This is a genomic window from Nitrospiraceae bacterium (genome assembly GCA_019637075.1).
In the GTDB taxonomy this organism is placed as follows: domain Bacteria; phylum Nitrospirota; class Nitrospiria; order Nitrospirales; family Nitrospiraceae; genus JAHBWI01.
Genome location: JAHBWI010000003.1, coordinates 1 through 57,671, shown reverse-complemented (window position 1 = coordinate 57,671; position 57,671 = coordinate 1). Strand labels below are relative to the sequence as shown.

General features: G+C 58.0%; 53 protein-coding genes and 1 tRNA gene (1 of these 54 running past the window's edge). 23 read left to right on the top strand and 31 right to left on the bottom strand.

Annotated elements, in window-relative coordinates:
• On the bottom strand, positions 1-259 hold the 5' end (the start) of the coding sequence (locus KF814_08400) for a right-handed parallel beta-helix repeat-containing protein (protein MBX3236160.1). It extends 575 nt beyond the left edge of the window; 259 of the gene's 834 nt are visible here — the first part of the coding sequence; the start codon lies at positions 257-259; the stop codon falls past the left edge of the window.
• Positions 260-575: 316 nt separating this feature from the next.
• Between KF814_08400 and ybgF the strand changes: the two genes are divergently transcribed.
• Entirely contained in the window at positions 576-1,097 is a 522-nt protein-coding gene (gene ybgF / locus KF814_08395; GenBank protein MBX3236159.1) for a tol-pal system protein YbgF, read from the top strand.
• Between the two features lie 12 nt (positions 1,098-1,109).
• On the opposite strand, the gene KF814_08390 is transcribed toward ybgF, so the two are convergent.
• Together KF814_08390 and KF814_08385 are read right to left on the bottom strand one after the other, a co-directional pair.
• Positions 1,110-1,628, bottom strand: a complete 519-nt coding sequence (locus KF814_08390) for a DUF2726 domain-containing protein (GenBank protein ID MBX3236158.1) — start codon at positions 1,626-1,628, stop codon at positions 1,110-1,112.
• Between the two features lie 14 nt (positions 1,629-1,642).
• Positions 1,643-2,821 carry an anhydro-N-acetylmuramic acid kinase gene (locus tag KF814_08385; protein MBX3236157.1) on the bottom strand — a complete coding sequence of 393 codons (1,179 nt, stop codon included), beginning with the start codon at positions 2,819-2,821 and terminating at the stop codon, positions 1,643-1,645.
• A gap of 206 nt (positions 2,822-3,027) precedes the next feature.
• On the opposite strand from KF814_08385, the gene KF814_08380 reads away from it, so the two are divergent.
• From KF814_08380 to KF814_08370, 3 genes are all read left to right on the top strand, one after another.
• A complete protein-coding gene (locus KF814_08380) occupies positions 3,028-3,906 on the top strand; it encodes a zinc ABC transporter substrate-binding protein (GenBank protein ID MBX3236156.1) in 879 nt (292 codons plus the stop codon).
• 61 nt (positions 3,907-3,967) lie between these two features.
• On the top strand, positions 3,968-4,750 hold the full coding sequence (locus KF814_08375) for a metal ABC transporter ATP-binding protein (GenBank protein ID MBX3236155.1): 783 nt from the start codon (positions 3,968-3,970) through the stop codon (positions 4,748-4,750).
• A gap of 54 nt (positions 4,751-4,804) precedes the next feature.
• On the top strand, positions 4,805-5,626 hold the full coding sequence (locus KF814_08370) for a metal ABC transporter permease (GenBank protein ID MBX3236154.1): 822 nt from the start codon (positions 4,805-4,807) through the stop codon (positions 5,624-5,626).
• Between the two features lie 93 nt (positions 5,627-5,719).
• On the opposite strand, the gene KF814_08365 is transcribed toward KF814_08370, so the two are convergent.
• The 3 genes from KF814_08365 to KF814_08355 form a co-directional block, all read right to left on the bottom strand.
• Positions 5,720-6,160, bottom strand: coding sequence for a GNAT family N-acetyltransferase (locus KF814_08365; GenBank protein ID MBX3236153.1), 441 nt, complete (start codon positions 6,158-6,160; stop codon positions 5,720-5,722).
• A gap of 301 nt (positions 6,161-6,461) precedes the next feature.
• A complete protein-coding gene (locus KF814_08360; GenBank protein ID MBX3236152.1) occupies positions 6,462-6,884 on the bottom strand; it encodes a hypothetical protein in 423 nt (140 codons plus the stop codon).
• Positions 6,885-6,887: 3 nt separating this feature from the next.
• Positions 6,888-7,916: an RluA family pseudouridine synthase gene (locus KF814_08355; protein ID MBX3236151.1), complete on the bottom strand. Its 1,029-nt coding sequence runs from the start codon at positions 7,914-7,916 to the stop codon at positions 6,888-6,890.
• 438 nt (positions 7,917-8,354) lie between these two features.
• Between KF814_08355 and KF814_08350 the strand changes: the two genes are divergently transcribed.
• Positions 8,355-8,792 (top strand): hypothetical protein, encoded by a 438-nt coding sequence (locus KF814_08350; GenBank protein MBX3236150.1) that lies wholly within the window; start codon positions 8,355-8,357, stop codon positions 8,790-8,792.
• Between the two features lie 47 nt (positions 8,793-8,839).
• On the opposite strand, the gene KF814_08345 is transcribed toward KF814_08350, so the two are convergent.
• The 18 genes from KF814_08345 to rpmH form a co-directional block, all read right to left on the bottom strand.
• Positions 8,840-9,535: a hypothetical protein gene (locus KF814_08345; GenBank protein ID MBX3236149.1), complete on the bottom strand. Its 696-nt coding sequence runs from the start codon at positions 9,533-9,535 to the stop codon at positions 8,840-8,842.
• Between the two features lie 306 nt (positions 9,536-9,841).
• The gene (locus KF814_08340) at positions 9,842-10,264 is read right to left on the bottom strand and encodes a F0F1 ATP synthase subunit epsilon (protein MBX3236148.1); all 423 of its coding nucleotides are present in this window, start codon (positions 10,262-10,264) and stop codon (positions 9,842-9,844) included.
• 104 nt (positions 10,265-10,368) lie between these two features.
• Entirely contained in the window at positions 10,369-11,811 is a 1,443-nt protein-coding gene (gene atpD / locus KF814_08335) for a F0F1 ATP synthase subunit beta (protein MBX3236147.1), read from the bottom strand.
• Positions 11,812-11,902: 91 nt separating this feature from the next.
• The gene (gene atpG, locus KF814_08330; GenBank protein MBX3236146.1) at positions 11,903-12,787 is read right to left on the bottom strand and encodes an ATP synthase F1 subunit gamma; all 885 of its coding nucleotides are present in this window, start codon (positions 12,785-12,787) and stop codon (positions 11,903-11,905) included.
• A gap of 65 nt (positions 12,788-12,852) precedes the next feature.
• Positions 12,853-14,370: a F0F1 ATP synthase subunit alpha gene (atpA, locus tag KF814_08325; protein MBX3236145.1), complete on the bottom strand. Its 1,518-nt coding sequence runs from the start codon at positions 14,368-14,370 to the stop codon at positions 12,853-12,855.
• A 2-nt stretch (positions 14,371-14,372) separates the two neighbouring features.
• On the bottom strand, positions 14,373-14,912 hold the full coding sequence (gene atpH / locus KF814_08320) for an ATP synthase F1 subunit delta (GenBank protein MBX3236144.1): 540 nt from the start codon (positions 14,910-14,912) through the stop codon (positions 14,373-14,375).
• Positions 14,913-15,151: 239 nt separating this feature from the next.
• Positions 15,152-16,231, bottom strand: coding sequence for a tRNA 2-thiouridine(34) synthase MnmA (gene mnmA / locus KF814_08315; protein MBX3236143.1), 1,080 nt, complete (start codon positions 16,229-16,231; stop codon positions 15,152-15,154).
• Positions 16,232-16,269: 38 nt separating this feature from the next.
• Complete coding sequence (locus tag KF814_08310) at positions 16,270-16,725, bottom strand: polymer-forming cytoskeletal protein (protein MBX3236142.1); 456 nt, start codon at positions 16,723-16,725, stop codon at positions 16,270-16,272.
• A 132-nt stretch (positions 16,726-16,857) separates the two neighbouring features.
• A complete protein-coding gene (locus tag KF814_08305; protein ID MBX3236141.1) occupies positions 16,858-17,334 on the bottom strand; it encodes a polymer-forming cytoskeletal protein in 477 nt (158 codons plus the stop codon).
• 173 nt (positions 17,335-17,507) lie between these two features.
• Entirely contained in the window at positions 17,508-18,356 is an 849-nt protein-coding gene (locus KF814_08300; GenBank protein MBX3236140.1) for a ParB/RepB/Spo0J family partition protein, read from the bottom strand.
• On the bottom strand, positions 18,334-19,110 hold the full coding sequence (locus KF814_08295) for a ParA family protein (protein ID MBX3236139.1): 777 nt from the start codon (positions 19,108-19,110) through the stop codon (positions 18,334-18,336). The genes KF814_08300 and KF814_08295 overlap by 23 nt, the downstream gene beginning before the upstream one ends.
• A gap of 75 nt (positions 19,111-19,185) precedes the next feature.
• A complete protein-coding gene (gene rsmG / locus KF814_08290) occupies positions 19,186-19,845 on the bottom strand; it encodes a 16S rRNA (guanine(527)-N(7))-methyltransferase RsmG (GenBank protein ID MBX3236138.1) in 660 nt (219 codons plus the stop codon).
• A gap of 106 nt (positions 19,846-19,951) precedes the next feature.
• Positions 19,952-21,820, bottom strand: a complete 1,869-nt coding sequence (gene mnmG, locus KF814_08285) for a tRNA uridine-5-carboxymethylaminomethyl(34) synthesis enzyme MnmG (protein ID MBX3236137.1) — start codon at positions 21,818-21,820, stop codon at positions 19,952-19,954.
• Between the two features lie 12 nt (positions 21,821-21,832).
• Complete coding sequence (gene mnmE / locus KF814_08280) at positions 21,833-23,245, bottom strand: tRNA uridine-5-carboxymethylaminomethyl(34) synthesis GTPase MnmE (GenBank protein MBX3236136.1); 1,413 nt, start codon at positions 23,243-23,245, stop codon at positions 21,833-21,835.
• A 78-nt stretch (positions 23,246-23,323) separates the two neighbouring features.
• The gene (gene yidC / locus KF814_08275) at positions 23,324-25,033 is read right to left on the bottom strand and encodes a membrane protein insertase YidC (protein ID MBX3236135.1); all 1,710 of its coding nucleotides are present in this window, start codon (positions 25,031-25,033) and stop codon (positions 23,324-23,326) included.
• A gap of 32 nt (positions 25,034-25,065) precedes the next feature.
• Positions 25,066-25,329, bottom strand: coding sequence for a membrane protein insertion efficiency factor YidD (gene yidD / locus KF814_08270; GenBank protein MBX3236134.1), 264 nt, complete (start codon positions 25,327-25,329; stop codon positions 25,066-25,068).
• Entirely contained in the window at positions 25,272-25,637 is a 366-nt protein-coding gene (gene rnpA, locus KF814_08265) for a ribonuclease P protein component (GenBank protein ID MBX3236133.1), read from the bottom strand. Before rnpA ends, yidD begins: the two co-directional genes overlap by 58 nt.
• A gap of 156 nt (positions 25,638-25,793) precedes the next feature.
• Positions 25,794-25,931 carry a 50S ribosomal protein L34 gene (gene rpmH, locus KF814_08260; protein ID MBX3236132.1) on the bottom strand — a complete coding sequence of 46 codons (138 nt, stop codon included), beginning with the start codon at positions 25,929-25,931 and terminating at the stop codon, positions 25,794-25,796.
• Between the two features lie 531 nt (positions 25,932-26,462).
• Here rpmH and KF814_08255 point away from each other — a divergent pair.
• From KF814_08255 to KF814_08215, 9 genes are all read left to right on the top strand, one after another.
• Positions 26,463-27,035 (top strand): hypothetical protein, encoded by a 573-nt coding sequence (locus tag KF814_08255; protein ID MBX3236131.1) that lies wholly within the window; start codon positions 26,463-26,465, stop codon positions 27,033-27,035.
• Complete coding sequence (locus KF814_08250) at positions 27,032-28,177, top strand: L,D-transpeptidase (GenBank protein MBX3236130.1); 1,146 nt, start codon at positions 27,032-27,034, stop codon at positions 28,175-28,177. Before KF814_08255 ends, KF814_08250 begins: the two co-directional genes overlap by 4 nt.
• Before the next feature lie 125 nt (positions 28,178-28,302).
• A complete protein-coding gene (locus tag KF814_08245) occupies positions 28,303-30,009 on the top strand; it encodes a glucose-6-phosphate isomerase (protein MBX3236129.1) in 1,707 nt (568 codons plus the stop codon).
• Between the two features lies 1 nt (position 30,010).
• A complete protein-coding gene (pgl, locus tag KF814_08240) occupies positions 30,011-30,790 on the top strand; it encodes a 6-phosphogluconolactonase (GenBank protein MBX3236128.1) in 780 nt (259 codons plus the stop codon).
• On the top strand, positions 30,791-31,867 hold the full coding sequence (gene glk, locus KF814_08235; GenBank protein ID MBX3236127.1) for a glucokinase: 1,077 nt from the start codon (positions 30,791-30,793) through the stop codon (positions 31,865-31,867).
• A gap of 11 nt (positions 31,868-31,878) precedes the next feature.
• Complete coding sequence (gene rpiA, locus KF814_08230; GenBank protein ID MBX3236126.1) at positions 31,879-32,568, top strand: ribose-5-phosphate isomerase RpiA; 690 nt, start codon at positions 31,879-31,881, stop codon at positions 32,566-32,568.
• Positions 32,569-32,741: 173 nt separating this feature from the next.
• Positions 32,742-35,327, top strand: a complete 2,586-nt coding sequence (locus KF814_08225; GenBank protein MBX3236125.1) for a M1 family metallopeptidase — start codon at positions 32,742-32,744, stop codon at positions 35,325-35,327.
• 129 nt (positions 35,328-35,456) lie between these two features.
• Positions 35,457-36,524, top strand: a complete 1,068-nt coding sequence (locus tag KF814_08220) for a hypothetical protein (GenBank protein ID MBX3236124.1) — start codon at positions 35,457-35,459, stop codon at positions 36,522-36,524.
• A gap of 137 nt (positions 36,525-36,661) precedes the next feature.
• Positions 36,662-37,156 carry a PilZ domain-containing protein gene (locus tag KF814_08215; protein MBX3236123.1) on the top strand — a complete coding sequence of 165 codons (495 nt, stop codon included), beginning with the start codon at positions 36,662-36,664 and terminating at the stop codon, positions 37,154-37,156.
• A gap of 19 nt (positions 37,157-37,175) precedes the next feature.
• Here the strand turns inward: KF814_08215 and KF814_08210 are convergent, their stop codons facing one another.
• The gene (locus KF814_08210) at positions 37,176-39,848 is read right to left on the bottom strand and encodes an ABC transporter permease (GenBank protein ID MBX3236122.1); all 2,673 of its coding nucleotides are present in this window, start codon (positions 39,846-39,848) and stop codon (positions 37,176-37,178) included.
• Positions 39,845-40,549, bottom strand: a complete 705-nt coding sequence (locus KF814_08205) for an ABC transporter ATP-binding protein (GenBank protein ID MBX3236121.1) — start codon at positions 40,547-40,549, stop codon at positions 39,845-39,847. The genes KF814_08210 and KF814_08205 overlap by 4 nt, the downstream gene beginning before the upstream one ends.
• Positions 40,550-40,608: 59 nt before the next feature.
• Here KF814_08205 and KF814_08200 point away from each other — a divergent pair, with 59 nt between their 5' ends.
• Positions 40,609-41,388 (top strand): arylesterase, encoded by a 780-nt coding sequence (locus KF814_08200; GenBank protein MBX3236120.1) that lies wholly within the window; start codon positions 40,609-40,611, stop codon positions 41,386-41,388.
• Positions 41,389-41,446: 58 nt separating this feature from the next.
• Here the strand turns inward: KF814_08200 and KF814_08195 are convergent, their stop codons facing one another.
• From KF814_08195 to KF814_08185, 3 genes are all read right to left on the bottom strand, one after another.
• Positions 41,447-41,623, bottom strand: coding sequence for a hypothetical protein (locus KF814_08195; GenBank protein MBX3236119.1), 177 nt, complete (start codon positions 41,621-41,623; stop codon positions 41,447-41,449).
• A gap of 149 nt (positions 41,624-41,772) precedes the next feature.
• Positions 41,773-42,111: a hypothetical protein gene (locus tag KF814_08190; GenBank protein ID MBX3236118.1), complete on the bottom strand. Its 339-nt coding sequence runs from the start codon at positions 42,109-42,111 to the stop codon at positions 41,773-41,775.
• A gap of 755 nt (positions 42,112-42,866) precedes the next feature.
• On the bottom strand, positions 42,867-43,898 hold the full coding sequence (locus tag KF814_08185) for a ChaN family lipoprotein (GenBank protein ID MBX3236117.1): 1,032 nt from the start codon (positions 43,896-43,898) through the stop codon (positions 42,867-42,869).
• 229 nt (positions 43,899-44,127) lie between these two features.
• Here KF814_08185 and KF814_08180 point away from each other — a divergent pair, with 229 nt between their 5' ends.
• The 4 genes from KF814_08180 to KF814_08165 all read left to right on the top strand — a co-directional run bounded on the left by KF814_08180 (position 44,128) and on the right by KF814_08165 (position 49,796).
• Positions 44,128-45,324: a hypothetical protein gene (locus KF814_08180; GenBank protein ID MBX3236116.1), complete on the top strand. Its 1,197-nt coding sequence runs from the start codon at positions 44,128-44,130 to the stop codon at positions 45,322-45,324.
• Positions 45,325-45,472: 148 nt separating this feature from the next.
• Entirely contained in the window at positions 45,473-46,414 is a 942-nt protein-coding gene (locus KF814_08175) for a MoxR family ATPase (protein ID MBX3236115.1), read from the top strand.
• 54 nt (positions 46,415-46,468) lie between these two features.
• Entirely contained in the window at positions 46,469-47,593 is a 1,125-nt protein-coding gene (locus tag KF814_08170) for a DUF58 domain-containing protein (protein MBX3236114.1), read from the top strand.
• Positions 47,583-49,796 (top strand): DUF3488 domain-containing protein, encoded by a 2,214-nt coding sequence (locus tag KF814_08165; GenBank protein ID MBX3236113.1) that lies wholly within the window; start codon positions 47,583-47,585, stop codon positions 49,794-49,796. The genes KF814_08170 and KF814_08165 overlap by 11 nt, the downstream gene beginning before the upstream one ends.
• A gap of 5 nt (positions 49,797-49,801) precedes the next feature.
• Here KF814_08165 and KF814_08160 read toward each other — a convergent pair whose 3' ends face one another.
• Both KF814_08160 and KF814_08155 read right to left on the bottom strand, forming a co-directional pair.
• Positions 49,802-50,773: a pyridoxal-phosphate dependent enzyme gene (locus KF814_08160; protein MBX3236112.1), complete on the bottom strand. Its 972-nt coding sequence runs from the start codon at positions 50,771-50,773 to the stop codon at positions 49,802-49,804.
• A gap of 150 nt (positions 50,774-50,923) precedes the next feature.
• Positions 50,924-50,998: transfer RNA gene (locus tag KF814_08155), tRNA-Gly, on the bottom strand.
• Positions 50,999-51,572: 574 nt separating this feature from the next.
• Between KF814_08155 and KF814_08150 the strand changes: the two genes are divergently transcribed.
• The 4 genes from KF814_08150 to KF814_08135 all read left to right on the top strand — a co-directional run bounded on the left by KF814_08150 (position 51,573) and on the right by KF814_08135 (position 57,358).
• Positions 51,573-55,010 (top strand): molybdopterin-dependent oxidoreductase, encoded by a 3,438-nt coding sequence (locus KF814_08150; GenBank protein ID MBX3236111.1) that lies wholly within the window; start codon positions 51,573-51,575, stop codon positions 55,008-55,010.
• Positions 55,011-55,097: 87 nt separating this feature from the next.
• On the top strand, positions 55,098-56,387 hold the full coding sequence (locus KF814_08145) for a nitrate oxidoreductase subunit beta (GenBank protein MBX3236110.1): 1,290 nt from the start codon (positions 55,098-55,100) through the stop codon (positions 56,385-56,387).
• 200 nt (positions 56,388-56,587) lie between these two features.
• Positions 56,588-56,917 carry a hypothetical protein gene (locus tag KF814_08140; protein ID MBX3236109.1) on the top strand — a complete coding sequence of 110 codons (330 nt, stop codon included), beginning with the start codon at positions 56,588-56,590 and terminating at the stop codon, positions 56,915-56,917.
• A 72-nt stretch (positions 56,918-56,989) separates the two neighbouring features.
• Positions 56,990-57,358: a hypothetical protein gene (locus tag KF814_08135; protein MBX3236108.1), complete on the top strand. Its 369-nt coding sequence runs from the start codon at positions 56,990-56,992 to the stop codon at positions 57,356-57,358.
• Positions 57,359-57,671 lie beyond the last annotated feature (313 nt).

Genomic DNA, 57,671 nt, shown 5'->3' with positions numbered 1-57,671 from the left:
AGACCTGCACATGGTCACGCCCGGCTCCGATCAACCGTACCGGCTGATCAGCCACGAACACCTTGTCCTCATAGACACCGGGACGCACGAACACCTGGTCAGCCTCCGTTGCGTCCTTCAGCGCCTCGCTCGGCAGGAGATAGGCGTGCGGATCCTTCGCGTCGACCACCAGAGTGCGCCCGCCTTTTGGATTGGACGGTGGCTCGAGAAGCGGCTCTCTCATGGCACGGAATGAAGGGTGGTCCGGCGAACGTTCCATGCGGCTTGTCCCCTGGGAAAGTCAGCAGTCAGGGTTTCGCGCCGAAGAGCGACAACAACCATCAATTGAACAACGCGATTTTGTCAAGCTAACCTCAGGCTCACCACGGCAGGAACACTTTTCGTACAAACCTGTCTGATTTGCGCCTCTGTCCACTCGACGCTGCTCGCCCGGCCTAGATCCCGTACGAATCGCTAACTGCAGAATAGGTCGCCAATTTGAATGCTATCTCCCACTCTGGTGCGATTCTTCCATATGCCGCCTGGTATTGCCCTTGCGAGAGTACCTGCACGAACAACGTCAAAGGGGTGGCTCCATGAACTGGCTAAGATCAACGTCCCGCAATCGCCTTCTAACCCAGGCATTCCTATCGCTCCTGATCCTCGGGAGTCTCGCTCCGGTTTCCATGGGATTCGCCGCCCAAACCCAGGTCGCGGACTCATCTCGCCGCCTGTACGATCGCGTCATGGAAGAATTTCGCCATAAGGACTATGACGCGGCCTTGGAGGGATTCAAGCTGTTCCTTGAAATCCACGGGCAATCGGCGCTGGCCGCCAACGCGCAATATTGGATCGGCGAATGCCAGTACCGCACCGGGCGATACAAAGACGCCTTGGGATCCTTCTACAACGTCATTTCCTACTATCCGCTGAGCCAGAAGCACGCAGCCTCGACACTGAAGATCGGACAGATTTACGCCAGACAGGGTAACCGCGAGAAGGCCAGCCTTATGTTCGAGCGCGTGGCGGATCAGTATCCGGACAGCGCGGAAGCTGAGGTCGCTCGCAAAGCCCTCGACGCAGCGTCAGCCAAGGGTGACGCGGGTGCGCCGGAGTAAAAAGCCCCGCAACTACTCCGGGTCGGCAAGGTCGAGCGCAGTGACTAGTCCGGGTACCGTATAGGCATCGCCCTCGCGAAGTCGCACGAGTTGCACTCCCGCGGCCTGCAAGGCTGATCGGAAGATCGCATCTCGTGCCCCTTCCGGCTGCTCCTCATGGCTCTCCCGCTCCACCTGAACCACCTTCTCAACCAAGCGATTGCCGGGATGCACCAACACGAAGGTCGCGCGTGTCAGCGCCAGCTCGCGCAGCAGATCATTCCTCGGAGTGCCGGGCGGCAACTTCAGGTCCAAGAGGCACCAAAGCGGAATCTGCGTAAACAGCAGGTACCGGTCCTCGACTGCAAGCCGCAGCATATTGTAGAGCTGTACTTCACGGTCGGTGAGAATCGGTTTCGCTGCGAACGTCACTCCAGCGGGGAGCGGGGACACCGCCGTGGTCGCAGCCGGCCGTCGACCGAAACTCTCCCACGCCAACGCCGCCAAAAACACCGCCGTTCCGGCACCGATCAGGGGAATGATGGAATCCATGCTCAGTCCGTCTCCTAGCCGTGAATCCAGGGACGACGCCGCCTGGTTGCGCCGGGAGCCAACATCCCGAGCAAGACCGGCGAACGCGCGCCGGTGACCTGCATTACACTGGTGCAACGCCCATGAGCCGTTTGATGGGCCAGGAGCGCGAAGGCCGTGGCCTCAAATGCCTTGCTGTCCCAGCCGAGGTCGTCGAAACTCTTCACGGGAATCCCCTCAAAGACTCGCGCCAGATCGCTCATTACCGCACGATTGTGGACCCCCCCGCCCCCGACGATGACTTCATCGATCGGCCCCTTGATCCATCGGCGTGCCGTTCCGATCGCCTCCGCCGTCCATGCGGCGCATGTGGCCAACTGATCATCCATCGAGAGCCCGATCTTCCACGCGCGCCTCTCAAATCCTCGGACAAAACTGGCGCCGAAGTCTTCTCGTCCCGTCGACTTAGGCGGACGCCGCCCTAGGTACGGATGAGTCATGAGTTCCGCAAGCAGCCGCCGATCGACTGTGCCCCGCCGAGCACGACGGCCCCCGGCGTCGTAGGACTGCGTGCCTCGGCTCGCTTCCTGAACCAACGCGTCCATCACCATATTTCCAGGTCCCGTGTCGAACGCAGAGATTCCGTCCACATCGGCACCTGGCGGAATGTACGTCACATTGCTGATCCCCCCGATATTGACCACAAGGCGCCCCTTGTTCCGATGACCGAAGAGCACCGCGTGGGCATAGGGCACCAGAGGAGCGCCTTCCCCACCGACCGCCAGGTCCCGCGCGCGGAAATTCGCCATCGTGGGGATTCCCGTCCGCTCCGCGATCACCGTGGCCTCCGCGATTTGCAGGGTCGATCGCACCAGACCGACGCCGGGCTCGCGAATGCCTTTCGGCAAATGGTGAATGGTCTGACCGTGCGAGCCGATCAGATCGATCTCGGACGGTTTGTAGCCGGATTTCGCGATGACTCGAAGCGCCGCTTTTGCAAAAAGCTCCCCCAGCAAGGCGTTCATATGGCAGATCTCCGCCACCTGGCCCTTGGCCGAGAGGGAGAGGATTCTCTGTTGCAGTCCACGAGCATAGGGGATGGACACAAACCCGAGCGGGCGGACGCGGGGCCGATCCGGTCCACCCGTTATTCGTACCAGCGCGGCATCGATCCCGTCAGCCGACGTACCGGACATGAGCCCAACGATCTTCATGACAGGTCTCCACACAGAAGCATCGTCCAGACACCTCGCGTGCGCTACGCTAATCGAATCGTGACAGAGGGTCAAGCGCAGATGCCTTCGTCTCACACCGACGTTGCGCATCCGTGTCCTCGTTGACATTGTCAAAAGTTGAATGGTACGGTCCCGCGATGTTTCGTACCGGGCTCTTTTCCTACATATTGTGGGCCGCCTGCACCATGGTTTTGATTCAGGCATTCCCACCGCAACCGGCTTCAGCTTCGACTCCTCTCAACGTCGTCGTCACACTCCCCGTCTTGAAGGACTGGGTCCAACAGGTCGGGGGCCCGAACGTGCAGGTCTTGTCGTTGATGACGGGCTATGAGAACGAACACACCTACGCACCCAAACCAAGCGACCTCGTCGCAGTCCGAAAGGCCAGGCTCTTATTTGAGGTGGGCGCAGGGCTTGAGGTATGGGTCGCGTCGCTCGTCAAGAACGCCGGAAACGCCGGGCTGAAAGTCGTCACCACGTCTCGAGGCATCGAGCTGATTCCCGATCACCAGGACGCCCATGAGGACGGGCACCACGGCCACGGGGGCTCCGGGAATCCTCACATGTGGCTGGACCCTGAATCCGCCACCGCCATGGTGCGGTCCATCGCCGAAGCGTTGATCGCGGCTGATCCCGACCATTCATCGGAGTATCGCACCCGCACCGACAGTTATCTTCGGGACTTGAAGCAGGTGCAGCAGGAAACGATGGAGCGCATGCGCCGCGTCCCGCACCGCCGGATCATCGTCCACCACCCAGCCTGGCCGTATTTCGCCAAGCGATACGACATCCAGGTGGCCGGCACGATCCTGATCCAACCGGGGGGAGAACCATCCCCGCGCCACCTTTCCTCATTGATCGCGACGATGAAGCGCGACCATGTGACGGTGGTGGTGTCGGAATCCCAGCTGAACCAGAAGGTTCCCCAACTCCTGGCGCGGGAAACAGGCGCCCGCGTCGTGATTCTCACCACCCTTCCTGGAGGGCTACCAGGGACCGAGACGTATCTCGACATGCTTCGCTATAATGTGGTCCAATTAGCCGAAGCTCTTGAACGGACATGAGTGTGATTCGAAAGTCCAGACACCAACCTACTCCGGCGAACCGCAACGGACGCCGGCGCCTATGACCCATCCCATTATCCGGTTCGACCATGCCACCTTCGGCTTTCCGGGGGTGGTCGCTCTCGAGGACCTCACGCTGACGATCCCCGAGTCGGAATTCGTCGGCGTCATCGGCCCCAACGGGTCGGGCAAGACGACCCTGTGCCGCGCAGTGTTGGGTCTGATGGCGCCGTTAAGCGGCTCCCTTCGCGTTCTGGACTGCGCCTGTGAGGAGTTGCGTTGCCACCACCGCGCGCTTATCGGGTATCTCCCGCAAAAAGGCATGCTCGACCGCAACTTTCCTGTCACGGTACTGGAAGCGGTCATGATGGGCCGTTACGGTGCGCTGGGACTCTTCCGCCGTCCGTCTTCGCAGGATCGTGCCATCGCATTGGAAGCACTGGCTCACGTCGGCATGGACCACCATCGCGATTCGGCGCTGGGGGCCTTGTCCGGAGGTCAACAGCAACGAGTCTTTATCGCCCGGGCGCTGGCGCAGCAACCGCGCATCCTGCTCCTCGACGAGCCGACGACCGGCCTCGATCTCACCGCGCAGCATGGCGTCGTTGATTTGATTCAAACGCTCCATAGGACCCTGAAGCTCACGATTCTGATGATCACCCACGACATCAACATGATCCGCTCACGCGTGGATCGGCTGGTGCTGCTGAAAACCAGACTGTTCGCCGCCGGCCCTCCGCAAGACGTGCTGAAGCCGGAGATTTTGAGCCAGGTATACGGCAAAGAACTGGTCATCACGGATAAAGATTTTATCCTCGTCGAGGACTATCACCACCATCATTGAAGCAAGCCGCATCGCATGAACCGTCACCACATGATCTTTCCTGCACGCTAACACATGATCGAGCTGTTGAGTTACGATTTCATGCAACGGTCGCTGCTCGCTGCGGCATTGGTAGGTTCCGCCTGCTCGCTGATCGGGGTGTTTGTCGTGCTGCGCGGACTGGCCTTCGTCGGAGCCGGAACTGCCCATGCCGCATTTGCCGGCGTGACGCTCGCGTATTTGCTGGAGGTGCCGCCCATCAGCCTCGCCATCGTGTTCGGTCTCGCCACCGTCTGGATTTCCGGGTGGGTCGAAGAAAAAGGCCGCATGAAACTCGACGTTTCCGTCGGCATCCTCTACACCGCAACCATGGCCCTTGGAATTCTATTTCTCGGATTGATGAAGACTTACAACCCCGAGGTGTACGGCTACCTGTTCGGAAGCGTGCTGTCGGTGACGCCGGAAGAACTGCTCGTGATCGGCGGGTTGAGCGTCGTAGTCTTGGGCGTGATCGTGCTGTTTTCGAAGGAACTCTACTTCATCGCCTTCGACCAGGAAATGGCCGCAGCCTCGGGTATCCCGGCCAGACAGATTTTCTACCTGCTGCTCTCGCTTGTTGCGCTGACGGTGGTGATCTCGCTCAAGACAGTAGGCGCCATCCTGGTGTTCGCCATGATATTGATCCCGGCCTCCACGGCCTACCAGCTCACCCACAGCCTCACGCAGATGACCATCTACTCCGTCTTGATCGGAATCGCCTGCGCCGTCGGCGGCGTGTTGTGTTCCTACGCGTTCGATCTGCCCTCCGGCCCTTCGATCGTGTTGCTGGCGACGACGCTTTTCTTCCTGTCGATTCTCTTTTCCTCCAAACGCCTCCACCGGATCCAACAGGGCTAGATTCCTTCCTCTTCCGCACTCGACAGCACGGAATGCGGACGCGGTGATGTGAAGAAGTTGAGAACGCTCGGGGGAGTGGGCAGGACGGGCGAATTATTCGGTGCGGCCCGATTGTTTCCGTGACCAGACCATGCCGGTCTGTTCCTTGGCACTGAAACCCAAGCGCTGATAGAAGCCCGGCATCCTCGTGCAGAGCCAGAACAATTCGACCTTCTCGAGTTGCGGATGGTTGAGGATACGTTGAACGATCTCCGTCCCGATCTTGCGTCCCTGGTAATTCTTGTCGACGATCACGTCCCAGATTGAGGCCCGGTAGACGTAGTCGGTCAGGACGCGCCCAAATCCCACGAGCCGGTCCCCGTCCCAGGCAGAAATGACCACATCAGTCTTCTCGAGCATCTCCCGTGCCTGCTCGGCCGCGCGGTCCTTGGCCCAGGGAGCCTGGCGATAGAGTTGGATCAGTTGGGCGATGTCAAAATCGGTCCGATCGGAAAAGGCAATGGGGCGATGAGCGGTCTTGAGAGCAGGAGCCATCTTATACTAAATTAACCCCTCCGTGAGGGTCCGTGGCCAACCGTAGTGTAAGGGGAAGGTAATGGGAACGCAAGTCCGAAGCTGTCCAAAATGCTTTCAATTGATGTGGCTTAAGGAAGAGCATTACGATTTCATCGATGAAGAGACCGTCCGAGCCAAGTGTCCTCACTGCGGCTCGACCGTTCGATTCCGTCTGGTTTCTCGCGGCGCCAATGCCGCGGGACCGAAGATGGGACATTGACGCGGATCGGTACTGTGGCTGACTGATGAGCCGCCGTCATTCGGCAGTCACGGCTCTGGCCTACATGCCCCGCCCTGCGCCCTCTAGCTCGGGCTGGCTACCGGGCAGGATCTTGTGCAAAGCGGTGCGGTATTCTCCAATTCGCATTTCATCGACCGCAGTGACCTTGATTTCCTTATCCCGCTGCATTCGATCGACCTGGTCGAGCACGGCAAGCAAGGGCTGAACCGACCCCAGGAGATTGCCGACTTCGAACGCTTCCAGCGATTCGATCAACAGGTCTTGCAGCTTCTTGAAGACCGTCCGCCCGCTCAGTTCCCGGAATCTCGACAACGTCTGCTCGAAGACTTCCACAGCCTCGGGCTTGGGCTTAATGCCGGTGGGGACGGCCGCCAGGTGGACGACGGGCGGCAACTTGGCCGCATACTGCTTGAGTGCCGAAATCAGCCCGCCCAATGCATCCAGAACCGCGCTTGTCTCCATGATCTATCCTTTTCCGCCTTCAGTGAACCGTTCCGCTCCAGAGGCCTTGCCGCTCACAGACCGTTTCGTCTGGCCCAATTCGGTGAGGCGCTCCAACTCTCGCTGCACCCGTTGCATATCCTCCGGACACGGCACGTCAAATCGGTGGGGTTCGCCCGTCGTCGGATGCACGAAACCCAGGGTCCTCGCGTGGAGCATGACTCGCGGCACCGTCCCGTCTCCAATGGCCATAACCTTTTGTCCACCGTAGGTCCGGTCTCCGAGGATCGGATGCCCCAAGGACGTCAGGTGGACCCGCAACTGGTGCGTACGCCCCGTTCTTGGTAACAGACGAACATGAGCCGCCGCCTTTCCATAGCGCCGCTCGATATGATACTCCGTCACCGAGGCCTTCGGCTTGGCCGTCCGTGCCGAAAACTTCTTTCGTTCTTTTGAATCCCGTCCGATGGCGAGGTCGATAAGGCCCTGTCCTTGCTTCGGTACTCCCCACACCAACGCTTCATACACGCGGGCAATCGTGTGCTGCTTGAATTGAACGGCCAGTGCACGATGAGCCTGGTCCGTCTTGGCAATCACCATGATGCCGGACGTTTCCTTATCCAATCGATGCACGAGGCCCGGTCGTTCCTTTCCTCCCACGCTCGAGGCCGTTTCACCTGATTGCGAAAAGTGGTGGAGCAGCGCGTTGACTAGGGTCCCGGTCCAGTTGCCCGGCGCCGGATGCACCACCAAACCGGCCGGTTTGTTCAGGACCAACAGGTCCGCGTCCTCGTAGAGCGGCTCAAAGTCGATAGCCTCCGGTCGCAGGTCCAACGGTTGTGGTCTCGGCACATCGAGGGTAATGCGGTCCCCCGGTCGGATTTTGTAACTGGGCTTCACCTGCAGCCCATTGATGAGAACGTGCCCGTCCTCAATCAAGCGTTGGAGGGCGGTCCGAGAAAACGTCGCATCTCGGTTCGCCAAGAACACGTCCAGCCGCTTCGAGTTCTCTCCTCCCGTTACAATGAGTTCTTCCGGCGTAGTTCCCGTCATATTCGAAATATTACGGACCAGATATTGTGGTACTACCGACACTCGGCTGCCACATGGTGCGGCCCAAAACACTCTGTCGTGCTCCGCACGACAGACATACACATCACACACACAGTTCGTCCACAAGTCATCAACATGTGCACAATTTCTGACTTCCCTCCATCACTGAAATCATGCAGCGAACCCCGTTGTCCATTTATGTGATATGTGCTGCCTATTTCACACAACAGCTCTGCACAACTGCGCGAGTCGATGCGAATCGATAAAATCTCCCACACTAAAAATCAAACTCTTAGAGAGAGACCGCTCCGAAATCCTACAGGCATCCGAATTGCTTTTTCTTAGTGCCTCTCGCATGACACAAATCGATCTCCATGGAGCGAAATCATGTCCGCCGATTTTATCCACAGAATCCTCAGTCAGCTCAAGGGGCACATCATGGCACACTCCTTCCCTGAAGCTCCCTCCTTTGGCCATGCCTCGGACGATCGGTCCATGCCTTCGGAAACCGATGAGCGTCGGATCGATGAGCGATTTGCCGTGCGGGGGCCTTGTGCCTACGAATTGATCGACCGCCAGGGGGCAGACACTGCGGTGTCCCACGGTCAGGCGTTCTCGCTCAATGTCAGCGCAGAAGGGATCTTGCTACTGTTAGACCAGAAGCCGCAGATTCGCCAGCTGCTGGAGCTTCACAATCCCGCATTGACCCGCCGGCATGCGGTCACCCTATTTGAAATTCGTTGGGCGAAAAAGCTGCCGCTCTGGACGACTCATGATCGCTACCTGGTCGGCTGTCATCTGACCTTCGGCCGATTCCCGTATTTCCTGTTTCAGCGAGGTCATCTCGACCAACATATCTCAGGATTCTCGTTGTAGCGCACAGATAGGCGCCCCCGCCGGGAAGACGCCTTACCCGTCCCCCGTCAGGGCTTTATCCCAGATGGACTGCTGGGCACCAGCCCCTTTAGTCGCTGAATCTCTCTGTCCTGCTCAACCACGCGTTGCCTCAATTGCTGAAGTTCCTGCCTGAGTTCGGCAATGCCTGCCTCTTGGCCCGAAGCGCTTGCGGCGGTATCCCGCGCCGAACCCTCGCCTCCGGTCTCGGTCTTTTCTCCTGATGATACGTGGCTTAGCGGATCCCTTGGGAGCATTCCCGGCTGACGAAGCAGCGCGAGAAACCCCCGATGGTCGAGGATCAATTCGCTCGCAGAGGCTCGATGACCTGCCGACCAGTTCGACTCTCGGCCAAGGATGAAGCGTGTCGATTCAAATCCCAGCGCTCCCCCTGGTCCCCGCAGGGCGTAGAAGGGATGGGCTTCGACCTTCGCCAGAGATTCAGAGGCTACAGAAGTGGCCGCTCGATGGTTGGCAAGGACGATGTGCAGGCGGCCGCCGGTGAGGAACAGGCCCCCCGACGTGAGCATGATTTGTCCGCCGGCCGGCTCCTCCTTGATAACAAAGGAAACCCATTCCGACGGCGTAGCCTGTGAGAGGGCCGCACTGAAGAGGGGCGACAGACGCCGGATATCTTCGGGGGAAAAGACTGGCCGTGGCGGCTTCGGGCTATCCATGAACCCCACACGATCCTCAAGCAGAAGTCGCGCGAGGATGGCACTCATATCCTCGGGGGTCCAGAGACTCGGATGGTCGAAGCGAGCGCCGGACTGGGAGTCAGATTGCTCCCGATCCAGACGAATAATGTCATGAGGGCCCTGCTCGATGATCCTGCCCTGAATGACGGGGCCTGCGCAGCCGAGGAGCGACAGAATAACCCAAGAGAGAGCCAAGACGGTTCGCACCGCCAGGGTTGATATAGAGGCACGGGGAGGCTGTCTTAAATCGGAAAAGGGAAGCCTGAGCGGCTTGGAGGTGGGCATGGCAGACGGAGCCACCGATTGAGGTCAAGGAACAGGCTGAGGATCCGGCTAGGCGTGGCCGGCTTTGCGCGCACGTTCGGCAATCTTCTTACGGAGCCGTGCCTTCTCCAAACTGATCTGTGCTTCCTTGACCTCTGAAGGCAGACCACCGGCCTGAAGACGCTGTTCAGCTTTCTCGACTGCCTGCTGCGCCCGGTCGACGTCGATGTCCTCAGCCTTTTCGGCAATTTCGGCCATGACGGTGACCTTCGACGGCGTCACTTCCGCGTATCCCCAGAGCACCGACATATAGTGCCAGGTCTCTTGTGTCTTATAGCGCAGCTCACCGATACGTAAAGTCGAAAGGAAGTGACAGTGTCCGGGTAGCACACCGAATTCGCCTTCGCTGCCAGGCGCGATCACTTCCTCAACCTCTTGGCTGAGGAGCAGTCGCTCCGGTGTCACCACCTCTAATAGAATCTTTCCCGCCATTTCCTTTTCCTATCCTCGCATCGAAAGGTCCGGAATGCCCTGATGGGCAGGCATCGACCGGGCACCTACCGCGCGCGGTCCACTCGCACAAGAGCAGTTGCCTTCTAGACCTTGACTCCCATCTTTTCGGCCTTCGCCACCGCTTCTTCGATCGGGCCGACCATGTAGAACGCCTGCTCCGGCAGATGGTCGTACTTGCCCTCGAGGATGTCCTTGAAGCTGCGGACGGTATCCTTGAGCTTCACGTACTTACCCGGCGCACCGGTGAATGCTTCAGCGACGTGGAAAGGCTGAGAAAGGAACCGTTGAATCTTGCGCGCGCGGGCCACCACCATCTTGTCGTCTTCGGACAATTCGTCCATACCGAGAATGGCGATGATATCCTGCAAATCCTTATAGCGCTGCAGCACGGATTGGACGCCGCGCGCGACCTTGTAGTGTTCCTCACCGATGACCTGGGGATCGAGAATTCGAGAGGTCGAGTCCAAGGGATCGACCGCCGGATAAATACCCAATTCGGCCAATTGCCGTGACAAGACCGTGGTCGCATCCAAGTGCGCAAACGCGGTTGCCGGAGCAGGGTCGGTCAAGTCGTCGGCCGGCACATAAATGGCCTGTACCGACGTGATGGACCCCTTCTTCGTCGAGGTAATACGCTCCTGAAGCGCTCCCATCTCCGTAGACAGGTTCGGCTGATAACCTACAGCCGAAGGCATACGGCCAAGCAACGCGGACACTTCGGAACCGGCCTGCGTAAACCGGAAAATGTTGTCGACGAACAGCAGCACGTCCTGGTTTTCTTCATCGCGGAAATACTCGGCGACGGACAGACCGGTCAATGCGACGCGGAGACGGGCGCCCGGCGGCTCGTTCATCTGGCCATACACGAGCGCGGCCTTGGACTTGCTGAAATCATCGGGGTCGATGACTTTCGACTCCTGCATTTCGTGCCAGAGGTCGTTGCCCTCACGCGTCCGTTCGCCGACCCCGGCGAACACCGAAAATCCGCCGTGGTGCAGGGCGATGTTGTTGATCAATTCCATGATGATGACGGTCTTGCCGACGCCGGCACCTCCGAAGAGACCGACTTTTCCACCTTTGCTGTAGGGCTCCAGGAGGTCGACGACCTTGATGCCCGTTTCCAACACCTCGGTCTTGGTCTCCTGATCTTCCAATCGAGGAGCCGGTCGGTGGATGGGGTACTTTTTCTTCGACTGGATGGGGCCCTTCTCGTCGACGGGTTCGCCAAGCACGTTGATCAGTCGTCCGAGGGTCTCGCGGCCGACCGGCACGGAGATCGCGGCGCCGGTGTCTTCGACATCCATTCCGCGCGTCAAGCCGTCCGTCGAAGACATGGCGATGCTGCGGACGCGGTTTTCACCCAAGTGCTGGGCGACCTCGAGCGTAATGCGGACAGCGGGACGGCCTGCGGCCTTGTCCTCTGCCTGCGTCACGGTCAGCGCATTGTAGATGTTCGGCAGTTGGCCGGGAGCAAACTCCACGTCCACGACCGGTCCGATAACCTGGATGACTTTGCCTGTGCTCATAAGGCTCCTTCTGTCCTGTCGCCAGTTGTGAGTCTTGAGGTGGGGCGCCCGTGGTTCCGCGCGCTCAACACTCAGAATTCATAACTCGTAACTATTTCAATGCTTCCGCGCCGCCCACGATGTCCATCAGTTCCTTGGTGATGGCGGCCTGACGCGTCTTGTTGTAATAGAGCGTCACTTTCTTGATCAGCTGGCCTGCGTTCCGCGTGGCTCCGTCCATGGCGGCCATCCGCGCTCCATGCTCGGCCGCTGCGGATTCCAACAGAATCCGGAAGGCCTGTACTTGGAAATGCTTCGGCACCAATACGTTGAGCAACTCGGCCTCGTCTGGCTCGTAGAGGTAGCTGCCGCCAAGAGAGGATTCTCCCACAGTCGGCTCGGCCCCGAACTCGGCGGCTGCATCGATCGGGAACAGCTTCTCCACGATCACCCGCTGTTGGATCGCCGACTTGAACTCGTTGTAGACCACGTACAGCTCGTCAAACGTACCTTTGACGAAATTGTCGGTCAGATCCCCACCGATATCGATGGCATGTTCGAAGCTGAGCTTGTCAAAGACTCCGGTCCATTCTTGTCGGATTGGCCAGGTCCGGCGGCGGAAGTAGTCCCGACCTTTACGCCCGACGATGCTCAGCGTGACCTGCAAGCCGCGCGATTCACATTGGCGCACAAATTCGGCGCTCTTGCGGATGATATTGCCGTTGAAGCCGCCGCAGAGCCCGCGGTCGCTGGTCACCACGAGGACTTCGACTTTTTTGCCTTCCCGCTTTTGCAACAACGGGTGCGCCGACCGATTGACGCGCTGACTCAGATTACTCAGGACGCCGCGCATCTTGTGGGCATAGGGTCGCGCCGCAAGAATACGATCTTGCGATCGCTTCAGCTTGGCAGCCGCAACCATTTTCATGGCCTTGGTGATCTTCTGAGTGTTCTTGAACGCCGAAATCTTGCGGCGAAGACTTTGTAGGCTTGGCATGTGTCTGAGCTTTCAGCAGTCGGTAGTCAGCGCTCAGCTTGGAGCCGATCGCTGCACGCAGATGGCTACTTGGCGCCGTACCCCATTTTTTGCTTGAAGGTCTTCAGAATGTCCTTGAGCTTGCCGCCCACCTTATCGTCGATCTTGCCGATCGTCGTGATCTCCTTGCGGACATCCTGATGGTTCTGCGCGATGTAATGCAGGAAGTCGGACTCGAACTGCTGCACCTTATCGACCGGCACATCGTCCAGAAATCCGTTGACCCCGGCGTAAATCGATAACACCTGGTCGGCTACCGGCATCGGCTTATACTGCCCCTGTTTCAGGAGCTCCACCATGCGAACGCCGCGGGCGAGCTGCATTTGGGTCGCCTTGTCGAGTTCGCTGCCGAACTGCGCGAATGCCGCCATTTCACGATACTGAGCCAAATCGAGCCGAAGAGTACCGGCCACCTGTTTCATGGTCTTGATCTGGGCTGAACCACCGACGCGCGACACCGACAACCCGACGTTGATCGCCGGACGGATGCCGGAATAGAAGAGGTCGCTGCCGAGATAGATCTGTCCGTCGGTGATGGAAATGACGTTGGTCGGAATGTACGCCGACACGTCGCCGGCTTGCGTTTCGATAATGGGAAGCGCCGTGAGACTCCCTCCGCCGAGCTTGTCGCTGAGTTTTGCGGCACGCTCCAACAAGCGAGAGTGCAGATAGAACACGTCACCGGGATATGCTTCGCGTCCGGGAGGACGGCGCAACAGCAGCGACAACTGGCGATAGGCCACCGCGTGCTTGGACAAGTCGTCGTACACGATCAGAGCATGCTTGCCGTTGTCGCGGAAGTATTCGCCGATCGCGGCACCGGCGAACGGAGCTAAGAACTGCATCGGAGCCGCGTCGCTGGCGGTCGCGGACACGACCATGCTGTATTCCATCGCATGGTTCTCTTCCAAGGTCTTGACCACCCGCGCCACCGTCGACCGTTTCTGGCCGATGGCGACATAAATACAAAACACGCCGAGGCCCTTTTGATTGATGATGGTATCGATGGCAATGGCGGTCTTACCGGTTTGACGGTCGCCGATGATCAACTCGCGCTGACCGCGGCCGATTGGAATCATTGCGTCGATCGCTTTGATTCCCGTCTGCAAAGGTTCACGAACCGATTGACGAGTGTTGACGCCGGGGGCGACGACTTCGATACGCGAAGAATGTGGCGAGGTGATCGGCCCTTTGCCGTCGATCGGCTGACCGATCGCGTTCACCACCCGTCCCACCAGGGCTTCACCCACTGGAATTTCTGCAATGCGGCCGGTCCGCTTGACGGGGTCACCTTCCTTGATGCCGACATCGTCGCCCATCAACACGGCGCCGACGTTGTCTTCCTCGAGGTTGAGAGCGATACCGTAGAGGCCGCCCGGGAACTCCAACATTTCTCCGGCCATAGCACCGTCGAGGCCATAGATCTTGGCAATACCGTCTCCGACCTGGATGACCGAGCCGGTCTGGCTGACGTCGACTTGCTTGTCGAAGCCCTTGATCTTCTCTTTAATGATAGAGCTGATTTCTTCTGCCTTGATCTGCATGGCTACTCCTTCGTCAACAACTGCTGCATAGCGGTCAATCGTCCCCGGACCGTGCTGTCCACAACGGTGCTACCCAACCGAATGTGCAGGCCGGCCACATGGGAAGACTCAGACTGAAAGGTGACGTCCACTTCTCGCTTCAACATGTCCCGCAGCCGGGCCTTGATCCGTTCCTGTTCGGATGCCGGCAGGGCGCTGGCCGAGGACACGACCACTTGTTCCGTGCCTTTGGATTCGTCTACCAGCTTCGAGAAGGCATCCGCGATCTCGGGAAGGAATCCGACACGGTTTTTCTTCACCAACTGGTCGAGGAAGGTCTTGCCCACTGGCGGGCAACCCAAACGCTCGGCCATGGCCGTGAGGATGCTCAGCTTGCTTTCTTCGGGGAACGCGGGTGATGCGATGGCGTGGCGCAATTCAGCCGAACCACTATAAGCATCCCCAAGTCCGTGTAAGGCAAGGCGAGCTGGTTCAATGTTTTGCCGATCCAAAAGATCGAACAGGGCTTTGGCGTATCGACGTGCGACGGCTATCTTAATCACAATGACTGTCCGTTACCGTGTTTTGAGTAAACGGGAAGCTTGCGTGCGGTGGGCACGACAAAAAGCGCGCCAAGTTAGCATCCGGACGCGGGTACTGTCAAGGTGGGAGAAAGTAATTGAGTGATGGAGGCGTCTTCGTTGTTCGTGCAGCGCGCGACTTCCGAAGGCTCTCGCTGGACGCTCTCCCCTGCTCGGCTCTTTTCAGGTGTTATGTGAAACAGGATGGAGGCCCGGAATGCTCAAACACGTTGAATAATGCCGCCACCGAGCACACGCTCTCCGTCATAGAGGACCGCCGATTGGCCGGGACTCAATGCCCGTTGCGGTTTCACGAAGTTCACTCGAAGCCGCCCATCGCCCATCGGAACGATCGTCGCCTGGGTAGCCGGCGTCGCATAGCGAATTTTCACATTGGCATGACTCGAAGCTTGGGCCAGAGTCGGCTCGAGGAGATTGAGCTCGCGCAGCTCGCATGCGCTCTGCGTCAGGTCATCCTCTGAACCGAGAACCACCTGCCCAGACTCCGGCAGGACTTTCTGGACATACAGTCGCTGCCCTGTCGCAACGCCCAGCCCTCGCCGCTGACCTGGAGTATAGAAAGCAATTCCCTCGTGCTGGCCGAGGACTTCCCCTCGAACATTGACGAAGGCCCCAGGCCGCTTGGTTTCCGGCATTTCCTGTTCGATGAACGTCCGGTAGTCTCCCTGACTCACGAAACAGATTTCCTGGCTCTCCTTAAGTTCATCAACCGGAAGGCCCAGAGACTCCGCTTCCTTCCACACGTCGCTTTTATTCATGCCCCCGACAGGAAAAAGCAGCCTCGGTAGCCAGGACGCCTGCATGCGATACAAGAAATAACTCTGGTCCTTGCGGGAATCGATCGCGCGAAGCAAGTGCCACGCGCGATCCTGCTGAACCACCCGCGCATAGTGACCGGTCGCAACGTAGTCGATTCCTCGCCGTTCGGCGAGCTCGTAGAGGTGGCGTAACTTGACTCGTTCATTACAACGCACGCAGGGGTTGGGTGTCGTGCCGGATGCATATCCCTGCAAGAAGTCATCGATCACGCCATGGCGGAACTCCTCCCGGGTGTCGATCACCTCGTAGGGGATGTCGAGCCGCTGCGCGACAAACTTGGCGAGGCCGATTTTACAGCAGCCTCGCTCCTCCCATCGCTTGGAGGTGGTCGCTTCGTCTTCAGGCTCCCACACTTGGAGCGTAACACCATGTACGGCGAAACCCTGACGAACGAGCAGCGAGGCCGCGACGGAGCTGTCTACTCCGCCGCTCATGCCCAGCAGCACTGTTTTGCGTGTCATGCCCGATATGGTAACAGAGGCAGGGGAAGAACGGCTAGTTAGGAATCCTGAGTCTTGACCTTCCCGCGATGAGCCACCAAGTCATGGACGCCAGGGTCTTGCGCCGGCTTGGTCCCAGCGGCGTCGTCTTCCGCCCACTTTTCCGCACCCATGTTGCTCATGCCGTGGAAATGGGCACCGTCTTCGATCGCAATCGCCGGGCTCTGGATATCACCGATCAAGACGCCGGTCTTTTGAATTTCCACTTTCTCGCGGGCGGTCACAGTTCCCTTGACCCGGCCGCTCACGACTACAGACCCGGCGGCGATGATTCCCTTGATGATTGCGCTCTCTCCAACAACTACCGCTCCGGTCGTATGAACTTCCCCCTCGACACGTCCATCGATTCGTACGGTGCCGTCGAACGTGACGATCCCCTTGAAGCTGGTTCCCTTTCCGAGAAACGTAAACTTATCGTCTTCTGCGACGGCTGGTTTTTTTGTTTCGCCCCACATCGGATCCCTCCTTCGCACTCCCAACGAATGTGACCGGCCGGGGCGCGGGCTGAATGGCGTCTTCCGTTGACGTCCCTGCTGTTGCGGAGGGGGACAGCTTCGGCTGCCCCCCCGTGATTCGGTGGCGTCTGGCTAGCTCGAGACCAACTTCACGCCCTGCGTTCTGCCGGAACCTTGTGGTTCGCGTGCCGTCGGCTGGCTCATTTCCAGGGTCCCGTTGAAGACCACGCCCTCTTCCATGGAAAGAAGCGGAGCCTTCACGCCTGCGTTTACCACGGCCGGGGCCCGCAGTTTCACCTTCTCACGCGCGCTGATATCGCCGGTGATCTTGCCCTTGCAGACCACGGTACCCGCGGTGATCTTCGCGGTCAGGACCGCCTCCTCGCCCACCAACAGCACACCCTCCGTGTGAATTTCGCCGTCCAGCGTGCCGTCGATCCGAACGGTGCCGTTGTAGGAGATCACGCCCTTGAAGCTAACGCCCTTTCCCACGAAGGCATTAATCTCTTCGTTTCCTTCCCGGGGCGGCGTCGAATCTTGAGACTCTCCTTCGACTCCATCCACTTGTCCACCCTGTCGCTTCATGTCCCCTTTGTCTTTCGTCCACATAGCTGTTCCTCCTGCGGTAAAACTGGTCCGTAAAAAGAGACCCTATAATGAGGCAATCGCGCGATGACCACAATATGAAATGTGCGCGGGAAGGGGAAAAGAGCCGTACCGCCCAACGAAGGCCAGCATTGTAGTCCGCCCCCGCAGGAAAATCGTCCCCCCAAAATGTAGGGTCACCCAAGAAGCTGTTCGACGATCCCGTCCAATTCTTCGGGCGAGAAATAATGGATGACGATTTTCCCGCCGCGTCGCCCTTTCCGCACATCCACCCGCGTGCCGAGGCGCTTCTGCAGACGCTCCTCCAAATCACTCCGCAAGGGCACGCGTACCGGTCGACTCGCCGGCGTCCTTGCTTTAGCGTGGGTTTGCACCAAAGTCTCCGCCTGCCGTACGGACAACTCGTCGCGTACAATCTCTTTGGCCAACTGTACTTGCGCCTCAGGCGTCGTCAGCCCCAGAATCACTTTGGCGTGCCCCGTGGACAACCGCTCGGATTCCACCATCTCCTGTACTTCGCTCGGCAGCATCATCAAGCGCAACATGTTTGCTACCGACGAGCGCTCGCGCCCGACTTTCTGGGCAATCGCCTCCTGAGTCATGCTGAACTCGCTCAGCATCCGCTGGTAGGCCCGTGCAGTTTCCATGGGATTGAGATCGTCGCGCTGGAGGTTTTCCACCAACGCCAGGATCATGGACTCCTGATCCGAGACATTGCGGATCAGCGCCGGAATCTTCTCCAGCCCTGCCAGCTTCGCAGCCCGCAACCGGCGTTCGCCCGCGATCAACTCAAAAATCCCATCCCCCTTGCGACGCACAAGAATGGGCTGGAGCACACCGCTTTGCTTGATTGATGCAGTCAGTTCAGCCAACTCGACCTCAGAGAAAGATTGGCGAGGCTGAAACCGATTGGGGACAATCGCTTCGAGCCGCAGTTCCTGAGTGTCGCCCCGCTCTGGGTCGGCTGTGGTTTTTGCGGTGGGAAGCAGCGCGTCGAGTCCCCTACCGAGGGCTTTTTTCTCCATGGACCACAAACTCCTTGGCTAGTGAAAGATAGGCCTGGGCCCCCGCCGACGCCATGTTGTACAGCATAACCGGGCGCCCATAGCTCGGAGCTTCGGCCAGCGTGACATTGCGGGGGATCATGGTTTGGTAGACCTTCTCGGCAAAATGTCCACGGATCTGCTCGACAACCTGGCGGGCCAGCGAATTTCTAGCATCGTACATGGTGAGGACAATGCCTTCGATTTCCAGATCTGGATTTAGTGACTGCCGCATGCGCTGGATGCTTTCCATGAGTCGCCCAAGTCCCTCCATCGCGTAATACTCGCACTGCACTGGAATGAGGACCGAACCTGCCGCTACCATGGCGTTGATCGTGAGCAGGCCGAGCGCTGGTGGACAGTCGATGATAATGGTGTCGTACCGTTCGCTGACGAGCGACAAGGCATCTCGGAGTCGAGTTTCCCTGCCTTCGATGGAAACCAGTTCCACTTCGGCGCCGGCCAGATGAGGGTTCGCAGGGAGGATCTGTAACCCCTTAATGCCGGACTCCACCGAGACATCAGCAATTTTATCGTTATTTATCAATGAGTTATACACTGTCTGCGTCAAGGACCTTGGATCAATTCCAAGTCCACTTGTTGCGTTGCCCTGAGGATCGAGATCCACAAGCAAAACGGAACCACCTTCGACTGCGAGAGCAGCGGCAAGGTTCACTGACGTCGTGGTCTTACCGACCCCACCCTTCTGATTTGCGACAGCGATGATTTTCGCCATTCAGACACCACCGTTGTATTCGAGGAGGAGAATCAAGAATTCACCGAGATTCTATTGTTCCACGTGGAACAGGTATTAGCGGGAGCTCGGAGAAAAGACAGAAAGTACACGGTGCCCGAAACCGGATGGAAGCTCATACTCGACTTCGCGAACCAATGCAAGCCTATTCAGCTTGAAATCCACTTCCACCTTCGCCGCTCGGTAAAGCACCAAGGAGCCGGCTGGCCTCACTAATTTCGCAATCACTTCTCCGCAGGAATCCACCTTAAATGCTCGCACAACTATATAGTGATACGTTCCTGCGCGTGGGAGACGCTCTAGGCAGTCCTCAATCTTTGCTGAGATGACGTTAGCATCACGCAGTTTCAGCATTCCAATCATATATCTCAAGAACGCGGCCTTCTTCTCGTTCGGCTCAAGGAGATCCATGATGAGATCAGGCCTTACCAACTTGATCGGCATACCAGGGAATCCCGCTCCAGCACCGATATCCAAGACCGACGCCATTAGTGGAATGTCCAACCATTTCGTTGCAGCCAGAGAGTCGATAATGTGCTTGACCACAATTTCTTCATCATTTTCGATTGCGGTTAGGTTGATTGACTGATTCCACCGTTTTAGCTCGCTGATATAGCGAGCAAGCAGCTCGGCTTGCTCTGGCAGAATGGGAATTTCTGCCACTTCTGCCGCTTGGGATAGGACCTGAGAGAGATGTCGAGGATTCGAATGTTCCACGTGGAACACCTCTACTGGAACAGTTTGCGTTGGTCAAGCGTCAGGATTGAGATTTCGAGGCAGGAACTCTTAGGGATCCAGAAAAGGTACGGAAACCAGCTATTAATTAGTGGCTTCTGACTCGCTTTTCGAGGGCAACCATCAGCAGCGAGATCGCGGCTGGAGTCACACCGGAAATGCGCGATGCCTGGCCGAGCGAGTCGGGCTTGACGCGTTTCAGCTTCTCCTTCACCTCACCGGAGAAGCCTTGAATCTGATCATAATCAAAATCAACTGGAATTAAGAGGTGTTCAAGCCTCTCAGACTTTCGAATCTGCTGCAATTGGCGCTTGATGTACCCTTCATACTTGATTTCGAGCTCAATAGCCTCAATCACATCGGAATCGTCCAGGCCTATCCCCCCAAACAGGCTGCAAAGCATCACATACGACATATCCTGCCTTCTCAGCACAGAGGCGAGGCTCTGCGTCGGCTCAATACCAGGCATTCCCTGCTCATCGAGCCTTGCACTGATTTCCTGAGTCACCCTCGCCCTTGATTCGCGAAGTCGCTGAACCTCCCCCTCGATCGACCGTTGCTTCGATTCGAACTTTCGATAGGTGCTATCTGGTACGAGGCCAACACGGTGGCCGATTTCCGTGAGGCGAATGTCGGCATTGTCGTGACGGAGGAGCAACCGATACTCGGCCCTCGAAGTGAACATGCGATACGGTTCCCGAGCATCTTTTGTGATCAAATCGTCGATTAATACCCCGATATACGCCTGACTTCGATCCAGAATGAGTGGAGGCTCCCCCTTGATCTTCAAGGCGGCGTTAATTCCAGCCATGATTCCTTGCGCACCAGCTTCTTCATAACCAGACGTTCCATTGATTTGACCGGCATGGTAGAGACCGGAAACGAGTTTGCTCTCAAGGGTGTTGTGAAGTTGCCTGGGCGGGAAAAAATCGTACTCTACCGCATAACCGGGTTTAAGGATCTGAGCCTGCTCCAGCCCCTTAATGTGCTTGAGCATGGCAGCTTGGACGTCCACCGGGAGACTGGTGGAAATGCCATTCGGGTAGAACTCATCGGAGTCGAGCCCTTCCGGCTCCACAAAAATCTGATGGCGCTGTTTATCAGCAAATCTCACAACCTTGTCTTCAATCGACGGGCAATAGCGCGGCCCGATAGACTCGATGATTCCACTGTAAAGCGGCGACCTGTCGATATTTTCACTAATAATATCATGCACTTGAGAATTCGTATGCGTGAGATGACAAGGGACCTGCGGCAATGGGATGCTGGCGGTGCGATAGGAGAAAGGCGGCGGGGGCTCGTCTCCTGGTTGCAGTTCCATGGCTGCAAAATCGATCGAACCCCGGTGCAACCGCGGGGGAGTTCCCGTCTTGAGCCTTCCCACTTCAAAACCAAAATCCCTCATACAATCAGAGAGATGCTCGGCCGCTGCCTCTCCGGCACGGCCGGCGGGAAAGTGGTTCAGCCCAATATGGATCAGCCCCTTCAAAAACGTTCCAGATGTCAGGATAACCGCCCCGGACTCGATTCGTGCTCCATCGTCGGTCACCACTGCCTCGACGGCCCCTTGCCGAGTCAGGATCCGGTCAACAGTGCCCCGCCGCAATGAGAGTCCGGTCTGCGCCCGCAGAGTCTGCTGCATGACCTCGCGATAGATTCTCTTGTCACACTGGGCACGCAAGGCGCGGACTGCAGGCCCCTTACTCGTATTGATCATGCGGAACTGAATGCCCGCCTGATCCGTATTTCTCGCCATTTCCCCGCCAAGGGCGTCGATCTCTTTGATCAAATGTCCCTTTGCGATGCCGCCCATGGCCGGATTGCAGGACATTTGCGCGATCCGATCAAGGTCCATCGTCAAAAGAAGTGTGCGCATGCCAAGCCGGGCGGAAGCCAGGGCCGCCTCGCAACCGGCATGCCCTCCGCCAACCACAACAATATCAACTCGTTCACTCATACGTGGATCCCACTACTTACCGATACAGAATTCAGAGAAAATCCTCTCAAGGATATCGTCGGTGGTGATGGCCCCGGTGACTTCACCGAGCGCGTCGGCGGCGATGCGAAGATCCATCGCAATACATTCACCGGCGCGGCGTTCACCGAGCGATTCAGCAGCCTGTCGGGCGCCGTGCAGTGCTCGTTCCAGCGCGGCAGCCTGTCGAAGGTTTGTAACCAGCACGGACTCCTGCGATTCGAGTCCGGCCGGTGTGAGCTGCCGACGAATGGTTTCGCGCAAGGCATCCAGCCCTGTGCGGGCCTGAACAGAAATTTCCAGGATCCCTCGCCGAGTGGGACAAATGGCCTGCACGGCCTCCGCAGAAGTCTGCATCGGAAGATCGCATTTATTCACGAGTACCACCGCCTCTTTTGCAGCGGGCTCGGCTAACAGCGCACGATCGTCATCCGTCAGCGGTTCGGAACCATCCACGAGAATCAACGCCAAGTCAGCAGATCCCCACGCCACCTGACTGCGCCTGATGCCTTCTGCCTCGACAGGGTCATACGTGGGACGGATACCCGCGGTATCGACAAGCCGTATCGGAATACCGGCCAGGCTGAGCGATTCCTCCAGCACATCGCGCGTGGTACCGGCAATCGGCGTGACGATGGCACGATCCGTCCGCAGCAGGGCATTCATCAAACTGGACTTGCCGACATTCGGCCGGCCCAAGATCGCGACTGCCGCCCCTTCACGCCAAATACGCCCCTCCTGTTCAGTCGCGACGAGCTTCGAGAGGCGGTCGATGATGATTTGAAGGATGCGAGCAAGTTCGTCGTGCGGGACAAATTCGATATCCTCCTCGACAAAATCGAGCGCGGCCTCGACATGGGCCAGCGCGATGACGAGCTGCTCCCGAACATGAGCGATCTCCCGAGAGAGATCGCCACGGCGCTGTGCTTGTGCGACCGACAGACTGCGAGCGGTCTTGGCACGAATGGTATCGAGCACCGCCTCGGCCTGCACGAGATCCAGCCGTCCATTGAGGAACGCGCGCTTTGTGAATTCGCCCGGCTCCGCAAGCCGCGCGCCTTCAGCCAGCAATAACCGGCAGAGCTGATCGAGAATCACGGGACCGCCGTGGCACTGCAACTCGACGACGTCTTCGCCCGTATAGGAATGCGGCCTCCGCATGACAGCCACAAGAGCTTCATCAAGAGGATGGCCCGACGCGGGAGAGACTGCAGTCACTCGTGCGCCCACTTCAGCGAGGGAGAGCACTCGCGAAGGCACAGATTCCAAGGGAGCGGCTGAGCGCAATCGAACCAAACGAGAGGCGATGTCGATCGCCCTAGGTCCACTCAGTCGAATAATCCCAATGCCTCCCTCACCAGGAGGCGTGGCGATGGCACAAATGGTATCGTCCAGCGCGCCGGCCATGACGCACCATTCTACCGGGAGCCCGGAGTTTTTCGCTGAGAAAACGGATGGGGTCTTCGCCGAGAACCGACCCGACGGCTAACGCGCTGTTCCATCGGCTTCAATCCCCGGCATTTTCCAATGCTTGGCGAACACGCGTTCGGTCACGACCTGTTGCGTGATCGTCAGCACGTTGTTGGTGAGCCAGTAGAGCACAAGCCCTGCCGCAAAATTCAGGAAAAGGAATGTCATGAAGACCGGCATGAAGAGCATGATCTTCGCTTGGGTAGGATCCATCGTGGTGGGAGTGATCTTCTGCTGAATGACCATGGTGACTCCCATGATGATGGGAAGCACATAGTACGGGTCCTGAACCGACAGGTCCTTGATCCACAACAGGAACGGTGCTTGTCGCAAGTCAATCGTCATATAGAGAATATTGAACAGCGCCACGAAAACCGGCATCTGCAATACCATCGGCAAGCAGCCGCCGACAGGGTTGACCTTGTGATCCTTATACAGCTTGATCAGCTCTTTGTTGAGGCGATCGCGGTCGTCCTTGAACTTGTTCTGGAGCGCCAACACCTTCGGCTGAATCATCTGCATTTGTTTCATGGATTTGTAGCTCTTGTACTGCAGAGGCGCAAACATGAGCTTCAGCATGACCGTGAGCAGGATAATGGTCACGCCATAATTATGGGTAAAGTCGTACAAGAAACGAAGGATGTAAAAAATCGGCTTGGCGACACCCTTCACGAGACTCCAGCTGCCGAAGATAAACCAGCCGAAATCAATCGTATCCTCCAAGCCGACATTGAAGACCTTGAGAGTGTCATATTCCTTTGGCCCGGCATAGAGTTGCATCTGCATGACGGAACCGCCAGCCGAAGCGTTGAACCGCACGCCCGCCGAGGCGAGCTTGTCGCCTTCCTTCTTGGCAACCGCCGATGCAGCCTGCTTGGGCATGAGCACGCTCAGGAAATATTTGTCTTGAATAGCCGACCACTTCACGTCACCCTTCCGCTCGATCTCGGTCTCAGGCATCTCCTTGAGGACCTTGTCGTCAACGGACGACGCCGGCCCCATGAGTCCGATGAAGCCCTCTCCCCACTCCACGATACCGAAATTGGTGCCTAGCGACACCTCGACCGGAGTAGAAAGCCCTTCGGTGCGAACAGACACATCCACCGCATAAGTGTCGTGATGGAAGGTCAGCTGCTTCTCGACCGTCACCTGGCGCTGCAGATCGCGGTAGCGGAACGTCAAATGGCCAACCGGATGCGCACTGTCAATTCGGGATTGGTCAAGGCTGACATGGTACAGCGCGGCACTGAGATCATTGGTCAGGGCTTGGTCACCGGTGATCAGACTCAGCGGTCCCTTGAACCTCCCCCCCGAATACACCAACTGTACGGGCTTCTGGCCATCCGCAACGGTGGTGGTATAGCGTTTCAATTCCCACGACTTCAGGACTCCACCTCTGTTGCTGAACTTGGCTCGGAACAGCTCGGTCTCCACTTCGACCAATTGCTCGTCGTTCGCCGCAGCAGAACCAGCATCGGCTACCGATGCCCCCGAAGAAACCGATCCAGCCTTTGAAGATTGATCAGCTGTGGGCGGAACGGACGAAGAGGGAGCGGCAGAGGATGCTACCGTTGTGGTTTCCCTGGAAGATGGAGCTGTTTCAGACGATGGCGTCTCCTGCGTCTGGAGCGGCGCAGGCATAAGCCCCATTTCCTTCAGCAGGAAATCGTAGCCGACGATGACAGCCAGCGAGATGACAAGAAAGACTATGACGCGTTTTTCCATGGATCTTCGAGCGTGAGGGGGTCCGCTGGACGCTACATCACGGGATCGACCCCGCCGGGATGGAATGGATGGCACTTCACGAGCCGCCGGGCAGCCAGTACTGACCCCCGCCAGACCCCATACCGATCAATTGCCTGCTGGGCGTAAGCGGAGCAGGTGGGGTGGAACCGGCATGCGGGCGCGAGCAGTGGGGAGACACAGAGGCGGTAGGCCCCAATCACCCCAATGAAAAGCCATCTCACGAGGAGGGCGGGTCGAATCGCGCGAGGCGCTGCCGCTGAAGCGTACTGTTCCATACTCGCCGTAACTCCGCAAACGGGATTGCCAAACACTCCCGCTTTGGGAACACTAAAAACACATGCCCCGGGGCCCAACCCTTTACCGACCGGGCTAACTCACGGAATCGACGCTTGGCCCGATTGCGTCGCACGGCCGTCCCGAATCGCCGTCCGATCACGATCGCCAGTTGGGTTGTTCCCTCCTGGCCGACATCGATCAACAGATTGAACCATCCGGTCGATACCCGACGCCCCGTCTTCTTGATGCGTTGGATCTCCGGACTCGCCTTCAGGAAGAGCGGACCCGCATCACGTTCGCCCACCATGACAGTTCCCGTGTCTCACACAGTGCCGTTCAGCTGACTCTCGGGGCCTGGTGAGTGGCGAGGCTCGCAGGGCCACGGGCACATCACGCTACCCTAGGCCCTGACAAACCGGCCGAGACCAGTGGAAACGTATAGATTCCCAGAGTGCGGGAAGACTTAGATGGTGAGACGGGCACGGCCCTTTGCCCGACGACGAGCCAGGACTTTGCGACCGTTCTTCGTGCTCATGCGCTTACGGAACCCATGTTCCCGTTTGCGCTTGAGGTTCGAGGGTTGCTGATATGTAAACGACATGGCGCACTCCTTCTCGAGAGACCGACTATCGGTAAAAGAACACGCATTATAGGGGCGAGGTTCTGGGGTGTCAATCAACCCAACTCCATTGGGACGAGTCGTCGTCCGGGCCGAAACGAAATTCATGCCCGACTCAATGACAGCCATCGTGGCAGAATGCTGCAACTGAATGTGGATTTTTGAGGCGCTTTTGCCCGACCGTCGCAAACGTGCCACAGGACTTGGCGTCTCCCTCACCGTCATTGACCAGTAAGTGCTTGTTTATACATGGTTTTATGAACGGTAACGGAACGTATATCCCTGGCATCGACGTTGCGATAGCTCACTCCTCTCTCTAGTGAGGAGAGTACATCTTGCTGGCTGTAATAGTAGTAGATCGACGCGCGGACCGGAAACGGATTGATCACCGGAGGGGAAGACGTACCTGGACGATCAGTGTGATACAACGATCCCATGTTGGTGAAATCTCATCTCGTAATAGCTACGCCCCTGGTCCTAGCGCTGCTGCTTGGCGGGTGTGAGGCGCCGCCCATGACACAAATCAGCACAGCCGAAGAGCTGGTGAACCAGGTCCAAGTGACTGGTGCCGCCCGCTATGCCCCGCAAGATCTGGCTCGACTGCAGGGACACGGATCGAATCTGCGGCGGGAATTACTTGAGCAGGAGTCAAAGTTTTGGTTTCTGAGGGATTATCGCTTAACCAAGGGGCTTGCGGCTCAACTTGAAGCCGATGCTCGAACCGTCTTATCACAGGCGGAACAGCGCGCAGTAGAGGCGCGGGCGGCAGCGCTTCAAGCCCAGTCGGTCGCACATGAATCGGTGAAGGCGGTCCAACAGTTGGCCGCGCGGTACCCAGAAACAGAGCACCGTCGGCTTCCCGAGTATCTGAAACAAGATGTGAGCAGCCTCAAAAAGTCTCTGAAGGACATTCAGCACGCGCTGGATGCCGATGATTTCCTGGCCGCCCAAGCGTCGGCCAAGGCGATTTATGACAAGGGCAAAGAACTGAGTGAGGAAATCCATCAGGTAACCGCGCGTCCAACTGCTGCAATCCCCGAGAAAACTCGCCGAAAGGCAGGACCTCGGGCTAGAATACACCGATGATGCTACGGACTCTTTCATACAAGGTCGGCAAGGCAGCCGCGCTAAGCTTGCTGCTTGTTTCGCTCGGAGGGTGCGTCGAAACCGTACCCGACGAGTTGGTCGAGGCGATTGAGGGCATCGATCGTGACCTAATAAATCTGAAGGCATCCGAAATCGCGCCAGAAGACTATGCCCATTTCATGCGGCAGTGGATGGCGATGAAAACCAGGGTGCAGTCGGAAGAAAACATCGTTCGTTGGCCGTGGGAAGAAAATGGATTGGAGGCCGACCTGGAGAAACTTCAGGTCGAGGGTATCCAATTGGCCGAGGAGGTCGGCAGACGGGTACAGGCCAAGCGCACGACAGCCGAGGCAAAACTGGCTCGCGTTGAGCAACGACAGCGATTGCTTAACAGCCGGGTCGGGGAAATCGGCAGCCGGGTGGTCCTGGGCGAACAGTCCATGCAGACCGAACTGCTCGTCAGACAAGCCCGACTCTACCTCGAACAGGGGCAGTTCGATCGATCGATTCAGGCATCGGAAGAGGCAGGAAAGGGCGTCCTCGCCCAAACCGCCTTGTTGACGAATGAATTGGGCCGCTATGCGGATGACGAGCTCATCACGGCCTGGAAAGAAGCTGCCCAGCGGACGATCGAGTGGTCACGGTCCCATAAGGCACAGGCGATCGTGATCAGCAAAGCCGACCGTGTCCTGTCCCTCTACAAGAACGGGAAGCAGGTGCTGACCTACCCGATTCGGTTGGGATCCCGTGGGATCCGCGCGAAGCAATTCTATGGTGATGGAGCGACCCCTGAAGGCGGCTATCGTATCCATCGCAAACGAGGCGCCGGGCAGACGCCCTACTTTCGCTCGCTCATCCTCGACTATCCCAATGCAGAGGATCGTCGACGCTTTGAGGCCGCACAACAGGCGGGGCTGATCCCCAAGAGCCAGCAGATGCCCGGCCTGATTCAAATCCACGGGATCGCCGTAGGCATCACCGATCAACCTTACGGAAGTATCGTACTCGACAATCCGCAATTGGCCACCCTCTTCGATCGCGTCGCGGTGGGCACACCCGTCACGATCGTCGGTGCGCTCGGTTCACAGAACTCCGTGTCACTGGTCCTTGCCGAACTCGACGACAAAGAAGAAGAGACCTGAGAGGCACATCCTCTTTTTAGCCGACACTTCCAGCCGCTCGCTACGTTGCCTTTTTCGCTCCCCGCTCCTAAGATAGTTCGATCAACGCCCATCTGTTTACCTCAACACAGAAGAGAATGCACGCCATGGCGACTCGCTCACAACGTCCGTCCATTCTGGAGGAGGCGACGGTTCGTCGCACGCTCGACGAACTGGCCGCGACCCGCGCAATCGACCGTGTCTGGGAGAAAGACCACACTCTTTGGAAACCACAGCCGACCGAGATCGAGAACCGACTCGGGTGGCTGACGGTCTTGGATCCCATGCAAGACGGCTTGGCTGAACTGCGGACTTTTTCGGAGGCCGTCCGGCGCGCAAAGACCACCGACGTGGTACTGCTGGGAATGGGCGGGAGCAGTCTTGGCCCGGAGGTATTGCGCTGCACCTTCGGCAGCACCAAGGGATATCCGCGGCTTTGGGTGCTGGACTCCACCGTGCCAAGCTGGGTTCGACAGGTCACGAAGGCCATCAAACCGGCCTCGACCCTGTTCATCGTCGCCAGCAAGTCCGGCGGCACGATCGAGGTCATGTCGCTATTCTCCCATTTTTGGGACGTGATCCAGCGCACCAAGGGCAATCGAGGCGGCTCCCAGTTCCTTGCTATTACGGACCCTGGGACGGGACTGGAGCAACTGGCTCGTGAACGACAGTTCTGGCGTACCTTTACCAATCCTCCTGACATCGGTGGGCGGTATTCGGTCCTCTCGTACTTCGGTCTGGTACCAGCCGCGCTTCTTGGGCTTGATGTCGGCAAACTCCTGGCGCGAGCCACCGCGATGCGAGAGGCTTGCCGGCGCACCGCTCCCACACGGGACAATCCCGGCGCAGCCCTGGGAACGGTCATGGGCGTGCTGGCCAAGGGCGGCCGTGACAAAGTGACTCTGCTCACATCACCGTCGCTCGCATCGTTTGGTCTATGGGTTGAGCAGTTGCTGGCGGAGAGCACGGGAAAAGAAGGCACCGGGCTGATCCCCGTCGCCGGAGAGCCCGTTGTGGCGCCGGCCAGCTATGGGACAGATCGAATGTTCGTTGCTATGCGTTTGAAGGGCGACCGTAACGCCGCACTCGACAAGGCCGTGACGAAACTACAGCGGGCGGGACAGCCGGTTCATTGCCTTGACCTGGCCGATCGATATGACCTGGGTGGCGAATTCTTTCGCTGGGAATTTGCAACGGCCATTGCCGGACATATCCTGGGAATCCATCCATTCGACCAGCCCAACGTCCAAGAAAGCAAAGACAACACGGGACGAGTCCTCAAGGAGATCGAATCCACAGGCGTAGTGCCCCCCATTCGGAACCAGCCGCCGAAGTCCGCGATCCCTGCCCTCCTCAGCAAGGCTCACCCCTCAGGCTATGTCGCGATTCTGGCCTATACCACACCTTCACCTCGGGTCGATGCGGCCATAAAGAAACTCAGAAAAGCCGTACTCCAGCGACACCGCCTCGCCACCACGGCAGGGTACGGTCCGCGATATCTCCACTCGACCGGTCAGCTCCATAAAGGAGGCCCACACAGCGGACTGTTCCTAGAGTTGGTGGATGGGATGAAGCCGGATGTCACGGTTCCTGGAAAGTTTTATTCGTTTGGAACCCTTGCCCGAGCCCAGGCAATCGGTGACCTACAGTCGCTCGAAACCCATGAACGGCCGGCCATCAGCATTCCGCTTGGCAAGAATGCCGCACAAACCATCAGTCGCTTGGCCGGACTGCTTCAACCGACAAGGCGACCGCCCCGAGCCAAGGCTAAGCAACAATCACAAGCCACCCGTCCCGCGGCCCGTCGGGTCTGACATGACACGCGCACCCGAGGTCCGCGTATTCGAAAGTCCGGCGGACGTGGCAACCGAAGCCGCGGACTTTTTCTTGTGGCTGGGCGATCAAGCGATCCGTCGAAGCGGTCGGTTTCTTGTCGCGTTGTCCGGGGGCTCCACCCCGAAAGCACTCTACAGCTCGCTCTGTGGGCCTGCTCACCGGAATCGCCTGGACTGGTCGCGAGTGGAGTTTTGCTTTGGCGACGAGCGCTGCGTTCCCCCCTCCCACCCGGACAGCAATTTCGGATTGGCTCGCGACTACCTCTTTACGCCGCTGAACATCGCCCATGGGAAGATTCATCGGATGGAGGGAGAAGCCGATCCCTCCGCGGCAGCAACAGCCTATGAGTATCGTTTGCGCCAACTGGTAGGGGAAGCGGATGAGCGCTGGCCTCGCTTCGATCTCATCTTATTGGGGCTGGGCGAGGATGGGCACACCGCTTCATTGTTTCCCGGCACTGCTGCGGCTCAAGAAAAGACTCGTTGGGTGACACCCGGCTCGGCCCCGACCGGCACCAGGCAACGACTGACCCTCACAACAGGTGTGATCAATCATGCCGGTGTGGTACTGTTCCTCGTCACCGGAGCAAGCAAGGCGCCGGTCGCCCGGAAGGTTCTCGAGGGCGGAGCGACCGCTGCCGCGTCCTACCCTGCAGCAGCAGTGCAGCCTGATGAAGGCCGCCTGCTGTGGTTTCTGGACCGATCCGCGGCGGCTGACTTAACCGCCTCGAAACGCGAGTTTTCATCCGAAGAGGCTTAAATGATTTTAGCTGGCGATATCGGCGGCACGAAGACAAACTTGGCGTTGTACGACTGGACCACCGAACGGGTCGAGCCCGTGCGCATGGACAGCTTTCACAGCAGCGATTACCAATCGCTGGAAGAAATCGTCGACGAATTTTTGCATCCCCCGACACCACCCACTCCGGTGGCCGACGAAGAGTTGGCCGAGCCGGGTGAGGAGCACGAGGCGGAACGGAGCGCGCCGGCCGCGCCTGAATCGTTGAAGATCCGCGCCGCCAGTTTTGGCGTCGCCGGCCCGGTGATCGACAACCGGTGCCAGACCACCAATCTTCCCTGGGTTGTGGACGGGGCCGCGTTGGGCAAAAAATTCGACATTCCTCATGTGCGACTGTTGAATGACCTTGAGGCCACGGCACACGGCATCCTTTTGTTGCGGCCGGATGAACTGGTGGTCCTGAATGCCGGAACTCCTCCGAAAACCAAGCAGGCCCTCGCGCTCATCGCTGCAGGAACCGGACTCGGGGAATCCATTCTCTTTTGGGACGGCTCGCGATACCGCCCCATGCCGTCCGAAGGGGGGCATTCGGATTTTGCGCCGAACAGCGACAACGAGATCGAATTACTTCGCCATTTGCGCGGCAGCTATCTCCATGTCAGCTATGAGCGCATCGTCTCCGGTCCCGGCTTGCATGCGATCTACGAGTACCTCCGGGATACGAAGAAGAACGAGCCGACGTGGCTGGCGGAAAAGATTAAAGTCGGTAATCCCGCGGCGGAGATCGCCGAAGCCGGACTAAAGGGACAGGCAGACATCGCGAAGCAGGCGCTCGACTTGTTTTCGACGATCTATGGCGCGGAGGCGGGGAATTTAGCCCTCAAGGCCCTGACGCTTGATGGCGTCTATGTCGCAGGCGGCATTGCGCCGAAGTTGCTCAAGAAGTTGCAGGATGGTTCGTTCATGCGGGGGTTCACCAACAAGGGCCGTTACAAACGCCTGATGAGCCAAATCCCGGTGAGAATTGTGATGAACGACAAGGCCGGCCTCCTCGGTGCAGCCTCGGTCGCGGCCCAACTGGGGCAAGCGGCAGAATGATGAATACGCTCATGGATCTGGATACGCAAAAGCGGGCCGCAGGCGTGAAAGCGTCGGAGTATGTCTGTGACGGCATGGTCGTCGGCTTGGGCACGGGTTCGACCGCGAAACATCTCATTCTGACGCTCGGTGAACGGGTACGGAGCGGCTTGAAGATTCACGGGGTAGCCACATCACGAGAGACGGCGGACCTGGCGACGCGCGAGGGGATCCCGCTTCTGGAATCCGACAACGCCTGGAGCATCGACGTGGCGATTGATGGTGCGGATCAAGTAGACCCGCACTTCAATTTGGTGAAAGGCGGCGGAGGGGCGCTGCTTAAGGAGAAGATCGTCGCGGCGGCCGCGAAACAGTTCATCGTGATGGTCGACCACACGAAGTTGGTCTCATCCCTCGGCGGCTCGTTTCCCCTCCCCATCGAGGTGGTGCCGTTTGGCTGGGGTAGCACGGCTAGGCAAATTGAATCGCTCTCCGGCGGGAAAACTATCCTGCGGGAACGCAACGGCCAAGTGTTTCATACCGAAGCCGGCCATGTGATTTTGGACCTGCATCTACCCAAGATCGATGACCCCACCGCCTTGGAAGCGACGCTCAACCAAATTCCCGGCATTGTTGAAACGGGTCTGTTTGTGGGACGCACGAGCCTATTGATCATCGGCACCCCCAAGGGAGTGGAAACGCGATCGGCAACAAGGATGTGACCGCGGACCTCGGCGGCCGTGAAATGAGACTCCGCCGAGCCTTCCTATTCTCAATCGGCAAGGGCCTGCTGTGGTTCGGACTCGCGTTCCTCAATGGGAAGCTCATTCGAACTTCCGAGGCCGACGGACAAACAACACCATCAAATCCGATCTCCGGACGAACCCGCACTATCATGACAACACCCTCTGCTGACGACCCCTACAGACTGCCACGGCACATTGTGCCTTCCCACTATGACCTTCGTCTTGAGCCCGACCTCGCATCGCACTCGTTCAGCGGGCATGAAATCATCACACTCACCGTACTCGAACCAGCCAACGACATTTTGCTCAATACTGTTGACCTAACCGTGATCTCTGCCGCGCTGGCGGCCGACGGACAATCGGCTCATGACGGACGAGTCACTCTTGAAGAAGACCAACAACGTTGCCGCATTGCCTTTTCCTCCGCCATCCAACCAGGTGTGTGGAAGCTGTCCCTGTCATTTCGTGGCACGTTAAACGACAAGCTCCGCGGTTTCTATCGCAGTTCATACAAAGACGAGCAGGGCAACATCCACCTCATGGCTGCGACGCAGTTCGAGGCGACCGATGCGCGGCGGGCATTCCCCTGCTGGGATGAACCGGATTTTAAGGCCGTGTTCGCCATCACGCTTGCCGTAGACCAGGCGCTGATCGCAATTTCCAACACCCGCGTCGTGGATGACCGGATCGAAAACGGCAAACGGGTGTTTCGCTTCGCCGACTCGATGAAGATGTCCACCTATTTAGTGGCATTCATCGTCGGACAACTCGTGGCAACTCCGCCGGTCATGGCGAAACATACGTCGGTACGCCTCTGGTCCGTCCCGGGCAAACAGCATCTGACGCCCTTTGGGCACGACATTGCCGTCTATTCGCTCAATTTTCTGGCCGACTACTACGCAATCCCCTACCCCGGAGATAAGCTCGACCTCATCGCCATCCCCGATTTCGCCTCAGGTGCAATGGAGAATCTCGGCGCGATCACATTCCGGGAAACCGCATTGCTGCTGGACCGACGCACCGCCACCCACGCCGAACAGGGACGGGTCGCCGACGTGGTGGCCCATGAGAACGCACATATGTGGTTCGGCGATCTCGTCACAATGGCTTGGTGGAACGGCCTCTGGCTCAACGAGGCCTTTGCGACGTTCATGGAGATGGTCGTCGTCGATGCGTGGAAACCTGAATGGGAGCGATGGACGGCATTCGGTATGGCTCGCGCGGCGGCCTTGTCCGTCGACGGGCTACAGAGTACGAGACCGATCGAATATCCGGTTCGAGCGCCCAAAGATGCGGAAGCGATGTTCGACGTACTCACGTACGAGAAAGGGGCGTCGGTCCTGCGCATGCTCGAACAACACATCGGCCCGACGGTCTTCCGCGACGGGGTCCGCCACTATCTTACTACCCATGCCTATGGGAATGCGGAAACCACCGACCTCTGGCTCTCTCTCGGCCAGGCCGCCAAGCAGGACGTGCCTGGCCTCATGAACAACTGGATTTTTTCGCCCGGCTACCCGATGGTGTCGCTGCAACTGGACGGGCCTTCGCACCTCACCATCAGCCAACAGCGATTCCTCTACCTTCAAGACGGCGGCGCTCCAGCCTCACAGGATGCGGAACGCTGGCAGATACCGGTTCAACTGAAGATTACAACCGAGACAGGAACGGAAACCCGTCGCCTGCTCTTGACCGATCGACAGACGCGCATTGAGTTGCCCAAGCACTGGACGTCCATTTTAGCGAACGAGGGCGGACACGGCTTCTATCGAGTTCGCTATGCGCTGGAACTGATCGAACGACTGCAACGCAACGGGTTGCACACCCTGGCGGCCGTCGAACGCTTCAACCTTCTGAACGACACCTGGGCTGCCACCGTCGCAGGGATGGTAACCCCGACTGATTATCTCGAGCTAACCAAACATTTTCGGCAGGAAAAGGATCCCAATGTCTGGGCGGTGTTGCTGGGATCCTTCTCCACCATCAACAGCATGCTCGAGGAAGAGGAACGGGACCTGTTGGCAGCCCTCGTCCGAGATCGCCTCACCCCGGCCTGGCAGGATTTGGGATGGGAACCGAAACCTGGCGAGCGCGACTTGGTGCGTGAACTACGAGGCGATCTGATCCGTGCTCTGGGAACGTTGGGCCGCGACCAGGAGATGCAAACACAAGCGCATCGCCTGTTCGAATCAGCCGATCGTGGGGGCAGCCCCGTCGACCCCAATGTGCTGCCGGCACTCGTGTCCATTCTGGCCTTCACCGGCGACGATGCACGCTACGACGAGTTCTTGCGGCGCTTCAGGAAGGCCGCCACACCTCAGGAGGAGCGTCGCTATCTCTTTTCGCTGGCTGCGTTTCGCTCGCCTGTTCTCGTGGAACGTACACTTGCCAGCACCTTGAGCGGTGAGGTCAGGACGCAGGATGCTCCATTCATGGTCAGTGCCCTCCTGCTCAGCGTCTACAGCCGCGAGCGTGCCTGGGCGTTCGTCAAGACGAATTGGGACCGGATGGATCGCCTCTTCCCCAAGAGCGGGCTTCGCCGTATGTGCGGTGGGATCGTCGGACTTTCAACTCCTGAATTGGAACATGACGTCCGTGCCTTCTTCACCGATCGACACATCGAACTCGGCGGGAAGACCCTCGAACAGTACCTAGAGCAGTTACGCATTGCGGTCCGGTTCCGCGAGCGTGACCGGCAGCCGATCCGCAAGTACCTGACACGTTTCGCCAGCTAACCCCATCTCCTTGCGGCAGAGCCGAATCAGCCGAGCTGTGGGACTCTCGTTCCCAAGGAAGGACTATGGTACTATCGTGCACCGTCGAGCCATAAGGTAGTCCCTGCGCCGACCGAGGGCCCCGCACGCATGTCGTCTCTGCCGAAACCGCGGTTTTTCGCCGACCACGGGTACCTCTTTCTCGCCGTACCAGGCTTTCTGGTGCTTATGCTGGCCATGTTCCTCTTCGAGTCCAGCGCCAACCTCACCACACTCGACTTCAAGCGCGTCATCAATAGCCTGATCAAAGCCGAGCCGCCTCTGGCAGCTGAGGGAGCCTCCGACCCGGGACAAGTGAAGAAAGCTCCGCCGCGTCCCTCGCCCCAAACCATCATGCTGACGGAGATCAAGGCCCGGTACATTTGGCTCTCGACTGTCTTGCTCAACATCATCGTGCCCCTCTGTGTATCCGTGCTTTGTGCGTTGATCATCATCCGTGCACATCCTGCCAGACGACTGCGAATTGTGCTCGTAACGGGAGTCGCTCTCTGCGGAAGCGGGATGCTGCTCCTCGCGATCCAGGACGAGACTCATGTCCTGTATCGCGCCGTCTTCGGATTCACGTATCTCACGCTACAAGGGTCCGGGATGATCGACCCGGGGCTGCTACTGTTTGCCAAAGCGGTGGTGTCATTCATCAACGTGCTGGCGGCGATCACTCCGGTAGTCGCAGTATTGGCCGCCTGCAGTATCGTGGCGCCCCCCCTTCGTCAGGACATGGTGGACCCTGATTACTTGGCGGGGCAAATGCGGCAGCTGAACGAAGTCCTGTACTCCGGCTCATCCCTGCTGGTCGTCGGCATTCTGCACATGGGAGCTTGGTTACGTTGGCCCGCGGCGCTCATCCCGGACAAGGGTCCGCAAGAGGCGGTGCTCGGAGCCGGACTGTCTATTACGATGTTCTGGGGAGCGACCTTCACGCTGATGTTGGTCGTGACCTATCTGCCTGGGGCAATCTACCTGGCTCGCCGCGCGGACACCCTCCTTCGAACCCCGGCCTTTGCATCCAAGATCGTCGATCGGCAAAAGTGGCTCAAGGATAACGGGCTTCGGCTCACCCTGGAAGAACACCTCATTCAATTTGGGGTCATGTTGGCGCCGTTGATGGCCGGTCCCCTCGGCTCCTTCCTGTTGGCCCCACTGAGTTCCGCCGGATAGCCGGCTTCTCACGTTCGAATCATTCACACACACACACTTCCCTCTTACGGCTCGCCCACCCTTCGAGGGGTTGTCGGCAGTGACGAGCGAGCGTTAAGGTGACGGCCTCTATCAAGGCCATCAGGAATGCTCGTCACATGACCATGCCCACTTGCCCTTCCTGCCGAACCAACAAAGTGCAGCCCGCTCCCCGACGCTCGTTTACGGATCGCCTGCTCGGGTTCTTTCTGTTTACGCCGTTTCGATGCCAGCTCTGTGGCCACAGTTTTCATCGGATCATGCGCCAGCGCACTGCCGCCACACGTCGAAACTATCAGCGCATCCCGGTACGCTATCCCGTTTGGTTTCAGACCACACTTCCCGCGCGTTCCAGGGAAACCTTTCAGGGCACGGTGGAAAATCTATCCATTCGGGGTTGCAGAGTCCGGAGCGCGACATCATTTCCAATTGGTACACGCCTGCAGCTGGAATTCCTTCCCTCGCCCCACACCTTTCCCATCACGATCGATGGGGCGATCGTCAGGTCACGAAGGGACGACGTGGTGGGGTTACGGTTTGTGGCGCTGTTGCGGGAGGAAGAGCGTCGGATCAGTCACATCGTAAATCTTAAGCTACCGAGTCCCTCATCTTAGCTTCAGTCCGGTTCTACGACTATTCCTGTCGAAGGACCCTCAGTGGACGCTGCCCCAGAAGTCGATAGGTGCTGAGAAATCCCACGGCCATCGTGAGCAAGATGGTGCCGGCCAAACCCATCGCCAATAGCGAGGGCACGAGCGACCATGGCAAGTCGAGCACGTAGCGTAACGTCGCCCAGGCGAGTCCGTTGGCCAGAACAATGCCCACGGTCCCTGCCACGCAGCCGAGCAACGCATATTCGACGGCAAATGCCTGCGCAATCAGCCCTCTGGTGGCTCCCAAGGCCTTCAGCACCACAGCCTCATACAACCGCTGATACCGAGTAGCCGTGAGGGCAGCTGCCATGACCAGTGCCCCGGCGAGGATGCAAAACAGCGCGACCGCTCGGATCGCCAATGCCAGCCGCTCAAGGACCCGGGCGAATGTCGCCATGACATCGCCGATATTGATGGCCGTCACATTCGGCAGCGTCGCGACAACCCTTGTTTGGAGCGGGACCTCCTCGTCGGGCGATACGCGGACCGTTCCGACGTAGGTCATCGGCGCATCATCAAGCGATCCGGGAGATAGAATCATGTAAAAATTGGTGGAGAAGTTCCCCCACTCCACTTTCCGAATACTGGCTACCTCGGCCTCCACCGACGTGCCTTGAATATCAAGGTCCATAATCGATCCAACGGAGAGCCCCATATACCGAGCCGCCTCCTCCTCCACTGAGACAAAGGGGCGCGAGGCTACTTCGCCCGGTTTCCACCAGGCGCCTTGGATGATCTGGTTATCTTTGGGAAGCTCAGCCAAAAAGGTCAGCGCATATTCGCGGCTGAGATACCAATTCTTCCGTTTGTCCTCCCGAGTCTGTGATGCCTGTTCCTCCTGTTCACTAGAGGCCTCGGTCTTCACAGCCTGACCATTGATAGCACGGACGCGCGCCCGAACCAGCGGAGTGAGATGGGGGGCGAGTTTCCCGGTCTGCTCGTGCACCAGGGCGCTGAAACGATCCGTTTGGTCCGGCTGGATATCGATAAAGAAAAACGTTGGAGAATCGGCAGGACGATGTTCACTGATGTTGTGAATAAGCGAATGTTCGATGACTCCAATAGTCATGATGACCATCACTCCGACGCCGATCGACACCATGACTCCAAGGGCCTGGCTACCGGGGCGATGCAGATTCCCCAAGGCGTGGCGCAGGACCAGCGCGTCCGGAGGAGGGAGCCGACTAATGCCAGCCAAAAGACTTCTCGCGCTCATCACCAGAGCGGTAAGGGCGATCAGAAGACCGCCGATAAACAAGAGCCCAACCATCCAAGATCCAGATTGCCACATTGACAGAGCTGCAAGGCCGGCACCAATTATCAAAGCCGTCCCGGCAGGAATCGGATCTCTCCTAAATGATTCGAACCACCTTCGTCCAAACCACACCCGTGTGGGCAAATGAGCGGCGAGGGGAACTTCCACTTCTCGACGAAAGATCGCCGCCGGTTTCACTTCCCGTACCCTCAGGAGCGGCCACAGACTGAAAAAGAGGGTTGTGAGCACGCCCAGACCAACCCCCTTTACCAGAGGACCTATGGCCGACGAAGAGAACGCCGGGGCATACTCGATCTGCCCGAGGAGATCGCTGGCCAGCAACGTCGCGAGCACGCCAGGCAGCATTTGTTGCAAGGCCATCCCGAGCAGCAACCCGATGAGACTTCCCGCCAACCCCAATCCCACCGCCTGAGCCAAATAGGCCTGAATCACAATTCGGTTGTCGGCTCCTAGCGTCTTGAGGATCGCGATTGCATGGAACTTTTCCCGAAGAAACGCCTGGATCGACATGGCAACCCCAATCCCGCCAACAAATAAAGCCGTCAGCCCGACCAATCCAAGGTAACGGGCCAACTGGTCGAGAAACTGTTTGAGTTGCGGCTGGGCATCTCGATACGAGGACACCCGCGCCGATTCCGTGGCGAGCTTCCCGCGAAGTTCGTACAACAATGGCTGAACGGCGCCCTGCGGGGGAATCTTGAGCAGATAGCGTTCTCGCACCCGACTCCCGGTCTTGATCAGCTCCGTAGCTTGCAATGCCTCTTGGGAGATCAGAACACGGGGACCGAGGCTGAACATATTGGCCATGCGATCTGGCTCCGTTCGAACCACGCCAGTAACGACAAAGGAGGCCTGCCCGATCTTCATCGTTCCGCCAATTGCCAGGTTGAGGCGGATCAAGAGGGATTCATGGACAAGGGCTCCATAACAGGGTCGGTCGCATCCCGCGGCAATAGGGCGCAGCAGGTCTTGGAGGGGACGGTCAGGCTCCAGCCGAATCTTTCCATACAGAGGATACGCCGGCTCAACGGCCTTCAGTTCAACCAGTTGACTTGGCGAGCCATCCTTTATCTCCGGAGAATGCTTCGTCACCATCGCGACCAATTCGCTCACGTGCGTGAGGAGGGCACCGCGTTCAGTCACTGCGCGAAGCACCGATGATCCGTTGTCGCTGAGTCGACGTGACAGACGAATCTCCAGGTCGCCGCCGAGCAGGCCGCGAGCCTCTTTGAGCACGGCGCGTTCGACATCTGCGGAAAAGAGTGCCACGCCTGCAACTGCACCGACGCCGAGGGCGATGCAGGCGAGAAACAAGACAAAATGGCGCCACGCGGCGCGTGATTCCCGCCACGCCATTGCGAACCAGAAGGGCATCATTCGAAACGCTCCCAGCCCTGATGATCCGAGCCGCTCTGGTGATCGGATTCCACCCTGCCGTCTTTCAGAGTAATCACACGCTCCATTGCGCCAGCAACCTGTCGGTCGTGAGTAACCAAAACCAGCGTAGTCCCGGCTTCACGATGCAAGGTCATGATCAGGTCCATGACCTGTTGCCCCGTGGAGGAATCGAGGTTGCCCGTGGGTTCATCGGCAAGGAGAATGGGTGGACGTCGAGCAAAGGCCCGCGCGACGGCGACACGTTGCTGTTCACCACCCGAAAGCTGCACCGGATAGTGATGCATTCGATGCGTTAAGCCGACTGCGGCCAGCAACTCTGCAGCTCGTTCTCGCGCGCGAGCATCTTTGGCCAATTCCAACGGCACAGCCACATTTTCAATCGCAGTCATGGTGGGAATGAGATGGAAGGATTGAAAGATGTACCCAACCTTTTCCAACCTCAGCCGTGCTAATGCTTCTTCCCGCAAACCGGTGATGTCGACTCCATCCAGTAAAATGCTGCCAGAGGTTGGCCGATCGAGGCCGGCGATGAGTCCTAGCAGAGTCGACTTACCGCTACCGGATGGGCCTACGATCGCCACCGTCTGCTTTTGGGAAATTTCGAACGTGATGTCGTGTAGAATTGGGACGGTTTGGCCCGCGGCGATCAATTGCATGGCCACATGCTGGAGAGCGATCATGAATCCTTTCCGTCCCGTCGGCTACGACGACAGACTGGTTCATATTATACTGTAGGGCAATGGGCTACTCGTCGCTTTTCATGATCTGTCGACTCTCTCGCATGAATGCACTCATCCCCTTCGCCTTGCTGCCGGCGGCAACGCTTCTCATGATCTCATCATGGACTACAGTACTCGCCATGCAGATGGCGACCACTTACGCTCCGGGGCAGGCCGTTTCATCCCCCACAGAGCTTGAAAGGCGAGACCCACGTCCTCGCATCGTGGCGTTCGGTGATAGTCTCACGGCTGGATTCGGCGTGTCACAGGATCAGGCGTATCCTTCACAACTCGAAAGTAAGCTCGCGTCATTGGGATACGACTATGAAGTGGTGAATGCTGGTGTCAGCGGTGAAACAACAGCAGGAGGTCTCAGACGTGTCGGCTGGATTCTGAAGAGTAAACCTAGACTGGTAGTGCTGGAACTGGGCGGGAATGACGGCCTGCGGGGACTGAGCCTCTCCGAGACACGATCAAATCTAGATACTATTATTCGAAAGCTGAAAGAAGCCCATGTCCAAGTCGTCCTTGCGGGAATGAAGCTCCCGCCCAACTACGGAGAGGAATACACAAGACAATTTGAGGCGATCTATCGGGAGCTCGCCTCTCGGCATCACCTACCATTCGTTCCGTTTTTCTTGGAGGGGGTCGGAGGAAAGAGCGGGTTGAACCAGGCGGATGGCATTCACCCGACAGCGGAGGGCCATCGCATTATTGCAGAGACGGTTCTGCAGACGGTGAGGCCCCTTCTGAATCGCTCCGAAGGGGCAGACAACTTATCACCCAAAAAGAAAGCGTGAAACAGCGCCCAACCCCCGCTGGCAGGCACCATTTCACGCTTGAATCTACGGTCTACTGTTAGCCCTTCTTGATGAAGGTATCGTAGACACCGAACGCCAAGACCAAGCCGATCAGGACATAGTACATGGCCGTGATACCGCTGTAATCCGGCGGACCTTCGCTGACGTTGGCAAAGGCAACGGCTGACTGCAACGCCACGAGCCCACTGATCGTTCCTGCGACCAACCTGTTCATGGATCTACCCCCTTGTAGGCAAGAAACCAAAAAGAGGGCTGTATCTTACAGAATCGAGATTGAAGGGTGCAAGAGGGTTTTCACCTTGAAAAACCCATCGCAATGGGTGACGGGCGGGAAAGAAGTCGCGCTCTTCATGATCCGCTGGCTCATGCCTTATCGAACAACTTCAGCATTGCAGCCACCTCCCGACTCGTACCGGCCAGAGCCTCCAACCGAGCACACTTCTCAGCCAGGATTCCGGTAATCGCTTTGATTTCCCCGTCAAACTGTTCGACCTGTCGAGAGAGACCGGTTGTCTTTGTAATGGTAGACTTATGGACTTCCAATTCGTGTTGCAGTTCTCGACAGGATGCCTGTAAGGACTTCGCCTCTTCGACAGAAGCCTCCAATTGTTGCGTTATTCTAGCGACAGCTGCATCTCGATTCCTGAGATCGGCCTCGAGCCCCACCTGCGCAACCTCGCTCTCCCGTCTTCGGGCGTCCATATTCCGAATCACTTCAACCCAAGCTGCGACCTCGCTACCATTGAAATCAGGAGCTGGCGGAAGAGGGTGGTCATGTTCCATGGCCTGCACCGTGCGCTGCATCCACTCCATGAATCGGGTGAGTTCACTGAGTTTGACGTCATTGGATGGCGTCGAGGAGGGTACTCGTCGTTCAGATTCAGGGCGCGGGACAACGGGTTTGACCCTCGACGCAGCACGGGCCCTGTGCAATTGCTGATACTCGAGCAGAGATGCCACACCATGCCGACAGAGTGGTTGTTCCGAGAGCGTGCATGAACACCTGGCTTCGAGGAATCCCTCATGAAGCCGAATCGTCTGTTCGTAGAGGCCGGAATTTCCCATGACTGCAGAGGTTACCTGCGTATCGGAGGCGTCAGTAATGCGCACCCTATGTTCGGCATGGTACTGCCTTCCAATTTGGAAGGCAGTCGGCTCTACCACCGAACTGATCATGGAAGCATCCAACAGACTTAGACGGTCGGCTGAACAGGCGATCTTTCCTCTCATATGTCCACCAGTTCTGTATGTAGGGGGAAATGAGGCATTGCCAAGCTTGTCTCGTAGTCTGACCAGCGACCGCTTTAGTGTCAAGGTTGCACCTCCAGCCTACAAGCCGCAGCCACTGAAAGAAATCTAGAGGCTAGGTGGGGATTTCACAATCCCGCCAGGGAGGGGAGACACCCCCTCTCCTCCGGGGGAATCAAAGCATAGGCGCATTGCGTGGTGAATGCTGTTTAGCGACAGCGCTTGGGGGAACCTTGCGCACCGGCAGGTGTGAGCCAAATGAAATCGGCAATACCTTCCCTCATTGAATCCCTCAGTTCAGTCTCCCGGTTTGGCTCAAATGTCGAGAGGTACACAGTGACTTGCTTGAGGTCCGATGGGATTCTTCGCAGAACTCGGTTCGGTACGGGGAGTTTATACTGGATATGACCACCGCCGGTGTAACTGACGATGGGACCAGGAGCCTGATGTCCCTTGAACTCAGAAGCCCGTACCAACGTCGCCACGGTCTTCGCCATACCCTCGTCCCTTACCATGGAAGCCTCATACATGGTTTGGTAGCCTTCCGGTGCGCCTCCCCCATGACAAGCTTGTAGTTGGGAGAGAATCCGATCGCGATAAGCCGGATCATCCACGATCGTTTCGCTCGCCATGCCCCACTGACCCCAATCCGGTCGCTCGCGCATGCGCGTGACTCCGTACTGTACAACCTGCCGAATGAGGGTCTTGGGCGGATTGAGAGCGATCACTGACAGTCGATGATCCTTGGCAAACTGTACTAGGGGCTCATAGTCCTCGAAGGGGCCACCCCAGTTCTGCTTCCACAGAACTCGATCGAGGAAATGGTCCCGGGACGCCTCGGTCGAGCGGAGGTACTCATCTAGGGCAGGTTGGCCGTCCCAACCGAACATTTCCATGGCCAAGGTCGGTTGACGCCCCTGATCGAGCATCGCTTGCAAGACCTCCAACGCAGCCGCAATGTGATGAGAATTGTGATGCTCTTCCCCCAAGTAGATGACGTCATACTGGGCCAGCGCTTTCTCCCATTCTGACCTTGGAACCGCGGTACCAGTCTTGGTATCGATCACCTGCCCCGCAGACCAGGCCACGGAGCCCGCCTGAAGGGATTGCGCCGCAATGGGACGAACCTCACCATTACAGCCGGTAAGCAGCAAAAAATCGACCAACAGGAGAGCAGTCAGTCCGACAAGCTTCCGCGAACCAGACATCAGAGCCGAGCGCGAGGTGTTACTGATTCCCATGGCCAGTACCTATCATACGGTCCAGCTAGGGGCAACCACACCGCCTTGACTCCATATCTACCCCCCCGCTAGGCTGCACTTGATCGTGCAGGAATTCATGGAGCCTGACCCAGCAGACTTGGCCACGTTTCGGCGTCGAGTATCCTCGGCCCGCTCTTCGAATGAAGCAGCGTGGGAATCTTCTCGACGCCTAATCGTCACCGACGCCCTCCCTGCAACACTCGACGCCTTGACTCGAGCCGTCCAATCCTCACCCATTTCGGAATCGCTCAAGCCCAAACTGCTCGACGCCCTGCAACGCCACCATCAGAGCCAGCCCTCAAGCAGGAGCGAAACCCTCAAGGAACTGACGGGACTTCCTCCATCAAAAGCATTGCGCGCGCTTTGCGTTCTCTTCGGCATTCGTGGCGCGATAGCTCCCAAATGGCCGACTCCGGAAATAACACCGCAAGCGGTCGAAACATTTGTGCGCTCGCACAACAATCCCTTCGACCTATTATTGGAGACAACGCCCGCATCCCTCTTGGAACTCGGAGCTGGCGATCTCTCATTTGCCGAGCAATTGGTAGAGCAATACGTGCCGGCATTGCGCGAGCACGATCGCACATTGATTCTACATTCCCTCGATCGCCTCAACCCCGACTCCCGATTGGGTGGGCCGCTGCATGCCAATCCGATTCGCCTCAGAACAATTCGGGAAAATCCCAGCGTCCAGTTCTCGTTCCATGGGAATCAAGATATGTTTGCATTGCAGGCGCTGGATCAAACCGAACGGCTAGCTGCAAGGTATGCAATCGTGACCTGTTGGGCACCGGCGACGCCTACGTTTGCCTACGAACCCACACGTTTATCCTCGGACATCATTGACACAGAACTGCGGAGGACGAAAGGCCACTCAAGGCAGATACGCCATGAGAAGGAGGCCGCGCTCGAGGTCCTGCACGGCGGCCGGAGCCTCGTCTTTCCACCATGGAAGTTTGAAATTCGAGGCCCGCTTGCTTTGCTTGAGTTGATGGCGAACCGAGGGGCGCTCTGCATCCTAGGGGCGGTCGATTCTCAGGTCTTTTGGGAGATTCTGTCCCAACTGATCGAATCTCCTGACGTCCGGCCGCCGGACGTGGCACTGAATCCAGAGCTAATTCCGTCACTGTTTGGAGAGATATACCAGCGCCTCTCAGAATTGAAAGAAGGCGACCGGTGCAGCCTCGCCGATCTGACGCCCCTGCGCCGTGAAATGCCTCGGGTTCTCCCTACTCAGGCAGTGGCAACAAGCCCCTTTCGATTTCGCATGGTCGAAATCCGCCGTGGAGCACGATTTGATTTGATACCGGCCAGTAGCACTGCGGAGAAATTCCGTGACATGGCGGAAGAGTCCTCGCCATGGTTTCTCACCCTTGTGCCCGAATCCACTCCCGTCAGTGATTAAATCCTCGTTCGCCGACTCCGGAGCTGCAGTATGGATCCTAGTTGTGCAGGAAACTCTCGTTAAATTGACGGTCCGTACCCCCTCTGTTAGACTTCCTTCATACGTGGCCGGGCCCTGAACCCGGTGCCTGTCTCAAAGAACCTCCATCGTGAATTCCTCTCAATCTATCAAAGCCTTACGCGACAACGTTGCACGTGTCATCAAGGGTAAATCCCGCGTCATCGAAATGTCGGTCGTCTGCCTTCTCGCCAGAGGGCATTTGCTCATCGAAGACGTGCCGGGGGTCGGGAAAACCACGTTGGCACACAGTCTTGCGCGATCAATCGACTGCTCATTCAAACGGATCCAATTCACGAGCGACCTTTTGCCCTCTGATATCGTGGGAATCTCGATCTTCAATCGGCAGAAGCAGGCGTTTGAGTTCATGCCGGGGCCCCTGTTCGCAAACATCGTGTTGGCTGACGAAATCAACCGCACCACTCCAAAAACCCAAAGCAGCTTGCTGGAGGCGATGAGTGAGGCCCAGATTTCCGTCGATAACCAAACCTATCCGCTCGCCCAACCGTTTATGGTAATCGCCACACAGAATCCGGCGGAATATCACGGCACCTTTCCCTTGCCGGAATCGCAACTCGACCGGTTTCTGATGCGGCTCCGAATCGGCTACCCGACTCCGGACGAGGAAAAGAAGGTGTTGGACCGTCCGCAGTCACTCCACCCGGCCAACGAAATTCAAGCCGTGCTTACCGCTCAGAATGTGCTCGATCTGCAAGCGATGGTGGAAAAGGTTCGGATGGAAGACAGTCTCTTGGACTACCTACTAGCCATCGTGCAAGCCACGCGTCAGCACGAGATGCTGTCCCTGGGCGTAAGCACACGCGGGACCTTGGCACTGTGTAAAGCGGCCAAAGCCCTTGCTCTCGTACGCGACCGGGACTATTGCTGCCCCGAGGACATCAAGGAACTGGCCCCAACCGTCCTATCTCACCGCGTCATGCTTAACCGTGCCCAGGGTGTGCGTACCAACAGCTTCGAGCAAGCTGAACGGGTGATTCAGGATCTCTTGGCCGCTGTACCGGTCCCTATCTAAACCGGCATAGGGCGCTGTCTCATCCCCCCTCGGTTGAGGACATCACGTTGGACTATGCCGCAGCCCTTCGCTAGGACCATCTTCAGCCGAATCTCGCCACGCCGCTCGATACGATTGACATCCGAAGGCACCCGCTTCCTGCTGTTTACCCTAGCAGTCGGTGTAGCCGCCGTGAACACCGGCAACAATCTCTTCTACCTGTTGCTCGCCATGATGCTGAGCTTGATCGTCATGTCTGGCCTGCTTTCTGAGCAGTGCCTCCGGCGATTGGAATTTGGCCGCCATGCTCCCGAGTACCTGTTCGCCAACGAACCGACGACGATCACACTCGAGGTAAAAAATTGCAAACTCCGCCTACCCAGTTTTTCTCTTCGTCTCGTTGACGTCACCGAGGGGATCGATCTCGACCGTGGCGCCCATCTCCAATACATCGCACCACGAGCCACTATCTTGATCTCGTATCCTTTACTGCTGCTGAAACGTGGATACTCTCGTCTCGACGGGATTCGCGTTATCACACCATTCCCCTTTGGCCTGTTCTTGAAAAAGCGTTATTACCCAGCCGAGACCTCTATCATTGTCTGCCCCGCACGGTATCCACTCCCCTCCAGCTTACTCCAAGACTTAGGCGTGATCGGGCAGGATCAACACCTGGCCCAACGAGGACGAGGCCTTTCTCTCTACAATCTTCGGGAGTACCGTACAGGCGATGATTCCCGTGCGATACATTGGATGACCACGGCACGCACGTCCAAACTCATGATCAAGGAGACTGAGGCCGAAGATCAGAGGTGGGTAACCCTGGCAATGTCGCCGGTAGCCCCGCCCGAGCATGACAGCCGATTCGAGAGAGCCTTGTCCATTGCCGGCTCGATCGTACAGCTACTCCATTCTCGGGGATATCATTTGCGCTTGGTGCTGGGATCAGAATCCATCCCGTTCGGAGCCGGAGAGGAACATGCGACTCGAATCCTAGAGACATTGGCACTGTGTACGCGCTCTAATCCGGAAAACGCGGATGATGTAGAGACCGCCTTGACGCAAGTCCTTAGAAACTCCCGAGATGGATTCACCGTCCTCATCCGACCGTGGATCTCAGCCGGTTCCTCGCCTCTCGGTATCCCTATCGATATCACCATTGACCCGGAATCCTATCGGGACCTTTTTGATGTCGCTTGATCGGGCGTTCAGGCTCAGTTCGATACTGCTGGCCGGCACCAGTTTTGCCAGTCTCGGACTCGCGATGCTGCTGCCGACTTGGTTACTTATTCTCGGTAGCGCGGCGTTCGCGGTGGCCCTCGTTCGCCTCATAAAGACATCCGGTGTGGGTGCGAGGCTCTCGACGGTACGGTTTTCCGCCTTAACCTGGAACATCTTTCTGCTGCTGGCATTTGCCGGGTTTTGGGCGGATCTGATATTCATCTCACAAGAGTTGCTGCCGGCCGGCATTCATTTTCTGGTCACACTCCTAATCAATAAGCTGTTCAACCTGGAACATCGTCGTGACTTTCAGCACCTCTATGCCATCAGCCTCATGGCCATCCTTGCCTCCGCCGCACTCACGTCACATGTCTGGTATGCCCCGATCTTCATAGCCTATCTTTTGAGCGGCGTCTGGACACTCCTGCTCTACCACCTCACGAAGGAACGAGAGGAGCAAGTCGGGCCTGACGGTCAGCCCCTCGTTCATGCAACACGCACCTTGAACAGCAGGCCGATTAGCTTGAGATTCTTTTGGACGACCAATGCCGTGGCCGCCGGAGCCTTCTGCCTCACCCTCATGTTCTTCTTTGCGATTCCCAGAATCGGTGTCGGATTTTTTCAAAAAGGGCGGGGGGACAGCCTGCGGACAACCGGCTTCACCGAGCATGTTGATTTGGGAATGATTGGCCCGGTCAAACACGACCCAAGCGTAGTCATGCGTGTTGAACTGCCGGAAGGAATCGAGGGGAGAGGCAAAGCCGAATCGTTGTACCTACGCGGCGTGGCGTACGATCAGTACAATGGAAAATCATGGAGCAATAGCCTGCTGCATCGCCGCACACTGATGGAATCCCCTCAAGGAACATTCACGGTTCGGGCCACAACAAACGTGCCCCCTCCGCCAGCGACTGCTCGTCTTAGGCAAGACATTTTGCTGGAACCATTGGACACTCCGGTCATTTTCGGCGCGCCGTTGCCGGTCACTGTGATCGGAGACTTCCTCTCCGTTCAGTCAGACCCGATGAGCGCACTCTATTTGCCATTTCCCAGCAACTCGCGCCTTCAGTACTCGGTTTACTCAATGCCGAGGAGCATTATCCCCGCCGATCAAAAGGCGACCGCCTTCCTATATTCCGAATTCATTCAGCGGCACTATTTGCAGTTACCGCCGACAAGCCCGCAAGTGTCCGATCTGGCCCATAGCATTACCAAGTCCGCAACGAGCATCGCCCATGCGGTAAGTCTGATCCGAACCCATCTGCTTACGAGCTATCGCTACAGTTTGGAAATTCCCGCAACGCAGTCCGCACGGCCACTTGAGGATTTCCTATTCGATCGGAGGACCGGGTACTGCGAGCATTATGCAACGGCAATGGTGGTCCTCCTGCGATCAGTGGGCATTCCAGCCCGGCTGGTCACAGGCTTCTTGGCCACTGAATGGAACGGCTTCGGAAGTTACTATACGGTGCGACAACGTGATGCCCACGCCTGGGTCGAAGTGTATTTTCCTCAATCAGGCTGGGTCACCATGGATCCCACTCCATCAGCACCGGCCCCGGCACCATCCAGCTGGTGGCAAGCGACGCGAAGCGCTCTGGATTCGGTCCGTCTGAAGTGGGATCGACTTTTCGTCCACTACAGCGCGAGCGACCAAATGGCGATGGTACAGAACCTTCGGGAAAGCGGAGATGCCATGCGATCCCGGCTGGCCGATTCGTTCTTCACAATGTTTGCGCCCGTGACCGAGACTCTCGGCCGCTCACTTGCCAAGGTCTCGCACGTTAACAGATCGCAGGCCCTGCTGATGGCTGCGATCCTGCTGGCAGGGATTGGATATCTCCTCTTCCTCACCCGCCGGCGTAGCGAAAGACCAGTCATTGGCAGGAACGCGCTGACGTCGACACAGCAGACGGCCGTTGTGATCTATCAAGATTTGCTGGTCTGTTGCTCCCGGCAGGGCTTAGTGAAGGCTCCTGCAACGACACCGCTGGAATTTCTAGGAGAGATCAAGATTCACTGGTCGGAAGCACTCCCCAGCGCCGAAGCCCTTACACAGCTGTATACCCGCTCTCGCTTCGGCCTCACACCAATGACCGCTGGAGACCTGGATGCCGCACGCCAGCTGTTGCAGACCCTCCAGGCATTGACCCGCCCCATCAGGCCGGAACCGAAGTTGTGATCGGTCTAGTGCAAAGAAGCGGAGAGCGAGTCCCAGAACACCGATAAATCCGCGTTTCCACCGGTCAGAATTACACCTACCGTACGATCTCTCAGGCACCCTTCCGCGCGCAGCAGCGGAGCGATAGCCACGGCACTCGACGGCTCGATAACCACCTTAATGCGCTCGAATACGAAGCGCATCGCATCGATGATCTCCTGCTCCTGAACCACGAAGAATCCGGACAGATGCTGGCGTAGAATGGGCAGTGCCAGGTCACCCAGCGTCGCGCGTAATCCGTCTGCAATGGTATGCGGATGTACGACTGGCACAATGCGATTCTCCCGCACGGAGACCATGGCATCCAACGCGCCGGCGGGTTCGCAAGCATAGAGACAAATATCCGCCTTTCTGGCATGAGCCGCCACACAGAGGCCTGACATCAGCCCTCCACCGCTCACCGGGGCCAGCAATACGTCAAGATTCGGAACCTGGGAGAGAAATTCCAGCGCCACCGTGCCTTGACCGGCCATGACGTCCGGATCGTTGTAGGGATGCACCAGAACGGCGTCGTGCCGAAGTACCAAGTCGCGAGCCAATCGTTCGGCTTCGGGACGATTGGGGGCTTCGTACAGCGCTGCGCCGTAGCCCAGCACCGCTGCACGTTTGGCGACATTCACCGGCGCGGGCATGACCACATGCGCAACTCGCCCCTGCAATCGACACGCTAGCGCTACGCCTTGCGCATGGTTGCCCGAAGATATGGTCACGATAGGCCGGGAGTCTCCACTCGCGGCCAATCGCGACACGGCGTTGTAGGCTCCGCGAAACTTAAACGCTCCGACCCGCTGGAAGTTCTCGCACTTCAGGAAAACGCGTGCTCGAGCGACCTCATCCAGCCGTCGATTGGCCACGACCGGAGTCATATGCGCGACGCCCTGCAATCTCGCCGCAGCCTGCTCAATCTGGACAATCGTAATGGGGTCGGTCATGGCCATGCCGGAAACATGTCCCCCTGCGCCCAGGATACGGCCCCGCAGCCTAGATACAAATGCACAGCATACGTATCCGAATACGGGAGTGCACAATTGCCACTCACGTGTTTGGGGAAGAGAGGAAAAGAAACTGCAAGAGATAGGAGGTAGGTTTGGAGCGGGAAACGGGATTTGAACCCGCGACCCTCGCCTTGGCAAGGCGATGCTCTACCACTGAGCTATTCCCGCTCGCTCTACCGACAAAAGAGGCGGGATTCTACCGACGCCACCGCGCTCTGTCAAGGCATACTGCCCTTTCCATTTCAACAGGTTCATCCGTAAGTCGTATCTTTCTCCTGATCCTTACTGTTACCACGATGGAACTGCCGCATTCTGTCACGCTCAATGCGCTACCATTTGGTAACACCGCGAAATGAATGACAACTAATTGTTATCACACACCTTTCTAGCGCAGTGCCGCCCACATGTAATCAATGGCTACGTTTACTTCCCAAATGTTGGCCTTCCAGCTCTTAAACACACAAACCGAAAAGAGCATTTTATCTCCATACTTTCCTGCACTTACAAATCAAGCCTGACTTTCATCCTCACCCAACCAGTCTGGTTTGACTATTGCCTATAGAGCCGTGGGTTATGCACGCTCGAGCCCTCATAATCATCAATTATTTGCACAAGTACCTCGGGCAATTCAGTGAGGAAGAGCGCGACATCGAAACAGAGGGGAGGTGGTAGGTTTTTTCGTGGTTTGTGCCAGTTAGGGTACATGGGCTTCTGAAGCCCGTAACTTGAGGAGGTGTTCACGATGTTTCTTTCACGTCGGCAGTTTTTGAAAGTCTCGGCGGGGACTGTCGCGGCGGTGGCCGTGGCGGACAAGGTCCTGGCGCTGACCGCGCTGCAGCCGGTCATCGAAGTCGGGAACCCGTTGGGCGAGTACCCGGACCGGTCGTGGGAGCGTGTCTACCATGACCAGTATCGGTATGACTCGTCGTTCACGTGGTGCTGCTCGCCGAACGATACGCACGCCTGCCGCATCCGGGCCTTCGTCCGGAACGGCGTGGTCATGCGGGTGGAGCAGAACTACGACCACCAGACCTATGAAGACCTCTACGGCAACCGCGGGACGTTCGCGCACAACCCGCGCATGTGCTTGAAGGGGTTCACCTTCCATCGCCGCGTGTACGGCCCCTATCGGTTGAAGGGGCCGTTGATGCGGAAGGGCTGGAAGGAATGGATGGACGCCGGCTCCCCGGAGCTGACGCCCGAAACCAAGCAGAAGTATAAGTTCAACGCCCGGTATCTGGACGACATGCTGCGCGTGTCGTGGGATACGGCGTTCACCTATATCGCCAAGGGTATGATCCTGATCGGGACGCGGTACAGCGGCGAGGCCGGCGCGCGGCGGTTGCGCGAGCAGGGCTACGCCCCGGAAATGATCGAGATGATGAAGGGCGCGGGCACACGGTGCTTCAAGCATCGCGCGGGCATGCCGGTGCTCGGCATCTTGGGCAAGATGGGGAACACCCGGGTCAACGGCGGCATCAATGCCCTGTTGGACACCTGGATCCGCAAGGTCAGCCCGGATCAGGCGCAGGGCGGCCGCTACTGGTCGAACTACACCTGGCACGGCGACCAGAACCCCTCCCATCCCTGGTGGTCGGGCGCGCAGGGGTCCGACGTCGACCTCGCCGACATGCGCTTCTCTAAGCTGAACACCAGCTGGGGGAAGAACTTCGTCGAGAACAAGATGCCGGAAGCGCACTGGAAGATGGAGTGTATCGAGCGCGGCGCCCGTGTGGTCGTCATCACGCCCGAATACAATCCGACGGCCTATCGGGCGGACTACTGGATGCCGCTGCGGCCGGAATCCGACGGGGCCATTTTCATCGGTGCGATGAAGATCCTCGTCGACGAGAACATGCACGACACGGACTTCTTGAAGGGATACACCGACTCCCCCGTGTTGGTCCGTACGGACACGTTGCAGTTCTTGGATCCGCGCGATGTGGTGGCGGATTACAAGTTCCCGGACTTCTCCAAGAGCTACTCGGGCCGGATGCAGTCGTTGAAACCCGAGCAGATCGAGCGCTTGGGCGGCATGATGGTCTGGGACCTGAACAAGCAGAAGGCCGTCCCGCTCCATCGGGAGCAGGTGGGCTGGCACTACTTGAACAGCGGCATTGATGCGGCGCTGACCGGGACCTACCGGGTGAAGCTGCTCAATGGCCGGGAAGTCGACGCCATGCCGGTCTGGCAGATGTACCTGGTGCACTTCCAGGACTACGACCTGGATACCGCGCATCAGATCTGCCGGACGCCGAAGGACCTGTTGGTCCGGTGGGCGCGCGATTCGGGCACGATCAAGCCCGCCGCGATCCACAACGGCGAAGGTGTGACGCACTACTTCCATATGACCTCGAACGGCCGGGCGGCCGCGATGGTCCTCATCATCACGGGCAACGTCGGGAAGTTCGGGACCGGGCAGCATACCTGGGCCGGTAACTACAAGGCCGGAACCTGGACGGCGACCCCCTGGTCAGGCGCCGGGTTGGCCGTGCACACGGGCGAGGATCCCTTCAACATCACCACGGATCCGAACGCGCACGGCAAGGAAATCAAGACCAAGTCGTACTACTACGGCGAAGAAGTCGGCTACTGGAACCACGGCGATACGGCCTTGATCGTCAATACGCCCAAGTATGGACGCAAGGTGTTCACCGGGAAAACCCACATGCCGACGCCGAGCAAGGTCCGCTGGGTCGTCAACGTGAACGTGCTCAACAACGCCAAGCACCACTACGACATGGTGAAGAACGTCGATCCGAACATCGAGATGCTGGTCACCCAGGACATCGAGATGACGTCCGACGTCAACCATAACGACGTGGCCATGGCCTGCAACTCCTGGATGGAGTTCACCTATCCGGAAATGACGGTGACGGTGTCCAATCCGTGGGTGCAGATCTGGAAAGGCGGCATCCGGCCGCTGTACGACACGCGCAACGACCTCGACACGTTCGCCGGGGTTGCGGCCAAGTTGTCGGATATGACCGGCGACAAGCGCATGCGGGACTACTTCGCGATGGTCTATGCCAACCGCGTTGACGTCTACGCTCAGCGCATGCTCGACGCCTCCAGCACCTTCTACGGCTACTCGGCCGACGTGATGCTGAAGAGCGAAAAGGGCTGGATGGTCATGGTCCGGACCTACCCGCGCCATCCGTTCTGGGAAGAGACCAACGAGTCGAAGCCCATGTGGACACGCACGGGCCGGTATGAAAACTACCGGACGGAGCCGGAAGCGATCGAATACGGCGAAAACTTTGTGGTGCACCGCGAGGGCCCGGAAGCCACGCCGTATCTGCCGAACGCGATCATGACGAGCAACCCGTACGTCCGCCCGGACGACTACGGGATTCCGATCACGGCGCAGCACCATGACGACAAAACGGTGCGCAACATCAAGCTGCCGTGGCAGGAAATCAAGCGGCACTCGAACCCGTTGTGGGAAAAAGGGTACCAGTTCTACTGCGTCACCCCGAAGACCCGCCACCGGGTCCACAGCCAGTGGTCGGTGAACGACTGGGTGCAGATTTACGAGTCGAACTTCGGCGATCCCTACCGCATGGACAAGCGGACGCCGGGCGTCGGCGAGCACCAGATCCACATCAACCCGCAGGCCGCGAAGGATCGCGGCATCAACGACGGCGACTACGTGTATGTCGACGGCAACCCGGTGGACCGGCCGTACCGCGGCTGGAAGCCCTCGGATCCGTACTACAAGGTCGCGCGCTTGATGATCCGCGCCAAGTACAACCCGGCGTATCCGTACCACGTCACGATGGCGAAGCACGCCCCGTACGTGTCGACGCCGAAGTCGGTGAAGGGCCACGAGACGCGACCGGACGGCCGCGCCATCGCGGTGGACACCGGCTATCAGTCCAACTTCCGGTATGGGGCCCAACAGTCCTTTACCCGGAACTGGTTGATGCCGATGCACCAAACCGACTCGCTGCCGGGCAAACACGCGATTGCCTGGAAGTTCAAGTGGGGCTATCAGGTCGACCACCACGCGATCAACACGGTCCCGAAGGAATGCTTGATCCGCATCACCAAGGCGGAAGACGGCGGCATCGGGGCGCGTGGGCCGTGGGAACCGGTCCGGACGGGCTTCACGCCGGGTCAGGAAAACGAGTTCATGATCAAGTGGCTCAAAGGCGAGCACATCAAGATCAAAGTCTAACGGCATGGCACGTCGCAGGGAGGGTGTTGCACCATGAACACCACCACCCGCTGTGCGCACGGCCACTAATGAATTACGGAGGAGACTATGCCTGAAGTCTATAACTGGCAACTGGGACGAAAGATGTTGTACCCCTATGAGGAACGACATCCGAAGTGGCAGTTTGCCTTCGTCTTCAATATCAATCGCTGCCTGGCGTGTCAGACCTGCAGCATGGCGGATAAGTCCACGTGGCTCTTCTCCAAGGGCCAGGAGTACATGTGGTGGAACAATGTGGAAACCAAGCCGTATGGCGGGTATCCCCAGTTCTACGATGTGAAAATTACGCAGCTGATCGAACAAGTCAATCCGGGAGGCCAGGTGTGGAACGTCCGCGTCGGGCGGAAACATCATGCCCCCTACGGGGTGTTCGAAGGGATGACCATCTTTGACGCCGGCGCCAAGGTGGGGCAGGCGGCGATCGGCTATATTCCGACCGACCAGGAATGGCGGTTCGTGAATATCTATGAAGACACGGCCACCTCGATGCGGGCGTTGGTCGAAGGGATCGATAAGACCGGGTTCTCCCGCGACGAACCGTGGAAGATGACCGGAAGCAGTCTGCCGGAACATGAGACCTTCTTCTTCTATCTCCAGCGCATCTGTAATCACTGCACCTATCCCGGCTGCTTGGCGGCGTGCCCCCGCAAGGCCATCTACAAGCGGCCGGAAGACGGCATTGTGCTGATCGATCAGAACCGGTGTCGAGGGTACAAGAAGTGCGTGGAACAGTGCCCCTATAAGAAACCCATGTACCGCGGCACCACGCGGGTCAGTGAAAAATGTATTGCCTGCTATCCGCGCATCGAGGGCAAAGATCCCTTGACCGGGGGGGAGCCGATGGAAACCCGCTGCATGGCGGCCTGCGTCGGCAAGATCCGCATGCAGAGCCTCATGCGCATCGGGGACGATGGGCTCTGGGCGGAAGATCGGTGGCATCCCCTCTACTACGCGATCCGGGTGGAGCAAGTGGCCTTGCCGCTGTATCCGCAATGGGGCACCGAGCCCAACGGCTTCTACATCCCGCCCCGGCATTCACCGCGCGGTTATGCCCGCCAGATGTTCGGCCCCGGTGTGGACAATGCCATTGAGAAGTATTTGGTCCCGAGCCGGGAACTGCTGGCCGTTCTCCAGCTGTGGCGCGCAAGCCAACAGATCGTGTTCCGCTATGACGTGATTCCGGGGCCGAAAGTGTTTGAAACCCAAATTCATGGCAAGCGGTTCGAGATGTACAACGACACGGTGTTGGGCTTCAACAAATCGGGCAAAGAAGTGGCTCGTGTACAAGTCGAGGAACCGATCTACATCAGACCGGCGGAACGCGTGACCTGGCTCTAAGCCAAAGCGTAGGCACAGTGCTCGCGGGGCGGGTCCCCCTTACGGAGATCCGCCCCTATAATAAAATCAGATTGTTCTTGAACATCGGTCTTTCGGCTCAGTTCATTCTCCATCTTCTGCGCACTTGACGAGACTCATCCCCTCCAGTACAGTTCTTAGAAAGAACACCATACCACCGTAAGTGAGGGAGCACTTTCAGCGTGACATCCCAGCCGCAGCAATCAACCCCATTTGCTGCTCAAGCCATCCCATTCGATGAATTCCTCGCTTCAGGTAAACTCCCCGACGGCTACCTTGATAGCGAGTATGTGGAGCAGCAATTTGTCGAACGGCTCGTTCATTATATTCTGAGTGTCCCATCTGGAAGTTACTCCATGGCCCAACTCAGCCAACTCCTTGAACAACTGGACCCTCGAGGACAAGTCTTCTTTTTTAAACGCCTCAAAGAGACGAGCCCAGATTGTCTCAAAGATTTCGCGCCTCTGTACTATGGATTCATGAACGAGTTTCATTCCCTCCTCTTCACGTAGCCGAAAAAATACTCCTTGTCCGTCCATCAATCTCATGTATAATCACGCTTCATCATTAGGAAAAGGAGCAACATGAATCCATCGTTACAACGAGGCGTCACCAGTTTTTATAATTTAATCTACGAGGCCCAAACCTTCGCCACCGCAATGGCCAGGATCGATACAGCCGAGCAGGAGCATTATGCGGGACGTATTGAAGGACTCAATTGGGTCTTGGACCGTTGTCAGGAATTGGAAGATATGGATACCAATCTTACCCCGTCATCCCTGCAGAGAATCCTGGGAGAAGTGAAATCGGACCTCGAACACGAGCTCTCTGTTCAGCGTCGGGAAAAAGGACGGCGTGCAGATGGACGGGAGGAAGCGCTCAATTTCGTAGCAGATTACCTCTCTAGTCTGATAACCGCCACAGAAATCGAATCTGCCAAGACCACAGTTTGACCGGCGCAGACGCAGCAAATGCCGAAGTCATTCAGGAGGCGACGCCAAGATAACTTCATGACGGCTCGTACACGATTCTTGGATCGTGTCGGGTCGTTGCGCACCTCCCTCAACGCAGACCGCTTGATCTCTTGACGGTCCAAATCCACATACCCATAAAATTGACCATGCTACCGTCACAGCGAAGACCTTCGGGCGTACTTGGGGGCCAACGAGTCAATCGAAACCGCCCGCCTGCCGACCAAGGACAGCGACAGTTCGACTCTCTCAGGGCCTCCCTCCTGTTTTGTCCACGCTGTCAGGTGGCGACGCC

What these genes read in the sequence shown, in the direction of transcription:
- KF814_08210 (MBX3236122.1), bottom strand. Translation starts at nt 39,848, where the DNA reads ATGATGCCCTTCTGGTTCGCAATGGCGTGGCGGGAATCACGCGCCGCG.
- KF814_08145 (MBX3236110.1), top strand. Translation starts at nt 55,098, where the DNA reads ATGCCTGAAGTCTATAACTGGCAACTGGGACGAAAGATGTTGTACCCC.
- KF814_08200 (MBX3236120.1), top strand. Translation starts at nt 40,609, where the DNA reads ATGGGCTACTCGTCGCTTTTCATGATCTGTCGACTCTCTCGCATGAAT.
- mnmA (MBX3236143.1), bottom strand. Translation starts at nt 16,231, where the DNA reads ATGACACGCAAAACAGTGCTGCTGGGCATGAGCGGCGGAGTAGACAGC.
- KF814_08205 (MBX3236121.1), bottom strand. Translation starts at nt 40,549, where the DNA reads ATGATCGCTCTCCAGCATGTGGCCATGCAATTGATCGCCGCGGGCCAA.
- KF814_08245 (MBX3236129.1), top strand. Translation starts at nt 28,303, where the DNA reads ATGGCGACTCGCTCACAACGTCCGTCCATTCTGGAGGAGGCGACGGTT.
- KF814_08300 (MBX3236140.1), bottom strand. Translation starts at nt 18,356, where the DNA reads ATGGAGAAAAAAGCCCTCGGTAGGGGACTCGACGCGCTGCTTCCCACC.
- KF814_08255 (MBX3236131.1), top strand. Translation starts at nt 26,463, where the DNA reads ATGACACAAATCAGCACAGCCGAAGAGCTGGTGAACCAGGTCCAAGTG.
- ybgF (MBX3236159.1), top strand. Translation starts at nt 576, where the DNA reads ATGAACTGGCTAAGATCAACGTCCCGCAATCGCCTTCTAACCCAGGCA.
- KF814_08340 (MBX3236148.1), bottom strand. Translation starts at nt 10,264, where the DNA reads ATGGCGGGAAAGATTCTATTAGAGGTGGTGACACCGGAGCGACTGCTC.
- KF814_08385 (MBX3236157.1), bottom strand. Translation starts at nt 2,821, where the DNA reads ATGAAGATCGTTGGGCTCATGTCCGGTACGTCGGCTGACGGGATCGAT.
- KF814_08135 (MBX3236108.1), top strand. Translation starts at nt 56,990, where the DNA reads ATGAATCCATCGTTACAACGAGGCGTCACCAGTTTTTATAATTTAATC.
- KF814_08345 (MBX3236149.1), bottom strand. Translation starts at nt 9,535, where the DNA reads ATGAGTGCCATCCTCGCGCGACTTCTGCTTGAGGATCGTGTGGGGTTC.
- KF814_08360 (MBX3236152.1), bottom strand. Translation starts at nt 6,884, where the DNA reads ATGGAGACAAGCGCGGTTCTGGATGCATTGGGCGGGCTGATTTCGGCA.
- atpG (MBX3236146.1), bottom strand. Translation starts at nt 12,787, where the DNA reads ATGCCAAGCCTACAAAGTCTTCGCCGCAAGATTTCGGCGTTCAAGAAC.
- KF814_08225 (MBX3236125.1), top strand. Translation starts at nt 32,742, where the DNA reads ATGACAACACCCTCTGCTGACGACCCCTACAGACTGCCACGGCACATT.
- KF814_08185 (MBX3236117.1), bottom strand. Translation starts at nt 43,898, where the DNA reads ATGGGAATCAGTAACACCTCGCGCTCGGCTCTGATGTCTGGTTCGCGG.
- KF814_08250 (MBX3236130.1), top strand. Translation starts at nt 27,032, where the DNA reads ATGATGCTACGGACTCTTTCATACAAGGTCGGCAAGGCAGCCGCGCTA.
- KF814_08165 (MBX3236113.1), top strand. Translation starts at nt 47,583, where the DNA reads ATGTCGCTTGATCGGGCGTTCAGGCTCAGTTCGATACTGCTGGCCGGC.
- KF814_08215 (MBX3236123.1), top strand. Translation starts at nt 36,662, where the DNA reads ATGACCATGCCCACTTGCCCTTCCTGCCGAACCAACAAAGTGCAGCCC.
- glk (MBX3236127.1), top strand. Translation starts at nt 30,791, where the DNA reads ATGATTTTAGCTGGCGATATCGGCGGCACGAAGACAAACTTGGCGTTG.
- mnmE (MBX3236136.1), bottom strand. Translation starts at nt 23,245, where the DNA reads ATGGCCGGCGCGCTGGACGATACCATTTGTGCCATCGCCACGCCTCCT.
- atpA (MBX3236145.1), bottom strand. Translation starts at nt 14,370, where the DNA reads ATGCAGATCAAGGCAGAAGAAATCAGCTCTATCATTAAAGAGAAGATC.
- KF814_08195 (MBX3236119.1), bottom strand. Translation starts at nt 41,623, where the DNA reads ATGAACAGGTTGGTCGCAGGAACGATCAGTGGGCTCGTGGCGTTGCAG.
- mnmG (MBX3236137.1), bottom strand. Translation starts at nt 21,820, where the DNA reads ATGAGTGAACGAGTTGATATTGTTGTGGTTGGCGGAGGGCATGCCGGT.
- KF814_08380 (MBX3236156.1), top strand. Translation starts at nt 3,028, where the DNA reads ATGGTTTTGATTCAGGCATTCCCACCGCAACCGGCTTCAGCTTCGACT.
- KF814_08350 (MBX3236150.1), top strand. Translation starts at nt 8,355, where the DNA reads ATGGCACACTCCTTCCCTGAAGCTCCCTCCTTTGGCCATGCCTCGGAC.
- yidC (MBX3236135.1), bottom strand. Translation starts at nt 25,033, where the DNA reads ATGGAAAAACGCGTCATAGTCTTTCTTGTCATCTCGCTGGCTGTCATC.
- pgl (MBX3236128.1), top strand. Translation starts at nt 30,011, where the DNA reads ATGACACGCGCACCCGAGGTCCGCGTATTCGAAAGTCCGGCGGACGTG.
- KF814_08310 (MBX3236142.1), bottom strand. Translation starts at nt 16,725, where the DNA reads ATGTGGGGCGAAACAAAAAAACCAGCCGTCGCAGAAGACGATAAGTTT.
- KF814_08160 (MBX3236112.1), bottom strand. Translation starts at nt 50,773, where the DNA reads ATGGCCATGACCGACCCCATTACGATTGTCCAGATTGAGCAGGCTGCG.
- KF814_08305 (MBX3236141.1), bottom strand. Translation starts at nt 17,334, where the DNA reads ATGTGGACGAAAGACAAAGGGGACATGAAGCGACAGGGTGGACAAGTG.
- KF814_08370 (MBX3236154.1), top strand. Translation starts at nt 4,805, where the DNA reads ATGATCGAGCTGTTGAGTTACGATTTCATGCAACGGTCGCTGCTCGCT.
- KF814_08365 (MBX3236153.1), bottom strand. Translation starts at nt 6,160, where the DNA reads ATGGCTCCTGCTCTCAAGACCGCTCATCGCCCCATTGCCTTTTCCGAT.
- KF814_08190 (MBX3236118.1), bottom strand. Translation starts at nt 42,111, where the DNA reads ATGGACGCCCGAAGACGGGAGAGCGAGGTTGCGCAGGTGGGGCTCGAG.
- rpiA (MBX3236126.1), top strand. Translation starts at nt 31,879, where the DNA reads ATGGATCTGGATACGCAAAAGCGGGCCGCAGGCGTGAAAGCGTCGGAG.
- KF814_08390 (MBX3236158.1), bottom strand. Translation starts at nt 1,628, where the DNA reads ATGGATTCCATCATTCCCCTGATCGGTGCCGGAACGGCGGTGTTTTTG.
- yidD (MBX3236134.1), bottom strand. Translation starts at nt 25,329, where the DNA reads ATGGAACAGTACGCTTCAGCGGCAGCGCCTCGCGCGATTCGACCCGCC.
- rnpA (MBX3236133.1), bottom strand. Translation starts at nt 25,637, where the DNA reads ATGGTGGGCGAACGTGATGCGGGTCCGCTCTTCCTGAAGGCGAGTCCG.
- KF814_08170 (MBX3236114.1), top strand. Translation starts at nt 46,469, where the DNA reads ATGCCGCAGCCCTTCGCTAGGACCATCTTCAGCCGAATCTCGCCACGC.
- KF814_08220 (MBX3236124.1), top strand. Translation starts at nt 35,457, where the DNA reads ATGTCGTCTCTGCCGAAACCGCGGTTTTTCGCCGACCACGGGTACCTC.
- rpmH (MBX3236132.1), bottom strand. Translation starts at nt 25,931, where the DNA reads ATGTCGTTTACATATCAGCAACCCTCGAACCTCAAGCGCAAACGGGAA.
- KF814_08375 (MBX3236155.1), top strand. Translation starts at nt 3,968, where the DNA reads ATGACCCATCCCATTATCCGGTTCGACCATGCCACCTTCGGCTTTCCG.
- KF814_08355 (MBX3236151.1), bottom strand. Translation starts at nt 7,916, where the DNA reads ATGACGGGAACTACGCCGGAAGAACTCATTGTAACGGGAGGAGAGAAC.
- atpD (MBX3236147.1), bottom strand. Translation starts at nt 11,811, where the DNA reads ATGAGCACAGGCAAAGTCATCCAGGTTATCGGACCGGTCGTGGACGTG.
- KF814_08295 (MBX3236139.1), bottom strand. Translation starts at nt 19,110, where the DNA reads ATGGCGAAAATCATCGCTGTCGCAAATCAGAAGGGTGGGGTCGGTAAG.
- KF814_08150 (MBX3236111.1), top strand. Translation starts at nt 51,573, where the DNA reads ATGTTTCTTTCACGTCGGCAGTTTTTGAAAGTCTCGGCGGGGACTGTC.